The following is a 55,942-nucleotide window of genomic DNA, read 5'->3' on the forward strand; positions in this document are numbered from 1 at the left end:
CCCGGCGTCCGCCGGGATGAACGGGTTAAACGGGGCGCACCAAGACGATCTTCTTCTTGCCGGCGGCCAGCTTGAACACGCCTTCGGCGTTGACGTCGGCGTCTTCGATCAGGCGCGCGCCGTCAGCGATGGCTTCGTCATTGAGACGCAAGCCGCCGCCCTGGGCCAGGCGACGGGCCTCGCCGTTGGAGGTGCTAAGACCGGCCTTGGTGACGACGGCGGCGATCATGGCGCCGATCACCTCATCACGCGGCAGCTCGACGGTGGGCAGGTCAGCCGAAAGCTGGCCCTTTTCGAAGGCGGCCTCGGCGGCGGCGCGGGCGGCGTGGGCGGCCTCCGAGCCATGCAGCATGGAGGTCGCGGCGTCGGCCAAGGCCTTCTTGGCCTGGTTGATGCCGGCGCCTTCCATGGCTTCGTAAAGCGCGATCTGGTCCAGAGGCAGGTCGGTGAACAGGCGCATGAAGCGACCGACGTCGGCGTCCTCGGCATTGCGCCAGAACTGCCAGTAGTCATAGGGGCTGAGCTGCTCGGCGTTGAGCCAGATCGCGCCTTGAGCGGTCTTGCCCATCTTGCCGCCCGAAGCGGTCGTCAGCAGCGGCGTGGTCAGGCCGAAGGAGGCCTTCTGATCCACGCGGCGCACCAGGTCGACGCCCGAGGTGATGTTGCCCCACTGGTCCGAGCCGCCCATCTGCAGCGTCACGTTCAGCGAGCGGTTCAGCTCCAGGAAGTCCACCGACTGCATCAGCATGTAGTTGAATTCGAGGAAGGTCATCGGCTGCTCGCGCTCAAGGCGCAGCTTGACCGAGTCGAAGCTCAGCATCCGGTTGATGGTGAAATGCGTGCCGTAGTCGCGCAGGAACTCGACGTAGCCGAACTTGGACAGCCAGTCGTTGTTGTCGACCATCACCGCGTCGGACGGGCCGTCGCCGAAGGTCAGGAACTTCTCGAATACGGTCTTGATTGAGGCGATGTTGGCCTGGATCGTCTCGTCGGTCAGTTGCGGGCGCGAGGCGTCCTTGCCGGTGGGGTCGCCGACCTTGGTCGTGCCGCCGCCCATGAGCACGACGGGCTTGTGCCCGGCCTGCTGCAGGCGGCGCAGCATCATGATCTGGATCAGGCTGCCGACGTGCAGCGACGGCGCCGTGGCGTCGAAGCCGATGTAGGCCGTCACGATCCCGCTCGAGGCGGCCTCGTCCAGCTCCGCCGGGTGAGTCACCTGGTGGATATAGCCGCGCGATTGCAGGGTCTTGAGGAAGTCGGACTTGAAGGCTTGGTCGGTCATGGACGGCTCCGTAGCAGGGATGCCGGCGGCCGTCTTCCTTGTCGAGGAAGTCGCACCGCCAGCGAAGGCGGCACGAGATCGCGGCCGCTCGCTAGCTCAGCGAACGGTAATACAGGCCGGAAATGGCGCGGGCGGCGATCATGGGCGCTAGCTACGGCGTGCGTGACGTGGCAGTCAACCCGCCATGACGACCTCCTCCTCGACAAAGACCCTTCGCGTGCTCGGTTTCATGACCGGCACCTCGCTCGACGCCGTGGACATGGCGGTGATCGAAACCGACGGCGAAAACATCATCAGCTTCGGCCCCGCGGGCGAGATGAAGCTGGACGCCGAGACGCGCGCCATCGTCGAGGACGCCATCGAGGACGCCCTGGACTGGGAGCGTGACGAGGAAGAACCGGACAGCTTCGAGGACGCCCGCATGGCGGTGGCCGACGCCCACCTGGCGGCGGCGCTCAGTTTCATGGCGGTAAACGGCGTCAAGGCCAGCGCCCTGGATTTGGTCGGGGTGCATGGCCAGACGGTTCTGCACGAGGCGCCGACGCCGGAACTGCCGGGCCGCACGGTGCAACTGATCGACGCCCTGAGCGTGGCCGAAGGGCTGGGCGTGCGCACGGCCTATGATTTCCGCAGCGCCGACGTGGCGGCGGGCGGGCAGGGGGCGCCGCTGGCCCCGGTCTATCATGCGGCCCTGGTGCGGAAATCGGGCCTGAGCGGACCGGTCGCGGTGCTGAACCTGGGCGGGGTGGGGAACATCACCCTGGTCCGCGCCGATGGCGAGCTGGAGGCCTTCGACACCGGACCGGCCAACGGCATGGTGGACCTGCTGGTGCAGTCGCGCGGCAAGAAGCGCATGGACGAGGGCGGCAAGCTGGCGGCGGCGGGGACCGTCGATCAGGCCGTGCTGGCGGCCTATCTGGCGCATCCGTATTTCGCCTCGACGGGGCCGAAGTCTCTGGATCGGTTTGACTTCTCGCTGGACCCGGTTGCGAGCCTGTCGCTGGAAGACGCGGCGGCGACGCTGACGGCCTTTGCGGCCGAGGCGGCAGCGCTGGGCGTGGGGCGCTGTTCCGAGAAGCCGACCAAGGTCGTGGCCTGCGGCGGCGGACGGCATAATCCAGTCCTGCTGGCGGCGATCCGCGAGCGTGCGGGCGTGCCGGTGACGACCGCCGAGGACGAGGGCTGGCGCGGGGATTCCATCGAGGCCGAGGCCTTCGCCTTCCTGGCCGCGCGCTGCCTGCTGTGCCTGCCGATTAGCTTCCCCGGCACGACGGGCGTGGCCGAGCCCCTGACCGGCGGCCGCATCGTGGAGCCCGGCGAGCCGTGAGCCTGATTCAGTCCCAACGCTTTTGGGGCGTCGCCAGCGGTCTGGCGGCAGGCGCTCTGTGGGGGCTGGTCTTCCTGGCGCCCAAGGTCGCGCCGGAGGCTTCGCCGATGATGCTGACGGCGGGGCGATACCTGGCCTATGGCCTGATCGCCGCCCTGCTGATCGCGCCGCGCTGGCGTCGCGTGACGGCCGCGCTGGACTGGAAGGCGTGGCGGGCGCTTGCCTGGCTGAGCCTGGCCGGGAACATCGTCTATTTCGTCTTCCTGGTGGTCAGCGTCCATTTTGCGGGAGTCGGGGCCTCGGCCCTGATCGTCGGCATGGTGCCGGTCGTGGTCGCCCTGTGGGGGCTGAAGGACAAGGATTCGCCGCCGTTGAAACGCGTGGCGCCGCCGATCGCGGTCGCGGCCCTGGCGGTCGGCCTGATCGGCTGGGAGTCCATGAGCCAGGGCGGCGGGGCGGGCCACGACGGGGCTCAGATCCTGATGGGTCTGGTCTGTGCGCTGGCGGCCCTGTTGTCCTGGTCGGCCTTCGCCATCGGCAACAGCCGCTGGATGGGGCGGCTGCCCGAGGTTTCTCCGCACGACTGGTCGCTGCTGACCGGGGTGGTGACGGGTGGTTTCGCCCTGGTGCTGGCGGTTCCAGCATTGCTGACCATGGGTGTCTGGTCAGGCGAGGCCTGGGTGCGGTTTCTCGGCGTCAGCGTGGGCGTGGCGATCTTCGCCTCCATCATCGGTAACGCCTTCTGGAACCAGGCCAGCCGTCTGCTGCCCCTGACCATGCTGGGCCAGATGATCGTGTCCGAGACCCTGTTCGCCTTCCTCTACGGCTTTCTGTGGGAAGGGCGCGGACCGACCGTGATCGAGATCGCGGCCATGGTCCTGATGGTGATCAGCGTCGTCTGGTGCGTTCGCGCGCATCGCCTAGAGGCGATCCTGAGTTGTGACTGATTGCAAACCTTGCGATTGATATGTCCGCAATCGGCAGGCCCCGCATTCGCACTTATTCGAATAGGTCGCGCGAATCCGGAACTCCCGTTCGAAAAATGCGCGACTGCGAGTCGCGCTACGTTTTCGAACAGTACAACGTCCGCTTCTGACTCAAAGTGGACCTTTACGGTTTCCGCTCTCGGACTGACACCGGGAGCGTTTGATCTTAACAGTCTACTTCTGGAGGCTGGCGGCTTTGACGACTTCGTCGAGCTGACAATAGAGGCGCGCGGCGCGCTGCAGGGAGCGCCGGTGGAGGGGCAAGATGTCTTGTCTGACCCTGGCCTCTTCCCCCGCGAGCGTAAGGACCCAATAGCCGTCCTGACGCTCGATCCAGCCGCGCTCGGCCATGCCGGCTAGCTTGCGGCGAACGGTTTCGCGAGGAATGCCGGTGACGTCGGCTAGGCGGCAGGCGGTCATGCCGCGACGATCCGCTGGAGTATCCCCGAGGCTCTTGCCGCCGTCGCGCGCAGCCGCCGTCGCCTGCAAAGAGACCTGCCCGATATTCGTCAGGATGACGGGAGCATGCATATCGCCGTCGAAAGTGCGGCTGACGTCCGCCAGATGTTCAGCCAGAAACTCCACGAGCCGATACTGGTACCCGAGGTAGTCCGCCTCGAAGATCGCCGCCACTTCCGCCGCCGTCGGCCTGCGCGTTCTGGCAGGTTTCGCTCTGGAATGCGCGGGGGTGTCGTACATCCAGGAACTCCACAGCTTCATGGCCGGAATTCAGCCGGGAGAACAATGCACAAGGGCGCTTTTTGATCCATAGGCGCCCCAAAATGGGCGCCTTGAGCATTGTTGCCCCCGATGATCTGCCAATAGTTTGATGTCGTTCCGCCGATGTGGCGGGCGTTCTTATGAATATGCTTGGCGTTATAGCCGCCAAAGATTGCGGCTATTGTATCATGTTCTGTTTCTTATCTGGGGGAGGTGAGTACGGAGTGCGGATTTGCTCAGGCATTGCGCGAAAGGCAAGCGACCTGATGACAACTTCACGCCAGTCGGCGATCCTTTCGAACATCGGCCTCGGCGCCTCTATCGCACTGATCGGGGCGGCGGCCTCTCATCCGGCCCAGGCCCAGTCGGGCGGCAGCGACGGCGTGGCAGGCGCGCGGATCGGGGCGGTCGAGGTTATCGCCGTCAATCCTTCGGCCGATGCAGCAGTGAACAGCCGCGCGACGGATTGCGTGCGGCGGGCGGTGAACCTGTTTCCGGGCGATGTTTATTCAGAGGAACGTCTGTCGTTCGCCCTGGGCGCGGCGCGGAGGTGCGGTATGGTGGCGGCTGTCGCGCGGGATCTGGAATTCGGGGCCGACGGTCTGACGATCCGCCTGAACGTGACCCTGGGAGCCGCCGCCGAGCGGGCGGACCGGGGCGTCTTCCTTCAGGGCGGCGCTGACGACTTCCCGCTTCTGTACGACCGTAACGGCGTCATGGTGAAGACCAAGCTGGAAAGCATGGCCCTCTACTACGCCAACAACAACGCCTGGTATGGACAACCTGACGCCATGCTGAACGGCAATCCTCTGGTCGAGGGCAGTCCCGCCGGCCGCGGATACGACGACTGGGTCGAGGGTTTCGTCCACTATGGTCTCTACGGCATCGCGCCGCTGACGGACGAGCTCTACGTCTATGGCGGCCTGAGCGCGATCACCTCCGGGTCTTCGGGGCAGGAGTTGTTCACCGACAAGACCCGCAGCCATACGGGGGTTGAGGACGCCTATGTCGGCCTGGTCGCCGGGCGAACGACGGCGGCGGGCGACCGCTATGTGCTGAACCTGTCCGCCGGTCGACAGAGGTTCACCCTGGCCAACGCCTTCCTGATCGCCAACACGGCGGCGAACGGCCAGGAGCGCGCAGCCTTGCAGGCCAATGCTCGCTGGGCCGCCGACATGGTCGGCCTCGCCCAGTTCAGCGTCAACAACACCAAGCTGGAGGCTTTCTACGTCGATCCTGACGAGCTGCCCCTACTCGACAGCAAGACTCGCATCGCCGGTCTGAATCTGGAGTTCGCGCCCGCCGCTGGACTGATGGTGGGCGGCAGCTATCTGTTCGTGCCGCAGTCGAACGCCGCCTATTTCGGTCCAACGGGCACGCCGATCGGCACGCGTGATGGCCTGCGTCTGTACGATATGCGTTTCACCTACCGGCCGCATCCGGCAGGCGCCTCAGGCCCCTTCTTCGGCGGTGAACTGGCTCTGCAGACCCATGACGACATCAGCATGCGCGCCACCGCCGGCTACGGTGAGGTCGGCTACGACTTCGCCGGGACGAAGTGGCGGCCGTCGCTCAGCTATCGGCTGTCACACTTCTCGGGCGATGATCCCGCGACCTGCCGGTACGAGCGCTGGGACCCCCTGCTGTCGGGCGGTAACGGCGAGCAGTGGGTGCAGGGGGCCAACCACTTCAAGGTGGTGCAGGATTCCAACGTCACCGCGCACCGCATCCAGCTAAGGCTGCGACCCTCGCCGAAGTTTGAGATCGTGCCTCAACTGTGGGCCTTCCGGGCCGACACGCTGAACAACATCGGCGGCAACCCCGCGCTCAGCGTCATGGCTGATCGCGAGTATGGCTACGAGGCCAACGTGACCGGCAAGTGGTTCGCCTCGCACAACGTCTATGTCCACGGCCACGTCCCCTACACCCGGCCCGGCGACGCCGTGGAGGCGGCCCTGAACGGCCAGGCCCGCGACTGGCTGAGCGTAATGGCCTTCGTCCGCTACGCCTTCTGATCCCTTCCCCATTTCGAAACGGAGACACCCGATGCTTGACCGTCGAAACATGCTGAAGACTCTCGGCGCCGGAGCGGCCGGCGGACTGACCCTGGCCGGCGCGGCCGAGGCGGAAGCGGCGCTCACCGCCCAGGCCTCCGAAGCGCTGGGCCCCTACGCCCGTCCCTGGAGTCCGCCCAACGACAAGGACCCGCACGCCCAGAATATCGTGGCCTTGTCTGATGACTACTTCGTGCCCGGTCGTTTTGCCGGAAAGACGGTGATCGTCACCGGCTGCGCGCGCGGCATGGGGCGGATGGCCGCGATCCGCCTGGCGCGCGAAGGCGCCAATGTCGTGGGCGTCGACTGGCTGGCGGATGAGGGGCGGGCGGTGATCGACGGCATCCGCCGCGACGGCGGAAAAGCCGTCTTCGTGCCGGGCGACGTGTCGGAGAACGCGGTCTGCGACCGGATGGTGGCCACGGCGGTCGACCAATACGGCGGCCTGGACGCCGCCTTGAACAACGCCGGGGTGATGGACGCCATCTATCCCGGCGATCCGATCGATTACGACAAGCAAAAGAGCCTGATCATGGCGCGTATCGATCAGGCCTCAGACGACTATTGGGACGTGGTGATGCGGGTCAACGCCACCGGCGTCTTTCGCTGCCTGCGCGCCGAGTTGCGCCAGATGATGAAGCAGAACCGAGGCGGCGCCATCGTCAATGTCGCCTCGGTCGCCGGTCTGCGTGGATTCGGCGGCACACCCTCCTATGTGGCCAGCAAGCATGCTGTGAACGGCCTGACCAAGAACGCCGCCATTGACTACGCCCCCTACGGCATCCGGGTTAACTCGGTCTGCATGGCCAACACCGCAACGCCCATGGTCGAGCGCGCCATGCAGATCCTGCGAGAGCGCGCCCGTGCGACGGGCGAAGGCGGCGGCATCGGCATGATCAAGACCAAGAGCCTGCTCCAGTATTCCGACCAGCACGCGCGGGATTCGACCCCGGCCGAACAGGTGGCGGTGATGCTGTTTCTGCTGTCGCCGGAGTCCTCGAACCTGACAGGGGCCAACTACGCCACCGATGGCGGCTTCACCACCTACTGATATCCTTGAGGAGATACGTATGAATAGGCGCGACATTCTGCTGGCAGGGGCGTTGTCCGCCGCCAGCGCGACGACGGCCGCAGCGAGCGCGCGCGAAGCAGCAGCCGCCGACGGCTACTTCCCGGGTCGTTTCCGCGGCAAGACCATGATCGTCACGGGCTGCGCGCGTGGCATGGGAGCCGGCGCCGCCGTCCGCGCCGCGCGGGAAGGCGCCAATGTCGTCGGCGTCGACTGGCTGGGCGGTCTGGGTCGCGAAACCATCGCCCGGATCGTCGCCGACCGTGGCAGCGCCGTCTTCGTCGAAGGCGACGTGGGCGATCCGGCAACGTGTGAGCGCATGGTGCGCACGGCGGTCGAGACCTATGGCGGCGTCGATCTGGCGCTCAACAACGCGGGCGTGATGGACGGGGTCTTTTCCGGCGAGCCCATCGACTACGACCGCCAAAAGCCGCTGATCTTCGCCCCTCTGCATGAGGCGACAAGCGAATACTGGGACAAGGTGATCCGCACCAACGCCACGGGGGTCTTCAACAGCCTGCGCGCCGAGCTGAAGCAGATGGTGACCCAGGGCCGAGGCGGAGCGATCGTCAATGTCGGCTCGATCGCCGGGATGACGGGTCTGGCGGGCAATCCGGCCTATGTGGCCAGCAAGCACGCGGTGAACGGCCTGACCAGGAACGCCGCCGTCGACTACGCGCCTTACAAGATCCGGGTCAATTCGGTGAACATGGCGGCCACCGACACGCCGATGGTCGCCCGTGCGGGCCAGTTGGTCGCCGCCGCCATGCGCGCCAACCCCACGCCGCCGGGCATGGCCAACATGGGACGGGCAAAGACCCAGTCCCTGCAAGCCTACGCCGATCCCGAGCACAAGCCTGCCACCGTGGAGGAACAGGTGGCCATGATGTTGTTCCTGCTCTCTGACGAGGCCAGCAATTTCACCGGAGCAGTTTACGCGACTGACGGTGGCTGGACGGCTTACTGACGGCGAACCGGGATGTGCCTGCTTGAGGAGCGATGTCCGCTTTTCGGCGATGAACGGATGACCTCTTCTGGCGCATTCCCGACCTAGGTGGTCCATTCGCGCCTACGCCATGGATGTTGGCGGCCGATAAGCTGATCACGTCATTCCGTTTGATCCGGTCGAGGACTCGTTACTGAGGGCCAGCCTAGCGAAGGGCGGGTCTGTCCGAGTTCACAACCGCGCTTGCAGAGATTGTGAACAGTGTCTAATTGTTGGCGCCTCTCCAGCTTGACCGGGTTTCTCATGATCACTCCGAAGACAGTTACGCTCACAGCCTTGGCCGCGCTCGCATCGGCGGCGGCCTTCGCTCCGGCGGCGCTTGCGCAGTCTGTGATCGAGACTCGGGACGTCAATCGTGACGCGGTCCCGGCCGGGACGCCCGCCGCCTTTGTCGTCGCCTTCCCTGATGCCGAGCGCAATGAAGCTGTGAGGGAGGTCGGAGAGGACGCCTACAGTTTCGTCCCGCTCGCCTTCATCCCTCTTTCCGACACGCGCGTCGCCCTGGTGAGCACGGGTGCGAATGACTGCACCGGCCAAGCCTGCACCGGCCTCAACGCCGTCCACTACCTCTCCCATGACGCCGGGGAGCCGCGTTATCCTTACAGGCTTCAGGGAGAATGGCTTGATGTCGGCGCCGTCGGCGTGATGGGAAATCCCGCCATGCAGTGGGGCTGGACCCGGGCGATCACCGAACATCCCGTCCTCTTCACCGAGGCTGGCGGCGTGTGGCAGGGTCGGGCGTGCGGCTACGCTGTCCTGACCGAGCTGACGCCATCCGGACCGAAGGATATCGCGCGCATCCCGACCTCCTTCTCCGACGCCAGCGTCGAGGGGGGCGATCCCGGCGTCGAGGGCGTGATTACGTCGGCTGAAAAGGGACGAAGCTTCACGGTCTCCTACACCGGGTCTGCGAGTTTCGACGAAGTCTACAAGCGCGGCGCTGACGGTGCGTACCGGCTCGACGGTACGAGCCGGGTCTCCGCTTGCTGAGCAAATGAGCGTCGTCTCACCGACGCCGCGATGGTCCATGAGCGCCGCCGAGGGTGTGAAAGGGGCAAAAGGAGATCTCCGTGCGTATTTTCATGACAAGTCTGGCCGCCGCTATTTCGGTGACCTCCACGGGCGCTTTCGCCCAGGACATCTGCACGTCGCTGGACAAGGGTGATCTGTTCATCGGCCAGACGATTTCGCGGGAACGACAGCAGCAACTGATGGCGGAGGCCCCAGTCGGGACTCTGCATTGCGGTCGGACCGGCTGCACCGTGTTGGCGTCCGACGGAGTGAGTTACAACTGGCGCCGCGACGGGCGGATCGTCGGCAAGAAGATTGAACTGCCCGACCCGTCCTCACTCCCTGGCTGGCGCGGCCAGATCGATCAGGGTCTTGCCGATCGTCTGGGGCAGGCGACCTGCACCACCTTTACGGTCCTGGAGGAGGAGCTTGGCGGCGGTCACTCGTTGAAGAGCGCGCCTTTGTCGCTTTCGCAGGGACAGACGGTCGTCGCCACTCTCTTCGGTCGCGGTGGCGGGGATGATCCTCTGACGATCGAGATGCGCGCCGTCGAACCCTGACCCAAGTCCAAACCCGCCATCCCTGGGCGGACCCGAACATACCGAAGGATTCCGGATGACCCTCCGAACCACCTGCGCCGCACTCGGCGCCTTCGTCCTAGCTGCCACGCTTGCCGCCTGTTCCCAGGCTGAAGACGCCGAGCGTGGCGATGCAGCCTCGGCCTCGGCCCCGGCCGTGTCGAGCGCGCCTGTCGCGACCGCTGCGGCGGCGAAGGATGGCGAGGCCCCTACGCTGTCAGCCTACATCGGCAAGCACCCGACCGAACCGATCCAAGGCGTTACCTTCTTCCAGCACCCGGCCGTTCGAGCCGCGATCGTGGCCTCGGGCGCGGACCGCGACATCCAGAAGGCCATCGTTTTCGACGACAATGTCGTGGGCGTGGTGACGGAGACGCGCGGACGTCTGTTGCTGCACGGCTATGATCCGGCGGGTGCTGGCTCGACCAACTGGGCCATCCTGATGATCCCGGACGGGAGCAAGGCGGCGGTCTGCTATTCCACCGGCATCGAGGGCTATGAGAAGGGCGCTGACTGGTATTTCGAGGGGGATCTAGCCTTTACCCTCTATACGCCTTGCCCCGCCGAGGAAGGCGACATGGAGACGCTGAGCAACTGGCCGATCGGTCCCATTCCCGGCTGATGATACGTCAGGGCGAACTCGGCGACGCAAGCCGGGCGCCCGGACCCCTGGAGACGCATCAGATGGCGTTAGGTTTTCTTGGCGGGCTGGCTGCGGCTCTGGTTCTGGGCGCAGCCCCTGTGGCTGCGGCCCAGAACAGCCCGCCTGACGACGAGGCCGCGGCGGCCCGCGCCGCCATGAAGGAATGGATGAGCGCCAGTCCCGAGTACGCCAGGCTCCAGCTTGATCTGGTCAAGGCCCAGGCGGGTCTGGCGGTGCGTATCGAGCGGCTGGTCGTGATCGGGGCGAGGTGTGAGCTGCTGAGCGAAGAGGATGGTCAACTGATCATCGCCAACGCCCGAGCCGAGATGGAGTTCGGCCAGTCGGTGCTGTTCGAGGATCAGCAGGCGGACTTCGCCCTCTATTACGAAGGTCTGCGGAAGGGCGCCTTCGTCGCCGCCGATCCGGGACTGCCCCGACCGGACGAGTGCGAGGACTTCGCCAGGCCGGGTGGGACGCTGGTCAAGTTGCTGACCTGGACGGGACGCCGACAGTTCATCAGCCCTGGCATTGTCGCTAGTCCCAGAACCATTCCCTGAAAGCTCCTGCGTCTTGCGTTGCGATTATCGCGAGGGGTCCGGCAGGCGTTCGGCCTGGAAATAGGTTCCAGCGAGGGAGCCCCCGAAGCCGCAATAGGGCGGGGAGCTCGCGCCGTTCGGGGTGGCTTCCTTGACGATGAGCGTCGTGCCCTCGGTCTTGACGTTCAGGCTCCAGGCGGCCGCGTCGTCTATGTGGTCAAAGCGCGCTTCGTCCTCGCCGATCCACTCGCCTTTTCCGCTGGCCTCGCAGACCCAAGGGGATCCGGCTTGGCCCGTGGTCTGAGCTTCGAAGGTCAGAACGCCGGTCGCCCACTGGTTGATGACGATCTCGCCGTTAAGGTTGCGCCAACGCCCAACCACGGTGACGAGGGGATCGCTGCGAAGGCTGTCCAGGAAGGCGAGGCGGCCGGACAGTCGCTGGGTCAGTTCCTCGCCCAGGACCGATCCGGTGCGGGTCGCGCCGGCCTCATCCCGCGCGGCGACGAAGGCGCGTTGATCACGTCGAAGCGCCTGGGCGTCCTTGGGGTCCAGTTCCGCCATGACGGCCGCGTATCGTCGGGCGATCTGTGCGTCCAGCCTGGCCAGGGCCGGCGTCGAGCAAATGGCGGTCTCGACGGGACCGGAAGCGCGGCGGCAATCGGCGCCTTGGGCGGCCGCTGGAGTTGCTGCGCTCCAGATCGGAAACGTCAGGGCCGCGGCGACGAGCAGGGGTGAGACCCGGGCAGCCTTGGAGTGGAAAGAGTGAAACATGACCTCAACCTGGATGATGTGTCAGGCGTCAGCAGCGCCCGTAGGAAAACGACAGCGTCGATCTGCTGATTGGATGGAAATTAAAGCGGAATCGCGTGGAGGCATGGCCATCAAAGGCCGTTATGTGTGGCCTGTTCACCCTGGCGCGCCGGTCCTTCGGTAGAAGCCGTCGATGTCGGAGCCCATGCCGCAAAAGCGAACGGCGGCGCCGCTGTCATGAACGAACACGCCCTCCGGCCCCACGCGCACCTGGATGACCGGGGCGTCGGCCCCGATGTCGCCGGCGGCGATCGTGTTCAGTTCGCCTTCGAACGGAACCAAGCGAGCCGCGATGACGTCTTCGGAGTCCTGAGACCCCACCGCCTGAAGTTCGCAGTCGGCGGCTGTCGCGGGGCCGTTCGGGACGCCCCCGGCCCTGAAAGTGACGCGCCAGACTTCACCCTCGCGATCCAAGGTCATGGTCGCGGCTGCCGGTTCATCCCGCTGGAACACGGCGTCGGAATCGGCAGCCCTAGCCTTCGGTTTCGGGGGCGTGGCGCGAGGCGCGGCCGGTGAACCTTCAGGCCCAGCTCTCACAGGGGCGCTCTCGGCGGACGAGGGGCCGCAACCCGCCAAGGTCAGGAGGCCGATGGCGGCAACGGGCAGGATGCGCATGAAATTCTCGCAAAAAACGACACGTCAGGCGAGGAAGCATATCTGCAAATGAACGACGATCAATATATTAAGGGTGTGCGTCTGTAATGCAGAGCCAAGGGCTGGGATTGAGGGTGACTCAGTGATGCGATGGTCGAAGCCTAGTTTGACGTTGATCCTTGGCGTCTTGCTGACGGGCGCAGGCGCCTTGGCGGGATGCAGCGGCGCCGGCCAATCGGTCTGGGACATGGCGCGCGGCCACGTCCGGGCCACGGCTACAGCGCTGGATGGTCGGCTGTTGTCCCAAGACCGGGAGGAAAGGGGTGCGCTTCTGTTCGCTTTTGGCGATTATGGCGGTCTGAACACCGACGCGATGCAGACGGTCGCCGTGCCGTGGAAGCTGACCTCGGCGGCGCTGGTCATGGCGCAGGCGCCGGAAGACGTGTCCCAGGCGTCGCTTCGTCGGATTCTGGCGAGCTATGGTTTCCTGTATCCGATGGAGATCGCCAACTGGCCGGACGGAGCTGGGCCGCCCCCGAGGCCTGAGGCCGTGCTGGGCGTCACCCTGGGCGTTGGGCGACGCAGCCTGCCGCCGATCGAACTACAGATCGGCAATATCGGCTGCGCGGCCTGCCACGCCGCGCCCACCTATGACGCAGACGGGCGTCCGGCGTCGGATCGGGTCTGGCTGGGCGCGCCCAATCCCTCGCTAAACTTGGAGGCCTATACCCAGGGTCTGTACGCAGCGCTGCAACTTGGCGTGGCGCAGCCTGAGCGCCTGATGGCGACGGTGGACCAGCTGTACCCGGATATGACCGAGCGCGAGCGCGCGACGCTTCAGTCCTTCGTCATGCCGCGCGTGCGTGAACGGATGAAGGCCATCGCCGCAGCCGGGCAGGGGGTTCTGCCCTTCTCCAACGGCCTGCCGGGCGCGACCAACGGGGTGGCGGCGTTAAAGCTGCAACACGGCTTGCTGGCGAACGATCCGCACGCCATGACGCGCGAGACGGGGTTCACCTCCATCCCGCATCTGGCCGACCGCGCCTGGCGCAGCGCCTTGCTGTGGGACGGCGCCTATGCGCCGCCGGGCCAGGAACGGTTCCGGCCTATGGAGGCCAGCGACTTGACCGAGGCTCATCGTGATCAGTTGGCCGCCATCACCGCCTATTTCACCGTGCCGAGCATGGGCGTGTCGGGCGCGCAGTCGCGACGGCACGTCCCTGACGTGAAGACGGCCTGGGCCTTTCTTCAGACGGTGCGGCCGCAGCCTTTCCCCGGGCGGATTGACCAGGCCCGCGCCGCCGCTGGACGCGAGATCTTCCAGCGGACCTGTGCATCTTGTCACGGGACCTATGCCGAGACGGCCGAAGGGCCGCGACTGGTCCGTTTTCCCAACTGGGCAGGCGACGTGGGGACGGACCGGACGCGCGCAGAGGCGCTCACGGAGGATCTGGCCGCGCGGGTCAACGCCTCGCCTTTGCGGGCCTCGATCTCGGCGGCGTACACCGGCGTCTATGCCGCACCGCCGCTGACGGGGCTTTGGCAGAGCGCGCCCTATCTGCACAATGGCTCGGTTCCCAGTCTGGCGGCCCTTCTGGGTCTGGAGGAACGGCCCGTGCGGTTCCGTGTCGGCGGCCACGCCATGGATATGCAGCGGGTCGGCGTCGCCTATCCGGAGGGCTATCGCCCCTATGCGCAGCCGGCCTGGGTGGACACGCGCCAATCCGGGTTGAACGGACGGGGGCATGAGGCGCCGTTCGCCGGGCTCAGCCGCGAAGACCGGCTGGCCCTGCTGGAATTCCTGAAGCGGCTCTGATCAGACGATCAGGTCTGCGACCGAGCGGCGGGCAGGCGGCGGCAGGGCGTCGTCGGCGGCGCGGCCGATGCGGAAGGCGGTTATCAGGCGCGCGCCGGGCGGCTGTTCGAAGCGCGTCGCCAGGGCAGAGGCGGCCGCCGGGTCATCGGCCAACACCGTCATCGGAGCAGCGGTCAGGCCTTGGCGCGTGATTTCCAGCCAGACCCGGTGCCAACGGCGCCCGGTTTCGAACGGCGTCTCTGCGACAGGGCGGTGGAACAGGGCGACGGCCGCGCTGGACTTCACCACCGAGGCTTCTCCGGTCAGGGAGCCGGCCAGGCCCAGCCGATCAAAAAGCTCGAACACGCCCGGCTTCAGCACCAGCCCCGCACCGAGGGCTTCGACGCCTGACATCTCCATGGCGCGGGCGTTCAGGCCATCCACGCTCCAGCAGGGATGGCGTGGCGACAACCGCATCCAGGCCAGAAGTTCAGCCCGGAACCCGCCGTCGCGAAAACCTTTCAGACTGGCCTGATCGTTGAGGCGCGCGACATGGTCGATGTCGGCGCGATCGCGCAGCACGGTCAGGTCGCGCGCGGTCTGGGCCAGGGCGTCCAGCGCCGCCTCGGCGCGGTCGGGGGTGAACTTTCCGCGATAGGTGCGGCGTCGGGTCAGGAAGGGTGCGAGCGGGTCTGGCGTTGCTTCGCCGGTCACGATCAGGCGGACGATCTCGCCCTCTTCGGGCGCGGCCAAACCGATCTCAAGTCCCCGCAGGCTGGCGGCCAGGACGAAGCCTTCGACCGCCGCGCCGTGGCTGGCGGCGACATCGCGGCCCGTTGGGTCGCCGACCGGCAGGGTGCGACGGGGCGCCTGCATGACCGCGACCGTGTGGTCGTCGATCCGGCGCCAGACGGTGGGCTGGATATTGTGGACGTTGGGCGACAGGGCGGCGTCGGCGACGATGGCGGCGAAGGTCTCGGGCGTCATGCTGCGGCGTTATCCAGAACCTTGCGGAACAGGTGGGTGCGGTGCAGCCGTTCGCCGCCGATCCGTTCGAGCTGGCGCAGGCTGGCGCCGTTGACGTCGGCGATCCACGTGCAGCCGCACTCGCGATAGCCGCGCTGCTGCAAGGCGCCGATGACGCGCCACAGCATGGCGGGATTGACCCCCTGGCCTTGCGTCTCGGGCATCACCGAATAGAGGATCAGCACCGCGCGTCGTGGCCGGAACTGCATCTTCAACCAGGCCCAGAGGGCGCGAGGCCCGTAGGTCGCGCCGGAATCGCGCACGAAGGGGTTGAGGTCGGGAATGCAGATGACCACCCCCATCGGCTGGCCCTTGTAGTGGATGACCGACGACAGGGCCGGGTCGAGAATCCACATCATCTCCCCAGCCTGGAACTCGAACTCCTCGCCGGTCAGGGGGACGAACATGGGGTTGGCGTCGAAGCCGCCGTTCAGGCACAGGCGCGCCTCCTCCATCCGCGGCTTGAAGCGGCGTCGGTCTATGGGGGCGAAGGTCCAGTCGTCGGAGGTCAGAATGGCTCGGGCGCCGGGCGTCAGCAGGCGGTCGCGATCCACCTCGCCAGGACGAAAACGGAAGGTCGACATGGGGAATCCGGCGGCATAGCCCATGGCCTCCAGGCGAGCGGCCAGATAGGGCGGGGACCAGACCATGTCGGTGAAGGGGGCGTGCTCGAATCCCTCTGTCACCAGGCCGATTTGCTGCATGGCGGTCAGGTTGAAAGGGCCGGCGATTTCGTCGTCGCCGTGTCGGAGTGCAAACTCCTCAATCCCGTCGAACAGCAGGCGCAGCGCCTCGGGATCGTCGGCGGCGTCGAGATAGCCGAAATAGCTGCGCGACAGGCCGTGCCGTTCGTTCGACGCCGGGTGGCGGTGCGCCGTGGCCCGCGCGACGGGCTGACCGTCGCGTATCACGACCAGCACCGCGAGGTCGCCGCCGCCTTTCAGCAGCGGGTTCTTGTGCGGATCGAGATAGCGCTGCAGGTCAGAGCGCATTGGCGAGACGTAGGGCGTATCCTTTGGATATACGACGAAGGGCGTGCGGAAGAAGGCGTCGAAATCGCCCCGGACCAGGGTCAGGCTCATGCAGGGTCTCCGGCGTCTCGAGCGGTGACCATGGCCGCCATCTTCTGAAACAGTGCCATGGCCCGCTCGTCTTCCTCGGCGCGTGTCGAGCCGCCCAGGGCGATCAGGGCGATCCGCAAGGGGGCGGCGTTGATCAGGATAGCGTGGGTCGAAGCGTGCCGACGCAGCAGGTCGCGAAGCTGCTCGCGGGCGTCGCGTTCGGCCTCGGACGGGGCGTGGTTCAGACGGGTCAGGTCCATCACGACGTCATCCGCGAAGGCGGCGTGCAGCAGGGCGGGATCATAGGCCGACAGGTCCGCCCCTTCGGCCAGAACCAGACCTTGCAGGGGCGCGGCGCGCGACGCGGTGTCGATGAACCGGCCAAGGTCGGTGGTGTCCGCCGTCGCCAGGGTCTGCTCGAACAGGCGGCGTTGCTGATCGCCGCCGCCCGACTGAAGGCGTAGCAGAACCGACAGGGCCAGCAGGGCCGAGACCGTGATCGCCAGCACGCCTTCGGCCTCCAGCAGGGAGGCCGGAGGGCGCAGGCGCAGCAGGGCTCCGGTCAGCAGGAGGGAGGTCGTGGCGGCCAGCGCCAATTCCTTGAGTGCGTCAATCCAGCGGCGCGGGGCGCTGGCCCGGCCGCCGCCGCATAGGCCAGGCCCAGCATGCCCAGGGCGCTGAGCCCGAACGGCGAGATCAAGCCGAAATCGGTCAGCGCCAGAAGGCCCGTCGCCAGAAGGGCGCGGCCGTAGGAATCGAGCGCCGCATTCTCCATCGGGGCCAGGGTCGAGCGGTCGCGAAACAGGATCAGCCCCAGAACCAGGGCCAGGGCCAGGGGCACATAGAGGGCCAGGCTGAAGGCCCGCTCCAGCCCCGATCCGGCCAGAATAGCGGCGACCAGGCCGAGCACCGTTCCGCCCGCGATGATCAGCTTGATCGGCAGGGGCGCATGGCGTCGCAGCAGGTTTTCGGCCAGCAGCAAGGCTCCCAGCGGCAGGGCGCAGGCCAGGATCAGGCTGACCAGGCCAAAGCCCTCGACGCCAGTCGCCCTGGCCAGCGCCCGGCAGGCGTAGAACAGGCCCGCCAGGCCGAAGACCAGCATCAGTACGTTCTGGACCGTGGTGCGGCCCTTGCGGCTGACCAGGACCAGAGCGACGGCCAGCGCCCCCAGGGCGCCGAAGCCGTCGACCAGCATCTGAATGTCGGCGGCGGTGGTCATGCCAACAGACGCTGCATCATCCGGCGCACCAGCCAGCCCCTGGCCCAGGCGACCGGGCCGGGAAGAGGCCGTTCGACCCGGGCTTCACGCACATTCAGGAACCAGCCGCGACAGTCTGTGCGCGTGCGCCGTCCCATGATCAGGGACAGGGCCTCTCCCGCCATAAGGGCGCCGGCGGTGACCACCATGGGGGCGAAGCTCATCCGCTTGCGCTTGCCCGCCGCCATGTCGGCGGCGGCTTGCAGGTCGACATGGGCGTGGGACGAGGAATGGGTCAGCACCCACTCGATCTCCTTCAGAAAGGCGTCGCTGGCCTGGTCCGACGTGATCTCACGCCACGGCGTCCCGTGCGTCGGGTAGTTCAGCCGGTCTTCCGGGCGCGGATCCTCGGGCCGCACCAGGATGACCGAGGGCAGGGGCGAGGCGTAGGCGTCGATGACGCTGGCCCCGCATCGCCGGGCGACACGATACAGTTCGACCGTCGCCGCCACGTCATCGCAGCCGTTGACGATGACGGGATAGGCGCGCGCCAGCGTCTCCAATTGCTCGGTCCATTCGGCGCCCAGAACCGTCAGATGCAGGTCGGGGTTGATCTTCAGCAGGCCCTCCGCCGTGACCTCGGCCTTGGGCCGGTCCACGGTGTCAGTGAACGCGAAGACCTGGCGGTTCAGGTTGGAGACCTCGAAGGTGTCCAGGTCGGCGATGGCGATGCGGCCGACCCCGGCGCGGACCAGCATCTGCACGCAGGCCCCGCCCATGCCGCCGACGCCGGCGACGAAGACGGCGCCTTCCTTAAGGCGCGTCTGTTCCTGTTCGCTGACAAAGCCCAGGTTGCGGGTTGTCATCTCGGCATAGAAGTCGTCGGTCATCGGGCCTCTTTCCAGGGTCTGAGGACGCCCCAGGGGCGACTGGCCGAAAGCCAGTAGATCAGCGGCAGGACCGCCATGCGCGCCGCCATGATGACGACCAGACCGCCCAGCCCCATGGCGGTCGTTGGCGGCGCGACCTTGCGCAGATAGCGCCCGGCGGCGGCCATATCGATGCGGCCGATCTGGATCAGGTCGTCGCCCCGCTCATAGTCGAGCTGGTCGCGGCAGAAGGCGTTGTAGGCCTCTGTTCGATGCGGCGCGGCCTGCTCAAACGCCTTCTTCAGCGCGTCGGAGCCGCCGGTATAGGCGTCAGTGATGACAAAGCGCGCCTCGTCGAATCCCGCCTCTGGGCCGACGCCGAAAGCCGCCCTGTGCCGGGCCATGATCTGACGCGCCAGGGTCAGGTGATCGAAGCTGCGCCTTGCGCCAGGACGTGGGGAAGGAAAGACGTCGGAAAAGGTCTCGGCCACCATGCCGACGACGGCGGGCACCTGGCTGACGTTGGAGATCCACAGCGGTCGGCCTTGCCCCGCCAGGAACATCAGGACGCAGGTCAGGCCGTAGAGGCTCGCCGACATGCCGCGCCGCCGGAAGGACGGATCGACCATGACGAGGCCCAGATGCATGACCTGGGTCGGGCGGCCTTCCAGTTCGGCCTCCAGCAGAGACAGGACGTTGAAGGCGACCGGCCGGGCGGCCGCCCCCTTGCCCTGATAGACCACGGTCACGACGCAGTTCCTCAGCCGCTCGGCGTCGCCGCCCAGAACGCCATAGGCCAGGGAGGCCTGATCCAGCGTCGTCGCGGCAACCGACCGCAGGTCGGTCGTTAGGGCCTCGATATCCGGTCCCGACAGGGTCAGCCCAGGGCGCTCGACGATATGCGTCGTTAAATCCCGACCCGAGCGCCAATGCAGATTGATCATACGACCGTCATTCGAGGGACGGCCCGCGCGCGTCCGCCAGCTTCACTGGAACGGTCGCCCTGAGCCGCGTCAAGGCGAAGGAGCATAGTTCGAAATGAACGTCGATCAATAAAGTGCAAAAACAGATGTTTCTTCGGCTTTCCCAAAGTGGGATTCTGCTATGCACGCCCAATGGGCAGACGATCCGATCATACGCGGCAAGAGCTGGAACACCTGTTTCTGGTCGAGGGCCACAAGCATATGGCCGAGGTCGGCTTCGCGCGCTTCTCCGCGCGGGAGGTGGCCAAGCGGATCGGCTATTCCATCGGCACCCTGTACAATGTCTTCGGCACCCTGGATCAGCTGCTGATCGCCATCAATACGCGGACCTTCCAACTTTGGGCGGAGGAGGTCCGGGCAGCCCTGGAGAAGAGCGGGCCAGATCGGATCCGCTGTCTCGTTGAGGCCTATTTCGGCTTCGCGCGCGCCAATCGTCACAGCTGGACCGCCATCTATGACCATCATTTGCCGCCCGACGTCGTCCTGTCCGATGAACAGAATCAACGGCGCGGCGGGCTGACCCAGATCATCGTGGACGAGGTGGTCGCCGTCCTGCCGTCCAGGGTGCAGGCCGACGCGCCGCGTCTGGCCCGTTCGCTCATCGCGGTGGTTCACGGGCACTGCGTCTATGATCTGAACGGCAGTTTCGCCCTGATGGGAATCGAGCAGCCCATGGAGCTGGCGCTGGAGCGCGTCCGTGAAAGCCTGAACCATGCCGGCGCATCGATGGATGGGCTGAAGTAACGCCGCCGCGCCCGCTCATCCCGATGACTGGGCGTGTGCAATGGCGACATAGCGCCATGGGCCTCGGATGGCGGCGTCAAACGGCCAGCAGGTGCTGAGAACGAGGGTGGGGGCGACCGCGCGGGAGGCGATGGCGAACCGGTCGTTGCGGACCACATAGCCGCCTTGCATGCGGAATGAGGCGCGGTCGCCGTCAGTGGTTTCGACGACCACGACATCGCCTGGCTGAAGATCCTGCATGAAGCTGAAGTGGGTGTCGCGATGGGCCGCGACGACGGCGGTTCCGTTCTGACCGAGGGGCGCGCTGCCGGGTACGAGGGTCGGTCCGAAGGCCAGGGCCTCGCCGGAGCCGCCGGACAGGATGATCTCGGAAACCCCCAATCGCGGCACGATGATCCGCGCGACGGGGACGGCGTCGGCCCAGGGCCAGGCCTTGACCGGAGCGCTCGTCGAGCGCGACTTGGCGAATGCGCGTTCCAGCAGCACCTGGGCCAGGACCGCCTTGGCGGGAATGACGGCGCCCTGACCTGCCAGGCACAGGCCCGCGACGGACAGGGCCATGAAGCCTGCGGTCGGGAGGGCGCGCCATCGGCGCCCTCCCTTGGCGGCGGGGGGAGGGGGCGGTTTCACGACCGCGCGCGCCGACGTCGCATGACCATCAGTCCCAGTCCGCCGATCAGCGCCAGCCCCAGCCCCGCCCACACGGACAGCGCCCATGCGGTCGCCGTCTGCGGCAGGTCAAAGGGGATGCTGGGGTCGTCGGTCGCGGCTTCGGTCGACCGAGCGCTGTCGGGGGCGGGGGCGCCGAATATGCGGTCGAAGTCCCAGCCTGCCGGCAGGTTCAACGGCAGTTCCTCCTCGGTCAGGCGTGCGCCCTGGGGCCGCGAGGGCGTGCGGTCAACGGCCACCAGGCTGGTCTCCCGGGTCACGATCGAGAAGTCGAGACCCAGTTGGGCGATGGTCTGGGCGGCCTCCTCGGCGCTGATCTGATCCAGGCGATGGCCGACCTCGGCGTCGGTGATGCGGCGTCGGGCCCAGAGCTTGGCGACGCCCACGCCTTCCACAGCCTGGTTGAGATTGATGCGACGGCTCCAGGGACGTCCGTCCAGCATGCCGGAGACGGTAATCGATCCCCGAGGATTCGACGCACGGGCCAGAAGGATGAGCGGCTCGCCTTCGTAGAGATCGGGCAGATCGGCCGGGGCGAACTCTGCGTCGCCGCCTTGGGTGACCACCCGCAGGTCGGTCAGGACCGGACGGGTCAGGCGGTCCAGCAGCGCCGACATGCGGGTGATGACCTCGCGGGTGTCGCCGATATGGGTGTAGGTCCCTCGGCCGACCTCGGCCATGCGGTTCATCAGGAAGCTGTTGGGCGCGCTGCCGATGCCGACCATGAAGACGCGACTGCGACCCCGGTTCGAGCCGAGCGCGGCCAGCATCTGGTCTTCATTGCTGATTGAGCCGTCGGTCAGAAAGATCACCTGGCGCACGCGTCCGGCGTCTTCGGGCGTGTCGTCCACCAGGGCGGCTCTCAAGGCCGGCAGCATTTCGGTGCCGCCGCTGGCCTCGAGCTGATCGGCGTAGCGCAGGGCCAGGGCGATCTGTTCGCGCGTCGCCAGGACGGGCTTGTCGAACAGTTCGGTCATGGTGTCGTCAAAGCGAATGACGTTGAAGCGGTCGGTCGGTGAGAGGCTGCGCAGGGCCAGCTTCAGGCTTTCCTTGGCCTGACGCATGGAGTCGCCGGACATCGAACCGCTGTTGTCGATGACGAAGACCAGTTCGCGCACCGGCGGGCTCCTGCGACGGTTGCTCTCCGGCGGCGAAATCAGCGCCATCAGATAGTCGTCCGCCCGTACGCGTTCTCGGAACAGCTCCACGCCGGGGGCGGTTTCGGCGGAACGCCACCTCAGCTCGAAATCGCGATTCGACGGCGTTGAACCGTCCTTGAGGGTGATGGTCCGCGTCGATCCCGCGCCCTCGACGATCTGGATGGCGTGATAGGGGCTGGTGATGCCGGTTGGCGCGAAGCCGGGGTTCAGGCGCACCGTGATGGATACCGGATTGATGTCCGCGTGGCGACGAGGGTTCAGCACCGGGGCGCGGGTCGCAGCGACGTCAGCCGCCGACGTATCTGACGGGGCGTAGCGCGGCCCTACGACCAGCGGCAGCCGGAATCCATATTCCCCCGAAATGCGGCGCACAGGGGCCTGGTATTCGATCTCGATCAGGACGGTTTCGCCCGGTCCGATGTTGGCGACCCGGTTGGTGAACATATTGGGGCGTTGCTGCTCGACCAGACCGGCAGCGCGACCTTCGGCCTTGGCCTGTTCATAGATTTCCCGCGCGGCGGCGCGTCGGTTGATCTCGCCGATGATCACCCGCTGGCCGACGACCATCTTCAGGCTGTCGACCGCGCCGTCTTCGGGCAGGGGATAGAGATAGGTGGCCTCAACCCAGTCGCGACTGGTGTTTCGGAATGCCTGGACCACCTTCACCCGCGCAATCAGGCCGGTGACGGTCACGTCCATGTCCGTGCCCAACTGCACCGCGGAAGGCGTCGCCCCGTCCCTGGCCCGCAACAGAAGGGAGCCGGAGGTGATCTCGTCGCCCGGCGCGAGTTGTCGCGCATGGGCGAGTGAGGTGAAGCTGAACATCATCACCGACAGGACGAAGACCGACAGCCTGGCGATCAGGGCGGCTCGACGTCGGCCGAGCCTTGGGAAAGAGCCAGGGCGGCGCCTGGCGGCGAGGGGCGGGGTCATGGGGATGCTCCTTGATGGAGCCTTTTCACTAGGCAGTCGGATGTGCGCACAGCCATGCGAAATCGAGGCAAATCTCCGCCATTGTCCGCAAGCGCAGCGGCGGTAGGGCCTTCGATTGACGCGATGTGCGGAAATGTGCGTAGTGGGATGGCAAACGGGGATGTGAGCCTATGAACGACGCTGACGCGCAGATGATCGCCCGCCGCGTTCGCGAAGAGCTGGCGCGGCGGCGACTGTCTCGCCAGGCCCTGGCGGATATGGCCAGGGTCAGCATCTCGACGCTGGAAAAGGCCCTGTCCGGGCGTCGCGCCTTCACCCTGGCCACAGTGATCCGACTTGAACAGGCCTTGGGCGTTCCGCTGCAGAAGATTCCGGCGGCTTCGCCAGCCGATCCGCTCGTCGCCTCGCCGGACAATCTGGGCGCCTATTCCCAGAATGCGGTGCGGTGGCTGGAGGGGCGTTATCTGACGCTGCGGCCGTCTTTCGGAACGCCGGGCGATATCTTTGCCTATGTGACGATCATCCAGTGGGATGCAGAGCAGGGCTGCCTGGTGTTTTCAGAGGCCGAGCGTCTGGACAGTTCTTTCTCGCAGAGCGGAAAGGTGTCGCTGCCTCATCTGTCCGGTCACATCTACCTGGTGACCAATGTGGAGGGCCAGTATCGTCTGGCCGTCTTGGGCCGCCCAACGATCCAGGGCGCCCTCTACGGCATCCTGACGACCCTGATGGTCGGCCATGGATCACAGCTGATCCCCGCCGCCGCGCCCTTCGTCATGCTTCGACTGAAGGCGGAAACTGAGATCGCGTTTGGACGCATCGAAGCCAACCATCCTGACTATGTCCGATACCGCGCGGAACTGGATCTGGTGACGTCTGACGGATTCGCCCATTTTCCAAAATGACCCCCCCTGTTTCGCTATCCCCGTCGCCCTCAAGCGGCATGGAAATAGGCCAAGGTTTTCACTGTTCCGCGCCGACGAGCGCCAGCCAGCATCGCTGGACGGGCATGGACGGCGCGGTCATGGCGAAGGCGGCTATCACACGGGGTCGCAACGGTTAGCGCGAACCGTCTTGCCGTCCTGTTCGATGCGCAGCGAAATGCCGGCCACGGGAGACAGTCGCAGGATTTGGACGATCGTCTTGTCGCCGTCCGACGACTGGTTCTCCAGAACCACGCGGATGGCGTCACCCTCGCCTTCCAGGGTCTCCAGCGCCACCAGTTTGGAGGTGTCCTCGTAGCCCTTGATCTCGTTGGCCGTGATGACGAAGCGAGTACCGCTTTCGTCCTTGGCGCAACCGTTCTCGCTGTAGTCCCAGGCGCCGCGATAGCCGACGGGGAAGGCCGCCTGCGACGAAGAACCTCTGCGAGCGGCTTCTTCTTCCGCGGCCGAAACGGGCTCAGTCGATGGGGTCTGTTGCGCCGATGTCGTCGCGGGGGCGGTCTCGCTCGTCTCGGGAGCCTTAGAGTCGGCTTGCGATCCGCAAGCCGCCAGCAGCGCCGTGAATGCGATGAGAGCTGAAGTCTTTTTCATGTCCGCTGTCCTTGTCGCCAAATTTCGAGCACGTGATCGAGGTCGTCGAAGCTACCATCTCAGCTGCATCCCCCCATCACAAGTCAATTTTGAACGGTGTATAATATTGCCAGCTCTGCACACCGAGCGCGTTGACTGGCTGCGTGGAGTGGAGGCGTTCAGGCTAGCGCTGACCGCTAGGTCGAAAACGCCGCCACGGCGTTCGGGCCAGTCAGTTCGCCGTAGGCGTCGCCCGAGACCCCAGACGATCGCCGCCTTCCGCAATACCTGTCAGACCTAGAACACACGATATGGAAGATCACCCAGGGTTCGCAGGACGGGCCAGGCGACAATGTAGACGGGCACCTGCACGCTCGCGATGTTGCGAGCCTCGTCTGTCAAGCTCACACAGGGCTGAGCATCCCGCAATACCAGCTTGCTCGTCGGGTCGGCGGGGCTCGTCGTAACGCTTACGCTTGAAACGACTTGAGCCTGGCTCGCGCCGGCGAAAGCCAACAGCGCCAAAGCGGCGGTCGCACCGCAAATAGTTCTAATCATTGAAACATCCCGTCGATTTGCGCGGGCTATTTACCGAACATCGCTCGGTCAAGATTCGCGGGCATTCAAGCAATGCCGCGGGACTATCACTGGTATCGCCACCTGATGCAGATCGGTGACCGCCAAGTCATGCTGCATTGGCTCTATGCGCGATACGGTCTCTTCGAACTCAACGAGCTCGTGGAAGCGTTGAGGCATCTCGAAGGTAACGCCAGTTACGGCGAGGAGTTGATCCTCTGCCTCGTGGCGGAATCGAGGGAGGCCTTCGCCTTCCCGGAGGGCTGGCAAGATCTGTGCGACTCTCACGACAAGCTGCGAACGGTGCAGCTGATCTTCGACCGCGACTGGCCAGAGGTCGGTGAGCTCCGCTCAGACGGAGAGCTAGTTCTTGAGTACTACAAAGGCCGTCCACTCTAGCACGCGCGCCGAGGGCCAGAGGCCAAGCCTGCAAGGGCGGGGGAGAGCGCTTGAGACATAAAGTCGAGATGGGGCAGTGGCTTGGCCAACGGGTACGATGGCACGATCAGACTCGGGTAAACTCAGCTGGCCATCAACTTTGAACCGTTCGTGTCAGGAACTCTGAGCGAGAACGAAGACAACAATCAATTTGCCCAACAATTATGATCCGGCACACACAAGAGTGAGCACTAGGATGGAGTAGATATTTATCGTCTAAGATATATTATGCGAAATTAAAGCGTAACGGAGTTCCTCCAGCTGGAACCAAAGCGATCACGGCCCCGTTGGTCGCACGGCTGAGCTGCAAGGGGTTGTGCGATGAACGTCTACGTCATCGAGGATTTCGGTGCGCTCAGGAGCGTACGCGACGACTGGGACGCCGCCTATGCGGCCGACCCCGAGGCGAGTTTTTTCATGTCATGGGGCTGGATCGCGGACTGGCTGGCGGTGCGCCAGACAGTCTGGCTGGTGCTGGCGGCCAAGCCGACCCAGGCGGATGATCGCTATGTCGCCTTCCTGCCCCTGCGGATGCGAGTGCATTTTGACAAGGCGCGAGGCTTCTTCAACGTGGTCTATCTGGCCGGCAGCGGATTTTCCGACCACGCGGGCGTTCTGACCCATCCCGATTTCGAGGCAGAAGCGGTTTCAGCCTTCACTGATTTTCTGCGAAAAAAGCTCAGCTGGACCAAGCTGATCATGAGCAACTTGTGGATGTCCGACAGGCGCCGCCGGCTCTTTTTGGCGGCTTTTGACCCGCTTCGTTTCGTCCACGAGGATATCGAGTATCTCGACAAGATCACGAATACGGACGTCGGCGTTTGCCCGTTTGTCGCCTTGCCGTCTGATTGGGACGCCTATCTGACGAAACTGAGCGCCAACAACAGGCAAAAGATTCGCCGCTGGCTGCGCAAGGTCGAGGCGGGCGAGGAGTACGACATCACCGCGTCCAACGACGAAACCTTTGCCCGCGACATCGACATTCTGCTTGGCTTCTGGAAGACCAAATGGGCGCATCGCAAGGGCGCCAGAACCGATGACATCGCCCAACATAATCGCGCCATGCTGATGCGTTGCGCACAGAACGGGACCCTGTTCCTGCCAGTGTTTCGGCATAGGGGGCGTCCGGTGGCGGCCTTGGCGATCCTGGTCGACGCCGCCAAGAAGACGATGCTCTTCTTCATCGCCGGTCGGGACGAGACCTATGACGAGGCGCCTGGAGGCTACCTATTGCATGCCTACAGCATCCGCCACGCCATCGCCCAGGGGTACGCCACCTATGATTTCCTGCGAGGCGACGAGCCCTATAAGTACCTGTTCGGCCCGCAGGAACGGCGATTGAAGGCCTGTTCCGTGACGACCAGAAACGGTCGCAACCTGGGCGGCGTGCCGGACCCGCGCGGTCTGGAGGCCATGCGCGACAAAGCGTTCGAATTCGACAAGAAGGACGAGATCGCCGTCGCCGAGCGAGCTTATCGCCAAATCCTGGCCATGCAGCCGGACGATGCGTTGACGCTTTACCGCCTGGGCCGCTTGTTGGCGACGCAGGGCGATCACACCGAGGCCGCGCGGCTGTTCTCCCGCTCAGTGGCGGTCGAGCCTGCGGGCGAAAACGCCTGGCTGAAGCTGGCGCATTCGCTGCACGCCCTGGGGGATGAGGTTGCGGCGCGCAATGCTTGTCGCGAAGTCCTCCGCTTGCAGCCGAAGAATGAAGAGGCCGAGCGGCTGATCCTGCAACTCGCCCTTTCTGCTCCAAGGGCGCTCACCATCGCCAAGCCATTGTCGGCTCAAGGCGAGCAGATACCTGTCTGGATGCGCCCTGCCCCGCCTGTATGGGGCGTTCCTCAATCAGAAATCGTCCGTGCGACCGCAAGGTCTTGAAGGTCGCGGCTGACCAACAATGCCGTGTCCGTGACCGTCGAACGTTCAAATGACGGTATTGTCGCTCAATTTGAGCAAAGCCGACGGCAGCGAACGAATATTGCGCCTGTAAACCGGACGGTAACTTAGGTTGTCAGGGTGTGTGGCCCTAAAGGGCGATTGCTTAAACAAAAGCAATGGCTGGGGAACTAGGACTCGAACCTAGAATGACGGTACCAAAAACCGTAGTGTTACCATTACACCATTCCCCAGCAGGACCAGTGCGCCGCCGCAGTTCGTTGCGGCGAGGAGCGGTGAGATACGCCAAGCTTTTCGGGGATGCAACACTGAAAACAAAAGAATTTTCATCGAGCGGCGACTTTTTAAAAACCACAAATTCGCCGCTTGCGAGGTCCGAAACACGTGGCTATAAGCCCCCTCCTCGGCGCAACAACGGCCTCTAGCCTGCGTCGGGTAAAATGTCGGAGTGTGGCTCAGTCTGGTAGAGCACTGCGTTCGGGACGCAGGGGTCGGAGGTTCGAATCCTCTCACTCCGACCATTTTTCCTTACATCATCAGATGATTTCCCCCTCGCGGGGCCGTGCATTTGTTCGCGCGCGAGCTAAGCTCGGCGGCATGAACACGCTGATTGCACCCGCTGACGTCGTCGCTTTCTGGATCGAAGCCGGACCCGAAAAGTGGTTCGCCAAGGACGCCGCCTTTGATGCGGCCTTCACTGCGCGATGCCGCGACACGCATTTCGCCGCCGCCCGCCGAGAGCTCGACGCCTGGGCCAAGACGCCTGAAGGCGCGCTGGCCCTCATCCTCCTGCTGGACCAACTGCCGCGAAACGCCTTCCGCGACACCGCCCATATGTTCGCCACCGACCCGTTGGCCCTGTTGTTCGCCAAGGCGGCGATTGCGGCGGGCCATGACCGAGGGATGGCTGGCGAGCTGCGCCCCTTCATCCTGATGCCGCTGATGCACTCCGAATCGCTGGCGGATCAGGATGAGCTTCTGACCCTGCTGGATGAGGCCGAGGCACCCGAGACCTTCAAGTTCGCCGTCATCCATCGCGACATCATCGCCCGTTTCGGACGCTACCCGCATCGCAACGCCTGCCTCGGCCGCGAAACAACGGCGGAGGAAGCGATCTTTTTGAAATCCGGCGGGTTTGCTGGCTAAACCGTCGTAACGACGGTTGAAGTTTCCGTATGGCAAAGCTAGAGAAATGAGGCTTTTTCAACAACCATAAGCCAGAATCATGCCTCATTTTGCACGCGGCCTGACCGCTGTCGCCGCCTTGACCGTCATGCTGACGACGCCGGCCGAAGCGCAGATCTTCGGTCGCCGCAGCAATAACGCGGACGCTTCGGTGATCAACGAGACGCCGCGTTGCACGCAAAACCTGGGCACGGTGACGATCGCCGACACTCAGAGCGCCCTGTTCAGTCAATTGGGCGTGGGCGCGCCGTCCGAGCTGCTGCGTTATCTGATCCGCGAATCCGGCTGCTTTACCTTGATCGAACGCGGTCCGGGCATGGACGTGGTTGAGCGCGAGCGCGGTCTGGGCGCCGCCGGACGCATCCGCACTGCGGATTTCGTCCTAGTCGCCGAACTGGCCAATCCGATCGAGGCGGACAGCGGCGACAGCGGTCGCGGGCTGCTCGGGTCGCTGGCTTCCAGCGGCGGGCGCTTGCTGCTGCAAGCCGGCGTCGCGGCGGTCACCCAGGGCCAAGGGGCCGATATGGGCGCCGGCATGGCCCAGATGCTCTCCGCAGGCGCCAACGTCGCCGGCAATCAGCTGGATCAGGCGCTGAGCAATCGCACGGTTGACGCCATCAAGGACCTGAAGAAGGACCTCGCCAAGGGCAAGGAAGACGCCCAGGTCGTCTTTTCCCTGTCCAGCGTGCCCCTGGCCGAGACGGTCGGCTACACCCGCGCCGTCGCCAACAAGGACGATTGGCGCCGTCTGCGCATCCGCGACAATCATTTCGGCGGCCGTGTCGGCGCCGGCTATGAGACCGAGGACGAGGGCAAGACCCTGGCCCTGGCCTTCGTGCGCGGCTACGCCGACCTCGTGACCAGCCTGGGCGGCACGGGGTCGACTGTCCCGGAAGTCACCCTCGCCAACCGCGAAGCGCTCCGCGTCGAGGCGGCTGCGCAAGAAGCCAAGGCCGCTCGCCCGGCCCGTGGAGGTCAGGAACAGCGCAGCTCCGCGCGTCCCGCCGTCACGCGCTACACCCTGGCCAGGGCGTCGGTCCTGCGCAGCGCGCCAGACGGCGATGTCGTTCGCACCATGGCGGCTGAAGACACCGTCTTCCCGACGGGCGCCCAGGACGGCGACTGGGTCGAGGTTCTGGACGCCGACGACAATGTCGGCTGGCTCCAGCGCGATCGCCTGGCGACCGAAGACTGAACACCAAGCACTGAACACCGTCCTGCCCTCTCGCATGAGAGCGGCAGCGCCTGAATCTACCAGGAGTTTTTTCCTTGAATATCCGTATGATGGCCCCTGCCCTGGCCGCGCTCATGGCCGCCTCCGTCCTGCCGACCGCGTCTGAAGCCCAGGCGCGTCGCAGCGGCGCGCAACGCACCCAGGACGCGCAGATGGCGCAGATCCCGCGCTGCGCCCGTAGCCTGGGCACGGTTACGCTGGCCGACGGCCAGTCCGACTATTGGCGCGAGCTGCAGCTTTCGCCGCCGCAAAGCCTGCTGCGCGTGGTGATCCAGCGTTCGGGCTGCTTCACCCTGGTCGACCGCGGCATGGGCATGAGCGTCGCCCAGCGCGAGCGTGAACTGGCTTCCGGCGGCGACCTTCAACGCGGCTCCAATGTCGGCGGCGGCCAGGTGCGGGCGGCGGACTTCGTCCTGGTCGGCGAGATCGCCAGCCAGAACGCGAACTCGGGCGGCAGCGCCCTGGCCGGCCTGGCTGGCGCCGCCATCGGCGGACGCGCCGGCGCCATCGTCGGCGGTCTGCGCACACGCCGGATGGAGGCCAATACGGTCCTGTCCCTGACCAACGTCCGCACCTCTGAAACCGCCGCTGTGGCCGAGGGCTACGCCTCCAAGAGCGACATGAGCTGGGGTCTGGGCGCCGGCGGCTTCGGCGCGGGCGCTCTCGGCGGCGGCAGCTACGAGAACACCGAGATCGGCCGCATCGTGTCGCAGGCCTTCATCCAGGCCTATACCGACATGGTCATGCAGATGGGCGGGCTGGAGGGCGGCTCGCCGGCTCAGGAAGCCCCGGTCCAGACCTATACGGTCCAGCAGGCCGCCACCCTGCGCTCGCGCCCGAACGGCGGCTCGGTCGTGCGCGCCCTGCCCGCGGGCCTGCGACTCTATCCGACCGGCAACCGGGACGGCGTCTGGTGGGAGGTGCTCGACGACAACGACAACCTCGGCTGGGTGCTGAACGAGCGTCTGGCTCCCGGTCGCTGATCCCGGCCGAACCGACCAAATGGAAGAGCGCCCGCCGATCCCATCGGCGGGCGCTTTTCTGTCGCCCTCTCACGACCGCTCATCCCGGCGGACGCCGGGATCCAGTAAGAGCCACTGCACACAGAGCCGAAATGACCTGGATGCAGCCAAAGGACTGGATCCCGGCGTCCGCCGGGATGAGCGGGGATAAGGAACCCGACTTTTCTGTGAGCAAGCGAATCGGACGTCTGCCCAGCGACACGAATCAGAGGCATCCTCCCTCCCCATGACCGCCGCTCTCGCCCTCGCCGATCTGGAAACCCGCAGCGGGGCGGCCCCGGCCGATCACTCCGAGTGGCAGTATCTCAACCTGCTGCGCGACATCCTCGACAACGGCGTGCGCCGCGACGACCGCACCGGCACCGGCACGCTCGGCGTCTTCGGTCGCCAGATCCGCTTCGACCTGTCGAAGGGGTTTCCGCTTCTGACCACCAAGAAGCTGCACACGCGCTCGATCTTCATCGAGCTGCTGTGGTTCCTGCGCGGCGACACCAATATTGGCTGGCTTAAGGACAACGGCGTCGGCATCTGGGACGAATGGGCGGACGCGAACGGCGACCTGGGCCCCGTCTATGGCAAGCAGTGGCGCTCCTGGGCCGCGCCAAACGGCCAGAGCATCGACCAGATTCAGAAGCTGATCCACGGTCTCAAGACCAATCCCAACAGCCGCCGCCATATCGTCAGCGCCTGGAACCCGGCGGACGTGGACGACATGGCACTGCCGCCCTGCCATTGCCTGTTCCAGTTCTTCGTCGCGGACGGAAAGCTGAGCTGCCAGCTGTATCAGCGCAGCGCCGACGTCTTCCTCGGCGTGCCGTTCAACATCGCCTCCTATGCCCTGCTGACCCTAATGCTGGCCCAGGTCTTGGGGCTGGAGCCCGGCGATTTCGTCCACACCTTCGGCGACGCCCATCTGTATCTGAACCATCTGGAGCAGGCCGAGCTGCAACTGACCCGCCAGCCTCTGCCCCTGCCGACCCTGACCGTCGCGCCGAAAGCCGACCTGTTCGCCTTTGAGCTGTCGGACTTCGTCCTTGAAAAATACCAGGCTTGGCCACACATTAAGGCAAAGGTTGCAGTGTAAAATTGTAGGAGGGGCCATGACCACGAACAATGGAAAGCCGCCAGTTTCTAATGGCAGGCCTTCGACTACTCCGAATACCAAGCCCTCCACGGGCATGGATCGCGCGGTCAAAATTAATGAGAGCACGTCAGGCCCGCGCGGCAACACCCGCAGTGTTTCCACCTCCTCTCATACCGTCAAGCCGCCGACGAAGAAGTGATCAGCATCACAGTAGGAGCGCCGGCAGCTACTAACTGGCCTGCACTTATTGCGCCCGTTTTATCGGCGTTTTCATTTTTCCTCGCGATGCTTGCCTTTGTCCGGTCATCGCGCGTGGCCGAATTTCAGTTATGCACAAAGCTGTCTGAACAAATCGACGAAAAATGGTCAGAGCTCCACGGGATAAAAAGGGCCGCGCCCTACAAGCATAAACTTGTCGATATACTCAATCACTACGAGAGATGCGCCACTCTTATAAACGAATTCCGAATTCTTCGCGGGCGCTCCATTCAATCACTTGAACACCAAATTTTGGAATGCCTAGAGCGAAACTGGAAAGAAAAGTACGTACGAGATACATTTGAAGATGCTCGATCTTCATCTGAAACGTACAAAGAGCTTTCGGAACTAATGAAAAAGTCGTCTAAATTTTGCTTTGGTTAGACAAGTAATTCAGTGAATATTAAATATTTATTAGAATCTACAACAAAAATCTCCGACATCTATGCGCGCGAGCATTCCATCGACCGCGACCGCGACTGGGCCCTGCTCAAGCTGCAGGAAGAACTCGGCGAACTGACCAAGGAGCACCTGAACCTTTCAGGTCGCGCGCGCGGCAAGCCCGATGCCGAGGCCCTGGCCGACGAAGCCGCGGATGTCCTGGGGATGTTGCTCATCTACTGCGAGCGCGCCGGGATCGACATTGAGGCCGCCATGCAGCGCAAATGGCTGAAGTGGCTTGAGCCTGAAGCGCTCAAGACCGAAGCGTAAACTCCCGTAACGCCGTCTGGCGAGCGCCAGAGACTCGGCGCACCCTCCCCTGATCCGCGTTGATGCGGGGCATGAAACGGGAGGGTTGTCATGTTGAAGAAGTTTGCGGCCGAACTGGTCGGGACGATGGTGCTGGTGCTGTTCGGGTGCGGGGCCGCCGTGCTGGGCGGGTTCGATCATGTGGGGCAACTGGGCATCGCCCTGGCCTTTGGCTTCGCTATCATCGCCATGGCCTATGGCATCGGGCCGGTGTCGGGCTGTCACGTCAATCCGGCGGTCAGCTTGGGCGTCTTCGTCGCCGGACGGATGAGCGCCAAGGACATGCTGATCTACTGGATCGCCCAGTTCATCGGGGCCGTCATCGGCGCGGCCATCCTCGGCCTGATCGCCAAGACCGGCTTCGCCAGCCTGGGGCAGAACGGCTTCGACGCCGGGTCGCCGGGCGGGTATGGCCTGCACGCGGCCCTGATCTTCGAGGTCGTGGCCACGGCCATCTTCATCATCGCCATCCTGGGCGTGACGGGGGCCAAGGGGCACGGCGCCTTCGCCGGTGTCGCCATCGGCATCACCCTGGCCGTCATCCACATCGTCGGCATCCAGGTGACGGGCGTCTCGGTCAATCCGGCCCGCAGCTTCGGCCCGGCCCTGCTGGTCGGCGGCCAGGCCCTGAGCCAGGTCTGGGTCTTTTTCGTCGCCCCGGCTGTCGGCGCTGTGATCGGCGCGCTCTTCTTCCGCTTGAAACTGTTGGAGCCAGAGGCCTAAGTCCGGTCTAGGGGACGGTGTTCAGCCGTCCCCACCTTTCGGAGTTCGCCAGTGTCTGTTCCCAAGATCGCCCTTGTCGTCGCCCGCGCCCGTAACGGCGTCATCGGCCACAAAGGCGACCTGCCCTGGCGGCTGCGGTCAGACCTGCAACGCTTCAAGGCCATCACCGTCGGCAAGCCCTGCATCATGGGCCGCAAGACCTGGGAGAGTCTGCCGCTCAAGCCCTTGCCCGGCCGTCTGAACATCGTCCTGACCAAGGATGGGTCCTACGAGACCGAAGGCATGTCCAGGGGCGCGTTGGTCTGCTCCAACCTGGGCGAGGCCCTGTCCATCGCGCGCGAGACCGCCGCCGAGGACGGCGTGGATGAGGTCTGCATCATCGGCGGCACCGCCCTGTTCGAAATGGCCCTGCCCCGCGCCCAGCGGCTCTACATCACCGAGGTCGAGGCCGAGCCCGAGGGCGACGCCCACTTCCCCGCCTTTGACGAAACCGCCTTCATCGAGGTCGCGTCCGAGCCCCATCCCGCCGGAGAGAAGGACGACCACGCCTTTACCTTCCGCACCCTTGACCGCCGCTGAACCGGAGACCCGACCATGATCGTCGCCACCACCAACGACCTGACCGGCCATCGCATCGTCCGCCATATCGGCATGGTGCGCGGCGTCACCGTGCGCTCGCGCAACGTCATCTCGGACGCCATCGGCGGGGTGCAGTCGATGATCGGCGGGCGCGTCGGGGCCTATGTGAAGCTGGCCGAGGCCGCGCGTCAGGAAGCCTATGACGAACTGGTCGCCCATGCGCGTGACATGGGCGCCAACGCCATCCTGGCCATGCGCTATGACGCCAATGAGATCATGCCTGGCGTGACCGAAGTCCTGGCCTATGGCACCGCCGTGGTGGTCGAACCGGCCTGACGGATCAGGCGGCGGGGATGACCGCGCCGTCGTACTTTTTGGCGATGAAGTCCTTGACCGCCTGGCTGCGCAGGGCGTTTGCCAGAGCCTGAACGCGCGGGTCGTTCTGGTTGTCCGGGCGCGCCACCAGATAGTTGACGTAGGGGCTGTCGGCGCCTTCCAGCGACAGGGCGTCCGTCTTCGGCTTCAACCCGGCGTCCAGCGCATAGTTGGTGTTGATCACCGCCGCATCGACCTGAGGCAGGATGCGCGGAATGGTGGCGGCCTCGACCTCCTGGAACTTCAGACCCTTGGGGTTGGTCGCGATGTCGCGCACGGTCTGAAGCGAATTGGACGGATCACGCAGCGTGATCAGGCCCGCGCCTTGCAGCAGCAGCAGCGCCCGCCCGGTGTTGGACGCGTCGTTCGGCAGCACCACCTGCGCCCCGTTCGGAATCGCCGCCAGGGTCGTGTGCTTTTTGGAGTAGATGCCGAGCGGCTCCACGTGGACGCCTGCGACCGTCAAGAGGTCGGCGCCACGCGCGATATTGAACTCGTCCAGATAGGGCTTGGTCTGGAAATAGTTCACATCCAGCCGTTTTTCAGACAGTTGCACGTTCGGCTGAACGTAATCGTTGAAGACCTTGATCTCGATCGGCACGCCCTCGACGGCCAGGATCGGCTTCACCACCTCCAGGATTTCGGCGTGCGGCACGGCCGTGGCTCCGACCAGCAGCGGGGCGGCGCCCGCCTTCTTTTCCGCCCCCTGCCCGCACGCGGCGAGCATCAGGACAGCGGCGGCGGATAGCAGAAGCGAACGGCGGATCATGGCGTCTCTCTAACTCAACGGTGCGAGACCTTAGCGACCAGACGGTCGCCGATCATCTGCAGAATTTGTACGAGAACCAGCAGCAGAACTACGGTCACGACCATGACGTCGGTCTGGAACCGCTGATAGCCGAAGCGCACGGCCAGGTCGCCCAGACCGCCCGCCCCGACCACGCCCGCCATGGCGGTGTAGCTGACCAGGGCGATGGCTGTGACCGTGGCCCCAGCGATGATGCCAGGCATAGCCTCGGGCAGCAGGGCCCGCGTCACGATCTGGAAGGTGGAGCCGCCCATGGCCTGGGTCGCCTCGACCACGCCCTTGTCCACTTCGCGCAGGGCCGTCTCGACCAGCCGCGCGTAGAAGGGCGCAGCGCCCACGACCAGCGGCGGAATAGCCCCGGCCACGCCCAGCGAGGTGCCGACCAGCAGCACCGTCACCGGCAGCATGACGATCAGCAGGATGATGAAGGGCACCGAACGCAGCACATTGACGATCAGCGACAGCACGGCGTTCAGCACAGGGTTCGAGGCCAGCCGCCCCTTGCCCGACAGATAGAGCAGAACGCCCAGCGGTATGCCGAAGATCACGGTCAGCACCAATGATCCGCCCAGCATCAGCAGGGTGTCCACGGTCGCGCGGCCGATCTCGGCCCAATCGACATTATCGAACATCAGGCCGCCTCCACCATGACGCCGCGCGCCGTCAGTTGCGCCACCGCCGCCTCGGCGTCGCCGCCGGTGAAGGCCACGACCAGCTGGCCATAGGGCTCGCCCCGGATGCGGCTGATGCGGCCCGACAGGATCGAATAGTCCACGCCGACCGTCCGCGCGACGCGGCTCAGTTCCGGCTCATAGGTCGAAGAACCGCGGAAGGTCAGTCTGGCCAGACGCGACCCCACCGGCACGACCGAAGCGTCAAATGCCTCCTCACCCTCGGCCAGCATGGCGCGGGTTACCGGATGCTGCGGATGCAGGAACACGTCAGCGGTCGCGCCCTGCTCCACGATCTTGCCGTCCTTCAGCACCGCCACCCGGTCGCAGACGCGGCGCACCACCTCCATTTGATGGGTGATCAGAACGATGGTCAGACCCAGGTCGCGGTTCAACCCGTCCAGCAGGGTCAGGATGTCCTCGGTCGTCTCCGGGTCCAGGGCGCTGGTCGCCTCGTCGCACAGCAGGACGCTGGGACCACAGGCCAGGGCGCGGGCGATGCCGACGCGCTGCTTCTGGCCGCCCGACAGTTGAGACGGATGCTTCTTCGCGTGTTCCGCCAGACCCAACTGTTCCAGCAGCTCGGCCGTGCGCGCCTTCACCTCGGCCTCGGGCCGTCCCTCCAGCCTCAGGGGAAAGGCGACATTGTCCTCGATGGTCTTGGCGTTCAGCAAGTTGAAATGCTGGAAGATCATGCCCATTAGCCGCCGCGCGGCGCGCAGCTCGGCGGGCTTCAGCGCCGTGATCTCCTGGTCGTCGACGAAGATGCGGCCTGCATCGGGCGTTTCCAGCCGGTTGATGGCGCGGATCAGGGTCGACTTCCCAGCGCCCGAGCGCCCGACCACCCCAAACACCTCGCCGCGCCCGATGGTCAGATCCACGGCGTCCAGCGCCGTACGCTCGCCCGCCGCGCTGCGATAGCGCCGGGTCACACCCTCCAGTCGGATCATTCTAGTCGGCGTCCAGGGCGGCGGCGGGGATGATGGTCACGCTCTCGCCGCAGCCGCAGGCGTCCGTCTCGTTCGGATTGCGGAACACGAACTTGGACGCCAGCTTGGTCGTCTCGTAATCGATCTCCGAGCCGATCAGGAACAGCACGGCCTTGGGCTCGATCAGGATGGTGACGCCCTTGTCTTCAACCACCTCGTCCAGTGATTCGATCTGCTCGGCATAGGCGAAGGTGTATTCCTGCCCGGCGCAGCCGCCGTTCTTCACGCCCACCCGCAGGCCGACGTAATCCTTCTCCGCGTTGGTCATGATCTCGCGCACGCGCGCGGCGGCGGCGTCGGTCAGGGTCACGGCCTTGGGCCGGGGCCGGCGAGGTCGGGCGGCGGTCTGAAGCTCGGTCATCGACGCATCCCTAGAACATGTTCAGGGCCAGTTTGGCCTCGTCGCTCATCTTGGAGGAGTCCCACGGCGGGTCGAACACCAGGTTGGCCCGCGCGGACTTCACCCCCTCGACCTTCTTCACTGCATCCTCGACCCAGCCGGGCATTTCGCCGGCCACGGGACAGCCCGGCGCCGTCAGCGTCATCTCGATCAGGACGTCGCGGTCGTCGGAGACATCAACCTTGTAGATCAGGCCCAGCTCATAGATGTCGACCGGGATTTCCGGGTCGTACACCGTCTTCAGCGCCTCGATCAGGTCGTCGGTCAGCTTGTCCAGCTCAGCCTGCGACAAGGCGCTCTTCTGCGGCTCGTCCCAGGTCGCGGCGAAGGCGTCGCTGTCGCTGATGGCGTTGTCGGTCTTGGCGTCCATACTCATCACACGAAGAAGTTCCGCGCCTTGATCAGCGCATCCACGAAGGCGTCTGTATCCTCCACGGTGTTATATAGGGCGAAGGAGGCGCGCGTGCTTGAGGTCACGCCCAGTCTTTTCGCCAGCGGTTCGGCGCAGTGCAGACCGGCCCGCACGGCCACGCCGTAACGGTCCATGATCTGGGCCACGTCATGGGCGTGGGCGCCCTCGACGGAGAAGGTCAGCAGCGCGCCCTTCCCTTCGGCCTCGCCCAGCACCCGCAACCAGCCGGCGTCGGCCAGTCGCGCCCGCGCGTGGTCATAGAGCGCCATCTCGTGCGCCGCCACGGCTTGCTGGTCAAAGCCCGTCAGCCATTCCAGCGCCGCGCCCAGACCAATAGCCTCCAGGATCGGCGGCGTGCCGGCTTCGAACCGATGCGGCGGCGGCGCGTAGGTCACGCGCTCCTTGTCGACCGTCTCGATCATCTCGCCCCCGCCCTGATAGGGCGGTAGGCTCTCCAGAGCCTCGGTCGTGCCGTACAAAGCGCCGACGCCGGTCGGTCCGAACAGCTTGTGGCCGGTGATGACGTACCAGTCGCAGCCGACCGCCTGAACGTCCGGGGTCGCATGGACCGCGCCCTGGCAGCCGTCGACCAGCACCCGCGCCCCGGCCGCATGGGTCAGGCGGGTGATCTCGGTAATCGGGTTGATGGTGCCCAACACGTTCGACATGTGGGTGACGGCGACGATCTTGGTCCTAGGCCCCAGCAGTTCGGCGAAGGCTTCCATGTCGAGCGAGCCGTCGTCCTTGATCGGCGCCCATTTCAGCACCGCGCCCTTGCGCTCGCGCAGCAGGTGCCACGGCACGATGTTGGAGTGGTGCTCCATCTCGGTGACGATGATCTCGTCGCCCGGCTCGATGCTCAGGCCGATGCCGTTGGCGACCAGATTGATCGCCTCGGTCCCGCCCTTGGTCCAGACGATGTTCTCGCCCGATGGCGCGTTCAGGAAGCGGGCGACGATCTCGCGCGCCGCCTCAAACGCTTCGGTCGCCTCGTTCGACAGGGTATGCAGACCCCGGTGGACGTTGGCGTAGCTGCCCTCCATCGACGCGACCATGGCGTCGATCACCGCACGCGGTTTCTGCGCCGAGGCGGCGTTGTCCAGATAGACCAGCGGCTTGCCGTTCACCTGTCGCGACAGGATCGGGAACTGCGCCCGCGCGGCGTAGGGATCAAAGGGTCTCACAGACACGCCTTTCAGAGTTTGGCCGTCAGCCATGCGCGCACAACCTCCTTCGCCGCCTCATCCTCGATGCGGTCGATGACCTCGAACAGGAAGGCCTGGACCAGCAGGGCGCGGGCCTCATCGGCCGGAATACCGCGCTGCTGGATGTAGAAGAGCGCGCTCTCGTCCAGCGTCCCGACCGTATTGCCGTGGGCGCACTGCACGTCGTCGGCATAGATGATCAGCTCGGGCTTAGCGTCGATCTCGCCGCGCTCGGACGTGATCAGGGCGTTGTGGGCCATGCGGGCGTCGGTGCCGTCAGCCCCCCGCTCGACGATGATCTTGCCCTGAAACACGCCGCGCGCCGTGTCGTGAACGACGCCCTTGGTCAGTTGGCTGGTCGTGCCGTCGGCGGCGCGGTGATCGACCACGGTCGTCAGGTCCGCATGGCGCGACCCCTTCAACAGATAGAGACCGTCCAGACGGGCGTCTGCGCGCTCGGCTCCGTGGCTCAGCTGCGTCTCGATGCGTTGCAGCTTGGCGCCGGTCGTGACCACGGTCTGGCGATAGCGACCGCCGGCCTCCAGCCGCACCTCGGCGTTGACCACCGAGATAGCGTTCTCGGGCTCCTCGATCAGAACGATACGCGTGACCTCGGCGTCGCGGGCCACGTCGATCTCGACCTTGTTGTGAGCGACATAGGCCGAGCCCGTGCCCTCGTGCGTTTCCAGCAGCAGCAGGCGCGCGCCGGGGCGAGCGACGATCCGCGCCGCCGCCGTGTGGCCGGTGCCGACCGCGTCGGAAATGAAGCGCAGACGCAGGGTCTGCACGCCCGAGGCGATGAAATCGGTGACGCCGACCGGGCGCCCGTTGGCGAAGACGATGGCCTCTCCGCCCAGGTCGTAGAACGGCCCCGGCGCCCCGACCAGCGCCGTGCCGGACGGCTCAGGCGCCTCGCGAAGCCAGCGCTTCAGGTCGCTGTATTTCCACTCTTCCGTGCGCCGCGAGGGAAAGGTCTCGGCATTGGTCAGGTCGATCTGCGGCGCCGCACTCATGCCGCGGTCGGCAGGAACTTGTCGTACCCTTCCGCCTCCAGCTCCAGCGCCAGTTCAGGCCCGCCCGAGGCGACGATGCGACCGGCGGCCAGCACATGCACCTTGTCCGGTTTGATGTAGTCCAGCAGGCGCTGATAGTGGGTGATGACCAGCATGGAGCGGTCGGCGCGGCGCAGGGCGTTCACCCCCTCCGACACGATGCGCAGCGCATCGATGTCGAGGCCGGAGTCCGTCTCGTCCAGGATCAGCAGCGACGGCTCCAGCAGGGCCATCTGGAGGATCTCCATCCGCTTCTTCTCGCCGCCTGAGAAGCCGACGTTCAGCGGCCGCTTCAGCATGTCGAAGTCCATCTTCAGCGCCTGCGACGCCGCCTTGACCTGCTTCAGGAAGGCGGGGGCCGAGACCTCTTCCTCGCCGCGCGCGCGCTTCTGGGCGTTCAGCGCCGTGCGGATGAAGGTCATGGCCGGCACGCCGGGGATCTCCATCGGATACTGGAAGGATAGGAATACGCCCTTGGCCGCACGCTCGGCGGGGGCCAGGTCCAGCAGGTCCTGACCGTTCCACGAGGCGGAACCGGCCGTGACCTCATAGCCGGGACGGCCCGACAGGCTGTAGCCCAGCGTCGACTTGCCGGCCCCATTCGGTCCCATGACGGCATGGACTTCGCCCGCCGGCACTTCGAGCGTCAGGCCCTTGAGGATCGGCTTGTCAGCGACCGAGACGTGGAGGTTGTTGATAGAAAGCATCAGTATTTCACGCTGGTATCGACTTCGGAAAGGATCGTCTTGGCTTTGACGAGCGCATCCATCAGTCCGTCGTAAGGGATGTCCCAAGCTTGGCCGCCAGACTTGGGATAGATTTCAATTGCGAGGCCTATCGGCTCAATTCGAACCTCAGCCATGACCTCATCGCCGACAGATAGCTCGCAAGTCAGGAAGTCGCGATCTGGCGGAGATGCGATGAGCAACTCGATATTTTGGTCGCTCACCCCACGCTCCCCTCAAGGCTGATCGCCACCAGCTTCTGCGCCTCGACGGCGAACTCCATCGGCAGCTTCTGCATCACGTCGCGGACGAAGCCGTTGACCAGCAGGGCCACGGCCTCTTCCTCCGACAGGCCGCGCTGCTGGGCGTAGAAGAGCTGGTCTTCCGACAGGCGGGTCGTCGTCGCCTCGTGCTCCAGCTGGGCCGAGCCGTTGCGGGCCTCGATATAGGGGATGGTGTGGGAGCCGCACTCCTTGCCAATCAGCAGGCTGTCGCACTGGGTGAAATTGCGCACGCCCGTCGCCTTGGGATGCACCGAGACCAGGCCGCGATAGGTCGAGTCCGACTTGCCCGCCGACACCGCCTTGGCGATGATCCGCGACTTCGAGTTCTTGCCCAGGTGGATCATCTTGGTGCCGGTGTCGGCCTGCTGATGCCCATTGGTGATGGCGATGGAGTAGAACTCGCCCGAGCTTTCCTCGCCCTTCAGGATGCAGGATGGGTATTTCCAGGTGACGGCAGAGCCGGTCTCGACCTGGGTCCACGATACCTTCGAGCGGTCGCCGCGGCAGTCGGCGCGCTTGGTGACGAAGTTGTAGATGCCGCCCTTGCCCTCGGCGTCGCCGGGGTACCAGTTCTGGACCGTCGAGTATTTCACTTCCGCATCGTCCAGGGCCACGATCTCCACGACCGCCGCGTGCAGCTGGTTCTCGTCGCGCATCGGCGCGGTGCAGCCTTCCAGATAGGAAACGTAGCTGCCCTTGTCGGCGATGATCAGGGTCCGCTCGAACTGGCCGGTCTGGCTGGCGTTGATGCGGAAATAGGTCGACAACTCCATCGGGCAGCGCACGCCCGGCGGGATGTAGACGAAGCTGCCGTCAGAAAAGACCGCGCTGTTCAGCGCCGCGAAATAGTTGTCCGACACCGGCACGACCGACCCCAGATACTGACGCACCAGATCAGGATATTCGCGCAAGGCCTCGGAAATTGGCATGAAAATCACGCCGACCTTGGCCAGTTCGGCCTTGAAGGTCGTGACCACGCTGACGCTGTCGAACACGGCGTCCACGGCATAGCGCGGCGCGCCCTCGACCCCGGCCAGCACCGCCTGCTCGCCCAACGGGATGCCCAGCTTGGCATAGACGGCGAGCAGCTCGGGATCGACCTCGTCCAGCGACTTGGGCCCCTCTTTCTGCTTGGGCGCGGCGTAGTAGAACAGGTCCTGATAGTCGACCGGCTCATACTTCACCGAGGCCCAGGTCGGCTCTTCCATCGCCAGCCAGCGCTCATAGGCGGCCAGACGCCATTCCAGCATCCATTCCGGCTCGCCCTTCTTCTCGGAGATGAAGCGGATGATGTCGGCGTTCAGGCCGCGCGGCGCATATTCCGTTTCGATGTCCGAGGTGAAGCCGTGCTCATACTTTTCCAGAGCGGCGACAGCATCGACAGTTTCCTTAACAGCAGCCATGACTTACGCGACTTCCTTCACGCGCTCAGACAGGCGCGCTTGATGCTTGTTCCAGGCCGTGATCCAGGCCTCGGCGAACCGATCCCAGTCGCCTTGCCTCGTGCCCCAGCCCCCGGAGATACGCACGCCCCCGGTCGCCAGATGATCCAGGCCCATGGCGCTGATCGTCTTCGACGGCTTGACCTTCCCCGACGAACAGGCCGAGCCGGCCGATACCATGACCCCGACCAGATCCAGGGTGATCAACTGCTGCGGGCTGTCCCAGCCTTCGACGGCCATGAACAGGGTGTTGGGCAGACGCGGAGCCGCGCCGCCGATGATGGTTGCGCCCGCTGCCTTGACCTTGGCCTCGGCCGCATCGCGCCATGCGGCGTGCGCCATGGCCGCGTCCAGATCGCGCGCGGCGCAATCCGCCGCTGATCCAAATCCGGTGATGCCCGGCACGTTCTCAGTCCCGGCGCGCAAGCCGCGCTCCTGACCCGCGCCATGCAGGATGCGCACTGCGGCCACGCCTTCCCTGAGCACCAGAGCGCCCACGCCCTGCGGTCCGCCCAGCTTGTGCGCCGACAGGGTCAGGCTGTCCGCATTCAGCACCCGCATGTCGACCGGAACCTTGCCCGCCGACTGGATGGCGTCGACGTGCAGCCAGCCGCCCGCCGCGCGCACCAGAGCCGCCGCTTCGGCGATGGGCTGGATGACGCCGCTTTCGTTGTTCGCATGGTGGATGGCGACCACGGCCCGGCCCGGGCGCGCCAGCGCCTCGGCCAGCCAGACCAGATCGACCACGCCGTTTTCATCGACCGGCAGCACCTCGACCGGCGCGCCGCTGGCAGCGGCGGCTTCGGCCACGCACGGATGCTCGGTCGCGCCGACGATCAGCCGCTCGCAACCCGCCGCAAGCGCGCTGACGATGGCCTGGGCGTTGGCCTCCGTCCCGCCAGAAGAGAAGACCACGGCGGTCGGGTCGGCCCCGACCAGTTCGGCCACCTGGGCTCGCGCCGTCTCGACCCGCGCCCGCGCCCGGCGTCCGGCGGCGTGGACCGCCGACGGATTGCCGTTGTCGGCCAGGGCCTTGGCCATGATTTCCTGCACCTCGGGCCGCACCAGACCCGAGGCGTTGTAGTCGAGGTAGATGCTCACGCCGCCGCCTCCATGCCGACACCCGCGGGGGCCGCGCCCATGCGCGCCTGACCCGTGCGGTTCTGGATCACGTCATCCAGACTGACGCTGGCGAGATAGCGGTGGATCTCCTGCCCCAGGTCTTCCCACAGGTGGTGGGTGATGCAGCGTTCGCCTTTGATCATGCAGCCCTTGGGCGACCCGGCGCCGACGCAGCGGGTGGCGCGGATCGGCTCATCGACCGCAAGGACGATCTCGGCCACGGCCGTCTCATGCGCCTCACGCGCCAGGCGATAGCCGCCGCCGGGACCGCGCACACTCTTGACCAGACCGCTTTTGCGCAGCCGCGCAAACAGCTGCTCCAGGTAGCTGAGCGAGATTTCCTGACGCGTCGCGATCTCGGCCAAAGACACCGCCCGGTCCGCGCCATTGCGCGCCAGATCGGCCATCGCCATCACGGCGTATCGTCCCTTTGTCGACAGGCGCATAGAAAGCCCTCAAAAATTTCACGCTTTTCGGGGCTCTTGTGTTAGAACCCGCGCCCTCGCAGACAAGTGCGCAACGCTGGCTCGACTTAGAAAGTCCTACTGCGTTGGTCAAGTATTGTCCGCCCGCGAAACGACAGTTGAAGACAGGATTCCGCTGATCCATGCCTGAAGTCATTCTTCCCGGCGCCTCGGGCCGCATCGAAGGCCGCTATTCGCCCGGCAAGCGCCCGAACGCGCCGATCGCCCTGATCCTGCATCCGCACCCCAAGGCGGGCGGGCACATGAACAACCCGGTGGCTGTGACCCTGCACCAGCTGTTCGTCCAGCGTGGCTTCGCCACCCTGCGCTACAACTCGCGCGGCGTCGGCAAGTCGCAGGGCGAGTTCGACAGCGGCATCGGCGAACTGGCCGACGCGGCCACCGCTCTGGACTGGCTGCAGGCGAACAACCCCGCCGCCACCCAGACCTGGGTCGCCGGCTATCAGTTCGGCGCCTATATCGGCATGCAGCTGCTGATGCGCCGCCCGGAGACGGACGGCTTCATCTCGGTGTCGCCGCCGTCGAACATGTACGACTTCAGCTTCCTGGCCCCCTGCCCGGCCTCCGGCCTGTTCCTGCACGGCACCAACGACACCGTCGTGCCGCCGGTCGAGGTCGAGCGCGTGGTCAACAAGCTGCGCACCCAGAAGGGCATCGTCATCGACTACGAACTGGAAGAGGGCGCGAGCCACTTCTGGCAGGACCACATCGGCGCGGTCGAGCGTCGCGTCGGCGCCTATCTGGACAAGCGTCTGGAAGAAAACCCGGCCTGATCGGGGCCCCGATCAGAGCTATGTGTCGACCCGGGTTTCGGCCCGGGTCTTCCACAGCGACCACACGACGCCCCCGATCAGGATGGCGGCCGTCACGCCGAGCGAGATCGCCGGCGGAAACTTCTCCAGCCCCATCAGCGGCGCGGCGATGACCTTCCCTCCGATGAAGACCAGCAGGATCGCCAGCGCCTGCTTCAGATAGGCGAAGCGGTGGATCACCGCCGCCAGCGCGAAATACAGCGCCCTCAGGCCCAGAATGGCGAAGATATTGGACGTGTAGACGATGTAGGGGTCGGTCGTGACGGCGAAGATCGCCGGCACCGAATCCACGGCGAAGATCACGTCGGCGAACTCGATCGTCACCAGGGCCAGGAACAGAGGCGTGGCGTGCCAGATCATTCGCCCCGCCCCATTGGGTTCTCGCACGAAAAACTTCGAGCCGTGCAGTGTCTCCGTCACGGGCATATGCCGCCTCAGCCATTTGACGAGACCCTGTCCTGTCGCCGCCTCCTCCGTGGGGCTGGTTGCGATCATCCGACCTCCGGTGAAGATCAGGAAGGCGGCGAAGACATACAGCGCCCACTCATAGCGGCTGACCAGGGCCGCCCCGGCCGCGATCATCACCGCCCTCAGGATGATGACCCCCAGAACGCCCCAGAACAGCACCCGGTGCTGATGCAGGCGTGGAATGCCGAAAGCGGTGAAAATCAGTGCGATGACGAAGACATTGTCCATCGCCAGGCTTTTTTCGATGGCGAAGCCGGTCAGGTAGTCCAGCCCGCTGTCCGCCCCCAGCCGCGCCCAGACCCAGGCTCCGAACAACAGGGCGACGCCGATATAGAAGGCTGACAGCAGCAGGCTTTCCCTCACCCCGATCTCGTGCGCCTTGCGGTGCAGGACGCCCAGGTCGAAGGTCAGCAAGGCGATCACGACCAACAAAAAGCTCGCCCACATCCACGCAGGCTTGCCCATCCACTCGACCGCCAGCAACTCCATCAGCGCCTTTCGCCGGCCTGCATCGCCGCTCTCCCAATGGTTGGCGTGCGAGGTTCAGGGATCATTTCAACATCTGGTCCAGGGCAACGCTGCCGGAAAAACAGGGTTCCGCAAGGTCGCCATGATCCCGCCGTGATTTCGCCAAGGCGTCCCGTACGACCCGCGATGCAACCCGAAGCGCTTTAACGCGATTTAAGGTCAAGCTCGCCTAGACGCGGGCGCGGCGCGTTGCGAAACCGCACGACTTGAGGGGGACGCCTTCGTTGAAGAGATCGGAAGCGAGAGCGCGAGGTCTCTGGCGCCGGGGCGCGGGGCTGCTCGTCCTGACCGCTGCTGCGTCTGGCGTTCTGACGTCAGCAGCGCAGGCTCAGGACACAGTGCCCTACAGCTTCGAAGCCGCCATGGCCCGGCTGGACGCAACCTCCAGCATCCGCAGGGCCTCCAGCGCCGACGTGACGGCGGCCGAAGAACAGGCGGCGGCGACGCGCACGCTGAACCGCCCGACCATCGCCGTCGACGCCCAGCTGCTGCGCTATCAGAAGACCTTCGACATCTCCCTGTCCGACGCCCTGGGCCAGGCCGAGGGCGTGGCCAATCAATTGCTGCCCGGGATCATTGGCGACCTGCCCGGCGTGCCGGGCGACATTCTTCAGGCCATCAACGACCGGCTTGAAACCGCCCTGCCCGAGTTCTTCGCCAGCCTGCCCGGCAGCGCGCGGCTGAAGACCGCCGACACCAGTTTCCGCCCCGTCGCCACCGCCGTCATGCCGATCTACACCGGCGGGGCCATCCCGGCCCTGCGCGACGCGGCGGGGGCCAATGTCGACATGGCCCGCGCCCGTCAGGCCGAGGCCGGCAATCTGGAAAGCGTCAATCTGGTGCGGGTCTATTTCGGCCAGACCCTGACGCGCGAGGCCCTGATTATCGCCCGCGAGACGCGCGACGGCTTCGACCTGCACCTGCGCAACGCCCAGGCCATGGAACGCGAGGGCTTTCTCAGCGCCGCGCAACGTCTGCAGGTTCAGGTCGCCCGCGACGCCGCCCAGCGTCAGCTGGATCGCGCCGAGCTGGAGCATGACACGGCGGTTCAGAGCCTGGCCCGGATGCTGGATGTGACGGCCCCTGTCGCCCCGACCAGCCCCCTGTTCGTCAACTCCACACCGCCCGGCCCTGTCGACGGCTTCATTGAGGACGGGGTCGCCGACCATCCCCGCGTGGCGTTGGCCGGTGCGGGCCGCGAACTGGCCGACGCCGGGGTGGACCTGGCCCGGTCCCGGCTGCGCCCGTCGGTCTACGCCTTCGGGGCCTACAACCTGAACCGCGAGGACGCCCTGCCGACCGAGCCGGACTGGGCCGTCGGCGTCGGCGCCCGCTACACCCTGATGTCCTCGTTGGATCGGGGCCGCATGGTCAGCGCGGCTCGCGCCCGGTCCCAAGCCGCCGAACAGTTGGAACGTCAGGCCCGCGACGAGGTCCGCATCCTGATCATCCGCACCTATAATCTGGTCGAGCTGTCGCGCCGTCAGTTCCTGTCGCTGGACTCCAGTCTGGAGGCGGCGACCGAGAACCTGCGGGTTCAGGATCTGTCCTTCCGGGAGGGCGAAGCGCCCGCCTCCGCCGTCATCGACGCGCGTAACCTGCTGGGCACGGCCCGCTTGCAACGTGCGGCGGCGGCCTATGAGTATGAACTGGCTCTGGCCGCCCTGCTGGCCGCCAGCGACCGCAGCGACGAATTCATCAGCTACCTGCAACGCGCCGACCGGGTGATCGCCCCATGACCGAGACCGCCCCCGCCGGTGACAATGCCGCTGATCCGGTCCCGCCGCCGCCCCGTCGGCGCAGCCGTCCGCCGGTCAAGACCCTGCTGATCGGCGTCGCGGCGCTGGCCGTGCTGATCTTCGTCGTCGTCGGCCTGTTCCTGGCCGCCCGCCCGGCCCCGCCGCAGGTGCAGGGTATGGTCGAGGCCGAGACCTTCACCGTCGCCACCAAGGCCCCCGCCCGCGTGGAGAAGATGCTGGCCTCGGCTGGCGACCGCGTCGCCAAGGGTCAGGTTCTCGCCATCCTCTCCAGCCCCGAGATCACCGCCGGCGATCAACAGGCCGCCGCCGCCCTGCAAGGCGCTCAGGCCGTTCAGGAACTGAGCCGCGTCGGCGCGCGGCCCGAAGACATCCGTTCGCTGGAATCCATCTGGCGCAGCGCCCAGGCCGCCGCCCAACTGGCGGCCCAGACCGCCCGCCGGGCCGAGAACCTGTTCGCCGAGGGCGTCATCTCGGCCCAGCGCCGCGACGAGGCCGTCGCCGCGCGCGCCGCCACCGCCGCCCAGTCCGAGGCCGCCCGTCAGCAGTATCTGAAGGCCGTGGCCGGGACCCGCAGCGAAGAAAAGGCCATCGCCGACGCCCAGGTCGCCGCCGCTCGCGCCGGGGTCGGCGAAATGGCGGCGCTGCAAGCCGAGACCCGCCTGATCGCCCCTGCGGCGGGCGAGATCGCCGAACGCTTTTCCAACCCCGGCGAACTGGTGCTGATCGGGGTGCCGGTCTTCAGCGTGGTCGATCTGGATCACTCTTGGGTCGCGTTCAATCTGCGCGAGGATCAGTTCAACGGCCTGAAGATCGGCCACACGGTGCGCGGCGACATTCCCGCGCTGAACCGCAAGGCCGTGGCCTTCCGCATCAGCTTCATCAGCCCCCAAGGCGACTTCGCCACCTGGCGCGCCACCCGCCAGTCGCGCGGCTATGACGTGCGCAGCTTCGAGGTCCACGCCAAGCCCGTCGCCCCGGTCGAGGGCCTGCGTCCCGGCATGAGCGTCCTGTTCGACTGGCCCGCCCGGTGACGACGCCGACCGGCGGCGTCTTCGGTCGCGCCCTGCGCGCCGAGATCGCGCATCTGGCCCGCAGTCGCTGGGATCTGATCCTGCTGGTCGTCATGCCGGTCGTGCTGATGGTCGTGGTCGGGGCCATGCTGTTTCAGGGCGTGGTGCGTGACGTCCCAGTCGCCGTCGTCGATCAGGACCATTCCGCCTTCAGCCGCGCCGCCATCCGTAACATGGAGGCCAGCCCCGGCGTGCGCGTGGTGGCCCAGCCCACCGATCTGGAGGCCGCATGGCCCCTGATGCGGTCGGGCCGGATCTACAGCCTCGCCTACATCCCGCGCGACGCCGAGAAGAACGCCTTTCGCCAGCCGGATGCCGTGATCGTCTATTACAACGGCGCCTTCCAGACCGTCGGTTCGCTCGCCGCCTCGGCCCAGACCACGGCCCTGACCGACGCCGCCGCTCCCCTGATCCTGGACCGCGCCCGAGCGCTGGGCGTGCCCGCCGCGCGGCTGAAGACCCCCGCCGTTCAGGTGACGATCCTGGGCAATCCGCAGCTCAGTTTCGAGCTCTTTCTCGGCGCGCTCATCATGCCCGGCGTCCTGCATCTGCTGATGGCCTGCGCCGCCGTCATGGGGGTGGGCCGAGAATTGCGCGGCGGCTCGCTGAAGGCCTGGTCGACACGCATGGACGGGCGGCTGACGGCGGCGCTGGCGGGCAAGCTGACCCCCTATGTCCTGATTTTCACCCTTTGGGGCGCGGTCTGGGTCGCCTGGCTGTGCGGCTGGCGCGGCTGGGGCGTCGAAGGCAGCCTGCTGATGCTGCTGGGCGGGCTGTTCGCCCTGATGGCGGCCACCGCCGGGATCTCGGCCCTGCTGATCGCCCTGACCGGCGATATGGATGTCAGCTTCTCGGCCACGGCGGTCTATGCCGGTTCAGCCATCGCCTTTTCCAACGGCACCCTGCCCCTGCTGCACGGCCCGGCCTTCGCCCAGGTGTGGAGCGCCATCCTGCCCTTCACCCACTACTTGCGGTTGCAGAACGAACAGATGGTGCTGGGCTCGGACGTCGCCGCATCAATAGGGCCGCTGATGATCCTGCTGGCTGTCGCGGTCGGGACCTTCGCCCTGTCCGCCCCCCTCGCCCATCGCCGCGCCCGACGCGCACCCAAGCCGGAAGACCTCAGCCTGCACCTCCCCGCCCGCAGCTTCGGCGGCGCCTTTGTCGGGACCTTCGCCGGCATCTTCAAGCATCGGCCCCTGTCCAGCACCATCCTCTTGGCCGTGGTCGCCTACGCCTTCTACTACCCGATGGCCTATGTGGGTCAGACGCCGGTCAAGCTGCCCGTCGCCGTCGTGGATCAGGATCATTCGGCGCTGAGCCGACGACTGGTTCAGGAAATGAACGCCACACGCGCTCTGGACGCCTCGGTCGTCACCGCCTCGCCTTCCGAGGCCGAACGAATGCTGCGCAACGGCGAGGTCGACGCGGTCATGCACATCCCCGAACGGTTCGAGTCGTCGCTGATCCACGGCGACGCCAAGGGGGTCGGTCTCTATCTGAACGGCGCCTATCTGGTTCGTGCCACGGCCATGGGCAAGGCGCTGGGCGGAGCTGCAGCCGCCGCCGCCGAACAGACACTGACCCCGGTAATCGAGGCGACGCGTCTGCTGGAACGCGCCCCGACCGTGGTGCAGCGCCCGCTCTACAACACGACGGACGGCTACGGCAGCTATGCGGTCCCGGCGGTCAGCGCCATCATACTGCAACAGACCCTGCTGCTGGGCGCGGCCCTCTTCGCCGGTCTGCGGCGCGAGACCGGGGCGGCGGCGCTTTCGACCCGCAGCTTCCTCGGCCTGTGGGCCGCCCTGACGCTGATCGGCTGCATCGCCAGCCTCTTCTATTTCGGCTTCGTCTTCTGGTTTCAGGACTATCCGCGCATGGGCGACCTGTTCGGGATCATCCTCGCCGTGCCGGTCTTCGCCGCCAGCGTCTCGGCCCTGGGTCTGGCGATCGGCAGCCTGTTCGACCGACATGAGCGCGCCATGCAGATCCTGGTCGGAACCTCGGTGCCGCTGTTTTTCCTCGGCGGCGCCGCCTGGCCCCTGTTCCTGATGCCTCAGCCCCTCGCCTGGCTGGCCCGCCTGTCGCCCTCGACCTCAGCCATCCAGGCCTTCGTCAAGTTGAACGCCGCGGGCGCCAGCGTCGCCGAGGTCGCGCCGGAGCTGCTGACGCTGGCCGTCCTGGCGGTTCTGTTTGGGGTCACGGCGTGGTGGCGTCTAACCCATCAGAGGCGCGCCGACCGTATGAGCTCAGCCTCGGCCGGCGTCAGCGGCAGGCGTGCGAAGACGTTGTTCAGATAAGCGTTCAGAGGCCCCGAGAAAGGCCAGTCTGATCCGGCGACAAAGCGATCAATCCCGATGCGCCGCATCAAGGCGACCAGCCGCAGCAGGTCAGCCTCCGAGGTTTCCGCGTCGAAGACCTGGGCGAGATCGAAGGACAGGCTCCGGCTCGTTTCCGGGTGCTCTTCGAGCGCCTCGGCGAAGGCCGTCATGGCGGCCCAGGTATTGTCATCCAACCCGCCCCAGCCCCCTGAATGGGCGATCATGACCGGCACGCCCTGAGCCTGAGGCAGCACCTGATCAAGGAAGATGCCGACATCCTTGGCCCCATAGTCCTCGGCTCGGGTCCGCATATGGATCATGATGGTCATCTCCCCTGCCGCCGCCGCGCGGAAGACCCGAGCCAGCGCCGCCACGTCGTCAGGGTCGCGCAGATCCACGTCGGAATTGGTCAGGTGCAGCTTCACCCCGGCGGCAAAGGGATCATCCGCCCAGCGCGCGATTTCCGGGAGGGCTGTCGGCGTCAGCGGGTTGACGCTGACGAAGGCGCTCAGTCGGTCCGGATGGCGGCGCGCCAGATCGACCGTGAAATCATTGGCCGCCCGGATCAGGTCGGGCGCGTCATGGCGCGCAGGAACCATCATCGGGCTCTCGGCCAGATAGGCGGTCGACATCAATAAGGCCCGGCTCACCCCCGCCGCATCCATGTCGGTCAGCAGGTCATCGACGGTCAGCGGTCGGGTGAAGACCTCGGGACAGGCGCTGATCCTCCCCAGGCTGCTGCAATAGGCGGGCAGGAAGTCCAGGATCGCCGGGGAATGGACATGGACATGATGATCCGTGGCCACCGGCTCAGCCATGGCGGGGGCAGAGGCAAGCATCATCGTGGACGCCGCCAGCACGGCGGCGAGGTTCAAACGCATCTCAAATTCTCGGAAAGAAAAAGGGGGCCGGTTTTACCGGCCCCCGTAAAGCGTCGCGATCAGCGCGGCGTGTCGGCCAGCAGCGTCTGTTTCCAGAACTGCAGACTGGTCCAGAAGTAGTAGTCCTCGTTTTCCTTCTTGTGGAAACCGTGGCCCTCGTTCTGCGCGAGAAGGTGCCAGGCCGTGCCGCCGTTGGCGCGGACGGCGGCGACGATCTGATCAGCTTCCGAGGCCGGCACGCGAGGGTCGTTTCCGCCCGTCGCCACCAGCAGGGGGATGGTGATCTTGTCGACGCTGGTCAGCGGCGAGATGGCCTGTAGCTGCGCGCGTTGAGCCGGATCACGCTCGTCGCCGTATTCCACCCGACGCAGGTCGCGGCGATAGGACTGGGTGTTCTCCAGGAAGGTCACGAAGTTGGAGATGGCGACATAGCAGTTCGCCCCCTTCAACCGATCACTGTAGTGGACCGCCGTGGCGTAACACATATAGCCGCCGTACGAGACGCCGGTGACGGCGAAACGGTCGGCGTCCAGGCCGGGGTTCTTCTCCAGATTGTCGAGGAAGGCGCCGATGTCCTTCACCGAATTTTCGCGCTGGAACGGTCCGTTATCGAGGTTGACGAACCGCGTGCCATAGCCCGACGAACCGCGCACGTTGGGGAAGAAGATCGCCACGCCCAGTTCGTTCAGCAGATAGTTCTGCGAGCCGAGGAAGTCAGGCCGCGTCTGGCCTTCCGGGCCGCCGTGGATGTCGATGATCAACGGACGCTTGCCCGGGAACTTGGTCGCGTCCGGCTGATAGAGGAAGCCCGACACCGTCTCGCCGTCAAAACTCTTCACCTCGACCAGGCTTGGCTCGACGTTGATCGAGGGGTCCAGTCCGCCGGTCTCGCTGTGCGTCCACTGGGTCACGGCTAGGGTCTTGGGATCGATCGAGAAGGCGTCGCCCGCCACACGCGCGGACGACAGGCTGAGACCGATCGCGCCCCAGGGGGCGATGTCGATGGTCGCGCCTATGCTGTAGGGAATGACGCCGTTGGGCAGGCCGTCCACCGCACGCACCACACCGCTCGCCATATCCAGAACACGCAGTTTGGACGCGCCGGCCTCGTTGACGGCATAGGCGATGAAGCTGCCGTCCGGGGCGATGGCGTAGTCGCTGACGTCCCAGCGGGCCTCGGTCGACACCGGGCGGAAGTCGCCGCCCTCGATGCGGCCCAGACGCAGGAAGTCGGACCCCTTGTTGGACGCCGCCCAGACGGCGCCGTTCGGCGCATACTGCGGATCGACATAGGAAACCTGGGCCTCGGGATCGGTCAGCGGCGTCATGCGGCCGCTGGCGATGTCCAGCTCATAGACCGCCGCATGGTTGATCGACATCCGGTTCAGCACCAGTGCCCTGGACCCGTCCGCCGAGAAGTCAGAGATGTTCCAGCCGCCCCCCGACACCTGGGCGACCAGGCGGTCGGTCGCGGGATCGCGCGGATCGACGACATAAAGGTCCATGTCCGCGCCGTTGCGACGCGAGGAGGCGTAGCCGACACGCTTGCCGTCCGGGCTCCAGGCGCCGAACCAGTTGCGGCTCTTTCCGTCGGTCACGCGCGTCAGGCGACCGTCGGCGAGCGTATAGAGTTGATAGAACTCGTCCCCGCCGTTGTCCTTCTGGACCAGCAGGACGTCGCCAGAGGGCGACGGGGCGCCGGCCATGACCGGCTCGGCCTCAAAGCTGATCTGGCGACGGGCGCCGCCAGGGGCGCCGACCACGTGGATCTGGTCCGTGGCGCCGAAGCGGGTCTTGATCAGCATCGACTGATCGGCCGCGTTCCAGCCGACGAAGGCGGCGCGGCGGCTCTGAAGATAGGGCAAGGTGGCCGCCGCCAGGTCGTCGGGAACGGCAGGCAAACCATCGGCGACGATGGCGGCGGGCTTGGGGATTTCGGCGACGGCGGGCGCGGCGCACAGGGCCAGGCTCAGCGCCATCAGGGAAACGCGAGAAATCATAGGGTAACACCCTCTCACAAGAGACCCTCAATCAAGAGGAAGGGTGTCGCCGGCTCCATATCGCGAACGATGGGGGAGGAGCCGGCGACGGGAACACGGCGCCAGAACTAAAAGCGGTACCGTGCTCCAACCGTGACGTAGCGGCCGATCACATCGTAATAGGGCGAGAAGAGCGAACCCTCCGGCGGATCCTTGTCGAACAGATTGGTCGCATTGGCGTAGAGTTCCACGCCGTCCGCGCCGAAGCGCGACAGGTCGGCCGTCACGCCGAGATCGAAGTAGGTGTAGGCGTCGATCTCGTTGTTCACGATCTTGATGGTCGAGTTGTATTGACCATCCGAGATGTAGCGAGCGCGCAGGTTGGCGCTGAAGACCTCGCCCTTCCAGCCTGCCGAGGCGTTCAGGCGCAGCTCAGGCACGCCCAGACCGAAGGCATAGCCCTGCGAGCCCACATACTGGATCTCGGTCACGCCATCATTGGTGGTCAGGCTGTTGGTCCAGGTCCCGACCATGCGCAGGTTGATGCGGCCCGAGGCATCAGCGAAGAAGCGATCCAGCGGCGCGGTGTAGGAAACCTCGGCGTCAACGCCATCGGTCTGGTACTCGGCCAGATTGAGGAAGGTGGACATGGTGCGCACCAGATCACCGGCAGCATCACGTTCAACCTTGTCGCACAGAGCCTTGTTGCCGTTGGAGCAACGCGTCACCAGGTCCTGCGGCGCGATGGTGGTGATCACGTCGTCGATCTTGATGCTGTAATAGTCGATCGACATGTTCAGGCCGGGCACGGACGGCGGCGAGTAGGTGAAGCCCAGCGTCAGGGTGTCAGCCGTTTCCGGCGTCAGGTTCGGGTTGCCGCCCCCATTGTTCAGAACATAGACCGTGGCGTTTTTGACCGGGTCGTTGATGTTGTTGTAGCCCGTGGTGGTCTGGGTATAGAGCTCGCTCAGGTTGGCCGAACGGATGTCACGCGACTGGGTGATACGGCCCCGGAAGCCAGGGAAGAACTCATTGGTGGCGCCCACCTTCCACGACCAGATCGATCCGGTGGTGTCATATTCCGAAACCCGGACGGCGGCGTTGAACTGCAGGTCGTTGAAGACCGGCACATCCTTGACCAGCGGCAGCAGGACTTCTGCGAACGCTTCCTTGACCGCAAACTCGCCGGACATGGCCGAGAAGCTGAACGAACGGAAAGCCTTGGCGGCGTCCAGTTCACCCACGGTCTGGTCGATGGATTCCTTGCGAGCCTCGACACCGAAAGCGACAGAGACATCACCGGCCGGCAGGCTGAAGGGCTCGCCGCGCATACTGAAGCCTACAGTGTCCAGCTTGGTCGTCGACCGCTGCATCGGCGTGCCGGTGACATAGTCAACAGCAGCCTGCGACGGGGCGCCCAGGCCGAACAGGTTGATCGGCACGCAGGTGCTGTTCGGATTGGTCAGGGCGTCGCGACAGATCGCCTGGCCCGTGGCCGGGTTGATCACCGAGTCCACGGCCTTGGCCCACTCATTCTTCAAAATGAAGCCCGGGGTGTCGATGTCGTTGTTGAACTCACCGTGGCTGTAATAGGCGCCCCAGCGCCATTGGCTGCCGAGCTCGCCGTCCAGAGCCAGAGTGGCCTGGGTCGTGACCCGCTCGAAGTCGATGGTGGGGAAGTTGATGTCTGAGTTGAAACGACCCATCGTCAGGGTTGTTTCGCCCGCCGCATCCATGGCCGCGCCCACGGCGCTCGGCAGGAAGGCGTTATCACGCTTGACCACCAGGTTGCCGCGGTCGTGATCGCCGAACCAGGTATAGGTGTTCCACATTTTCG

56 protein-coding genes and 2 tRNA genes (1 of these 58 running past the window's edge) are annotated in these 55,942 nt (G+C 65.7%); 28 read left to right on the plus strand and 30 right to left on the minus strand.

Translation table 11 applies throughout. The features are described 5' to 3' along the window. Window positions 1-25: 25 nt before the first annotated feature. Window positions 26-1,282: a tyrosine--tRNA ligase gene (gene tyrS, locus HX774_RS15110; RefSeq protein ID WP_178828079.1), complete on the minus strand. Its 1,257-nt coding sequence runs from the start codon at window positions 1,280-1,282 to the stop codon at window positions 26-28. Between the two features lie 184 nt (window positions 1,283-1,466). Here tyrS and HX774_RS15115 point away from each other — a divergent pair, with 184 nt between their 5' ends. Next, entirely contained in the window at window positions 1,467-2,609 is a 1,143-nt protein-coding gene (locus HX774_RS15115) for an anhydro-N-acetylmuramic acid kinase (RefSeq protein ID WP_178828081.1), read from the plus strand. Continuing rightward, the gene (locus HX774_RS15120; protein ID WP_370523710.1) at window positions 2,606-3,556 is read left to right on the plus strand and encodes a DMT family transporter; all 951 of its coding nucleotides are present in this window, start codon (window positions 2,606-2,608) and stop codon (window positions 3,554-3,556) included. Before HX774_RS15115 ends, HX774_RS15120 begins: the two co-directional genes overlap by 4 nt. 213 nt (window positions 3,557-3,769) lie before the next feature. Here HX774_RS15120 and HX774_RS15125 read toward each other — a convergent pair whose 3' ends face one another. Then, entirely contained in the window at window positions 3,770-4,294 is a 525-nt protein-coding gene (locus HX774_RS15125) for a helix-turn-helix domain-containing protein (RefSeq protein WP_178828083.1), read from the minus strand. A 287-nt stretch (window positions 4,295-4,581) separates the two neighbouring features. On the opposite strand from HX774_RS15125, the gene HX774_RS15130 reads away from it, so the two are divergent. The 7 genes from HX774_RS15130 (at window position 4,582) to HX774_RS15160 (ending at window position 11,233) form a co-directional block, all read left to right on the plus strand. Next, window positions 4,582-6,330: a hypothetical protein gene (locus HX774_RS15130; protein ID WP_178828085.1), complete on the plus strand. Its 1,749-nt coding sequence runs from the start codon at window positions 4,582-4,584 to the stop codon at window positions 6,328-6,330. Window positions 6,331-6,361: 31 nt separating this feature from the next. Then, window positions 6,362-7,420 carry an SDR family NAD(P)-dependent oxidoreductase gene (locus HX774_RS15135; RefSeq protein ID WP_178828087.1) on the plus strand — a complete coding sequence of 353 codons (1,059 nt, stop codon included), beginning with the start codon at window positions 6,362-6,364 and terminating at the stop codon, window positions 7,418-7,420. Window positions 7,421-7,439: 19 nt separating this feature from the next. Then, complete coding sequence (locus tag HX774_RS15140) at window positions 7,440-8,405, plus strand: SDR family NAD(P)-dependent oxidoreductase (protein ID WP_178828089.1); 966 nt, start codon at window positions 7,440-7,442, stop codon at window positions 8,403-8,405. 282 nt (window positions 8,406-8,687) lie between these two features. Then, window positions 8,688-9,434, plus strand: a complete 747-nt coding sequence (locus HX774_RS15145) for a hypothetical protein (protein WP_178828091.1) — start codon at window positions 8,688-8,690, stop codon at window positions 9,432-9,434. A gap of 80 nt (window positions 9,435-9,514) precedes the next feature. Next, window positions 9,515-10,015, plus strand: a complete 501-nt coding sequence (locus tag HX774_RS15150) for a hypothetical protein (RefSeq protein WP_178828093.1) — start codon at window positions 9,515-9,517, stop codon at window positions 10,013-10,015. Between the two features lie 55 nt (window positions 10,016-10,070). After that, window positions 10,071-10,655, plus strand: a complete 585-nt coding sequence (locus tag HX774_RS15155) for a hypothetical protein (RefSeq protein WP_178828095.1) — start codon at window positions 10,071-10,073, stop codon at window positions 10,653-10,655. A 62-nt stretch (window positions 10,656-10,717) separates the two neighbouring features. Further along, window positions 10,718-11,233, plus strand: coding sequence for a hypothetical protein (locus tag HX774_RS15160; protein WP_178828097.1), 516 nt, complete (start codon window positions 10,718-10,720; stop codon window positions 11,231-11,233). A 24-nt stretch (window positions 11,234-11,257) separates the two neighbouring features. On the opposite strand, the gene HX774_RS15165 is transcribed toward HX774_RS15160, so the two are convergent. Continuing rightward, on the minus strand, window positions 11,258-11,983 hold the full coding sequence (locus HX774_RS15165) for a lysozyme inhibitor LprI family protein (RefSeq protein WP_178828099.1): 726 nt from the start codon (window positions 11,981-11,983) through the stop codon (window positions 11,258-11,260). Window positions 11,984-12,118: 135 nt separating this feature from the next. Continuing rightward, window positions 12,119-12,442 (minus strand): hypothetical protein, encoded by a 324-nt coding sequence (locus HX774_RS15170; RefSeq protein ID WP_178828101.1) that lies wholly within the window; start codon window positions 12,440-12,442, stop codon window positions 12,119-12,121. 340 nt (window positions 12,443-12,782) lie between these two features. Here HX774_RS15170 and HX774_RS20280 point away from each other — a divergent pair, with 340 nt between their 5' ends. Then, complete coding sequence (locus HX774_RS20280) at window positions 12,783-14,432, plus strand: c-type cytochrome (protein ID WP_178828103.1); 1,650 nt, start codon at window positions 12,783-12,785, stop codon at window positions 14,430-14,432. Here HX774_RS20280 and HX774_RS15180 read toward each other — a convergent pair whose 3' ends face one another. The 6 genes from HX774_RS15180 to HX774_RS15205 are packed head-to-tail and all read right to left on the minus strand — an operon-like array spanning window position 14,433 to window position 19,509. Beyond that, window positions 14,433-15,398 carry a hypothetical protein gene (locus HX774_RS15180; protein ID WP_178828105.1) on the minus strand — a complete coding sequence of 322 codons (966 nt, stop codon included), beginning with the start codon at window positions 15,396-15,398 and terminating at the stop codon, window positions 14,433-14,435. After that, window positions 15,395-16,519, minus strand: coding sequence for a GNAT family N-acetyltransferase (locus HX774_RS15185; RefSeq protein WP_178828107.1), 1,125 nt, complete (start codon window positions 16,517-16,519; stop codon window positions 15,395-15,397). Before HX774_RS15185 ends, HX774_RS15180 begins: the two co-directional genes overlap by 4 nt. Beyond that, on the minus strand, window positions 16,516-17,094 hold the full coding sequence (locus HX774_RS15190) for a hypothetical protein (protein WP_178828109.1): 579 nt from the start codon (window positions 17,092-17,094) through the stop codon (window positions 16,516-16,518). The genes HX774_RS15185 and HX774_RS15190 overlap by 4 nt, the downstream gene beginning before the upstream one ends. Next, entirely contained in the window at window positions 17,061-17,717 is a 657-nt protein-coding gene (locus tag HX774_RS15195) for a hypothetical protein (RefSeq protein WP_178828111.1), read from the minus strand. The genes HX774_RS15190 and HX774_RS15195 overlap by 34 nt, the downstream gene beginning before the upstream one ends. Next, entirely contained in the window at window positions 17,714-18,586 is an 873-nt protein-coding gene (locus HX774_RS15200) for a ThiF family adenylyltransferase (protein WP_178828113.1), read from the minus strand. The genes HX774_RS15195 and HX774_RS15200 overlap by 4 nt, the downstream gene beginning before the upstream one ends. After that, window positions 18,583-19,509 carry a hypothetical protein gene (locus HX774_RS15205; protein WP_178828115.1) on the minus strand — a complete coding sequence of 309 codons (927 nt, stop codon included), beginning with the start codon at window positions 19,507-19,509 and terminating at the stop codon, window positions 18,583-18,585. Before HX774_RS15205 ends, HX774_RS15200 begins: the two co-directional genes overlap by 4 nt. A gap of 171 nt (window positions 19,510-19,680) precedes the next feature. Here HX774_RS15205 and HX774_RS15210 point away from each other — a divergent pair, with 171 nt between their 5' ends. Then, complete coding sequence (locus HX774_RS15210; RefSeq protein WP_178828117.1) at window positions 19,681-20,292, plus strand: TetR/AcrR family transcriptional regulator; 612 nt, start codon at window positions 19,681-19,683, stop codon at window positions 20,290-20,292. 15 nt (window positions 20,293-20,307) lie between these two features. On the opposite strand, the gene HX774_RS15215 is transcribed toward HX774_RS15210, so the two are convergent. Both HX774_RS15215 and HX774_RS15220 read right to left on the minus strand, forming a co-directional pair. Beyond that, entirely contained in the window at window positions 20,308-20,853 is a 546-nt protein-coding gene (locus tag HX774_RS15215; RefSeq protein ID WP_178828119.1) for a class GN sortase, read from the minus strand. Window positions 20,854-20,918: 65 nt separating this feature from the next. Then, window positions 20,919-23,054 carry a marine proteobacterial sortase target protein gene (locus HX774_RS15220; protein ID WP_178828121.1) on the minus strand — a complete coding sequence of 712 codons (2,136 nt, stop codon included), beginning with the start codon at window positions 23,052-23,054 and terminating at the stop codon, window positions 20,919-20,921. A 170-nt stretch (window positions 23,055-23,224) separates the two neighbouring features. Between HX774_RS15220 and HX774_RS15225 the strand changes: the two genes are divergently transcribed. Further along, window positions 23,225-23,956: a helix-turn-helix transcriptional regulator gene (locus tag HX774_RS15225; protein WP_178828123.1), complete on the plus strand. Its 732-nt coding sequence runs from the start codon at window positions 23,225-23,227 to the stop codon at window positions 23,954-23,956. 135 nt (window positions 23,957-24,091) lie between these two features. Here the strand turns inward: HX774_RS15225 and HX774_RS15230 are convergent, their stop codons facing one another. Beyond that, a complete protein-coding gene (locus HX774_RS15230) occupies window positions 24,092-24,586 on the minus strand; it encodes a hypothetical protein (protein WP_178828125.1) in 495 nt (164 codons plus the stop codon). Between the two features lie 609 nt (window positions 24,587-25,195). On the opposite strand from HX774_RS15230, the gene HX774_RS15235 reads away from it, so the two are divergent. Next, window positions 25,196-25,540 (plus strand): hypothetical protein, encoded by a 345-nt coding sequence (locus HX774_RS15235; RefSeq protein WP_178828127.1) that lies wholly within the window; start codon window positions 25,196-25,198, stop codon window positions 25,538-25,540. A gap of 360 nt (window positions 25,541-25,900) precedes the next feature. Continuing rightward, window positions 25,901-27,460: a GNAT family N-acetyltransferase gene (locus tag HX774_RS15240; protein ID WP_178828129.1), complete on the plus strand. Its 1,560-nt coding sequence runs from the start codon at window positions 25,901-25,903 to the stop codon at window positions 27,458-27,460. 177 nt (window positions 27,461-27,637) lie between these two features. Here the strand turns inward: HX774_RS15240 and HX774_RS15245 are convergent. Next, window positions 27,638-27,711 (minus strand) — tRNA-Gln (locus HX774_RS15245). A 211-nt stretch (window positions 27,712-27,922) separates the two neighbouring features. Between HX774_RS15245 and HX774_RS15250 the strand changes: the two genes are divergently transcribed. From HX774_RS15250 to HX774_RS15295, 10 genes are all read left to right on the plus strand, one after another. Further along, window positions 27,923-27,999: transfer RNA gene (locus tag HX774_RS15250), tRNA-Pro, on the plus strand. Window positions 28,000-28,075: 76 nt separating this feature from the next. Next, on the plus strand, window positions 28,076-28,624 hold the full coding sequence (locus tag HX774_RS15255; RefSeq protein WP_178828131.1) for a DUF924 family protein: 549 nt from the start codon (window positions 28,076-28,078) through the stop codon (window positions 28,622-28,624). A 79-nt stretch (window positions 28,625-28,703) separates the two neighbouring features. Next, a complete protein-coding gene (locus HX774_RS15260; RefSeq protein WP_178828133.1) occupies window positions 28,704-29,858 on the plus strand; it encodes an SH3 domain-containing protein in 1,155 nt (384 codons plus the stop codon). 74 nt (window positions 29,859-29,932) lie between these two features. Next, complete coding sequence (locus HX774_RS15265) at window positions 29,933-30,880, plus strand: SH3 domain-containing protein (RefSeq protein ID WP_245945094.1); 948 nt, start codon at window positions 29,933-29,935, stop codon at window positions 30,878-30,880. Window positions 30,881-31,145: 265 nt separating this feature from the next. After that, entirely contained in the window at window positions 31,146-32,003 is an 858-nt protein-coding gene (locus tag HX774_RS15270) for a thymidylate synthase (RefSeq protein ID WP_178828136.1), read from the plus strand. A 16-nt stretch (window positions 32,004-32,019) separates the two neighbouring features. After that, on the plus strand, window positions 32,020-32,202 hold the full coding sequence (locus tag HX774_RS15275; protein WP_178828138.1) for a hypothetical protein: 183 nt from the start codon (window positions 32,020-32,022) through the stop codon (window positions 32,200-32,202). Between the two features lie 455 nt (window positions 32,203-32,657). Beyond that, the gene (locus HX774_RS15280) at window positions 32,658-32,972 is read left to right on the plus strand and encodes a phosphoribosyl-ATP pyrophosphohydrolase (RefSeq protein ID WP_178828140.1); all 315 of its coding nucleotides are present in this window, start codon (window positions 32,658-32,660) and stop codon (window positions 32,970-32,972) included. Between the two features lie 90 nt (window positions 32,973-33,062). Beyond that, the gene (locus tag HX774_RS15285) at window positions 33,063-33,734 is read left to right on the plus strand and encodes an aquaporin (protein ID WP_178828142.1); all 672 of its coding nucleotides are present in this window, start codon (window positions 33,063-33,065) and stop codon (window positions 33,732-33,734) included. Window positions 33,735-33,785: 51 nt separating this feature from the next. After that, complete coding sequence (locus HX774_RS15290; protein WP_178828144.1) at window positions 33,786-34,313, plus strand: dihydrofolate reductase; 528 nt, start codon at window positions 33,786-33,788, stop codon at window positions 34,311-34,313. A gap of 15 nt (window positions 34,314-34,328) precedes the next feature. Next, on the plus strand, window positions 34,329-34,649 hold the full coding sequence (locus HX774_RS15295) for a YbjQ family protein (protein WP_114816501.1): 321 nt from the start codon (window positions 34,329-34,331) through the stop codon (window positions 34,647-34,649). 4 nt (window positions 34,650-34,653) lie between these two features. On the opposite strand, the gene HX774_RS15300 is transcribed toward HX774_RS15295, so the two are convergent. Genes HX774_RS15300 through HX774_RS15355 form a run of 12 tightly spaced genes read right to left on the minus strand, consistent with a single transcriptional unit; the run spans window position 34,654 to window position 44,244 of the window. Then, on the minus strand, window positions 34,654-35,457 hold the full coding sequence (locus HX774_RS15300) for a MetQ/NlpA family ABC transporter substrate-binding protein (RefSeq protein WP_178828146.1): 804 nt from the start codon (window positions 35,455-35,457) through the stop codon (window positions 34,654-34,656). Window positions 35,458-35,471: 14 nt separating this feature from the next. Then, on the minus strand, window positions 35,472-36,128 hold the full coding sequence (locus HX774_RS15305; protein WP_178828148.1) for a methionine ABC transporter permease: 657 nt from the start codon (window positions 36,126-36,128) through the stop codon (window positions 35,472-35,474). Further along, entirely contained in the window at window positions 36,128-37,117 is a 990-nt protein-coding gene (locus tag HX774_RS15310) for a methionine ABC transporter ATP-binding protein (RefSeq protein WP_178828150.1), read from the minus strand. Before HX774_RS15310 ends, HX774_RS15305 begins: the two co-directional genes overlap by 1 nt. A gap of 1 nt (window position 37,118) precedes the next feature. Next, on the minus strand, window positions 37,119-37,517 hold the full coding sequence (locus HX774_RS15315; protein ID WP_178828152.1) for an iron-sulfur cluster assembly accessory protein: 399 nt from the start codon (window positions 37,515-37,517) through the stop codon (window positions 37,119-37,121). Between the two features lie 10 nt (window positions 37,518-37,527). Beyond that, window positions 37,528-37,926 carry an SUF system Fe-S cluster assembly protein gene (locus HX774_RS15320; protein ID WP_114816506.1) on the minus strand — a complete coding sequence of 133 codons (399 nt, stop codon included), beginning with the start codon at window positions 37,924-37,926 and terminating at the stop codon, window positions 37,528-37,530. A gap of 5 nt (window positions 37,927-37,931) precedes the next feature. Further along, entirely contained in the window at window positions 37,932-39,185 is a 1,254-nt protein-coding gene (locus HX774_RS15325) for an aminotransferase class V-fold PLP-dependent enzyme (RefSeq protein WP_178828154.1), read from the minus strand. Continuing rightward, window positions 39,164-40,186, minus strand: a complete 1,023-nt coding sequence (gene sufD / locus HX774_RS15330) for a Fe-S cluster assembly protein SufD (protein WP_178828156.1) — start codon at window positions 40,184-40,186, stop codon at window positions 39,164-39,166. The genes HX774_RS15325 and sufD overlap by 22 nt, the downstream gene beginning before the upstream one ends. Next, window positions 40,183-40,932, minus strand: a complete 750-nt coding sequence (gene sufC / locus HX774_RS15335; RefSeq protein WP_178828157.1) for a Fe-S cluster assembly ATPase SufC — start codon at window positions 40,930-40,932, stop codon at window positions 40,183-40,185. Before sufC ends, sufD begins: the two co-directional genes overlap by 4 nt. Next, window positions 40,932-41,174, minus strand: coding sequence for a hypothetical protein (locus HX774_RS15340; protein ID WP_178828159.1), 243 nt, complete (start codon window positions 41,172-41,174; stop codon window positions 40,932-40,934). Before HX774_RS15340 ends, sufC begins: the two co-directional genes overlap by 1 nt. Further along, on the minus strand, window positions 41,171-42,637 hold the full coding sequence (sufB, locus tag HX774_RS15345; protein ID WP_114816509.1) for a Fe-S cluster assembly protein SufB: 1,467 nt from the start codon (window positions 42,635-42,637) through the stop codon (window positions 41,171-41,173). Before sufB ends, HX774_RS15340 begins: the two co-directional genes overlap by 4 nt. A 3-nt stretch (window positions 42,638-42,640) precedes the next feature. Then, window positions 42,641-43,777 (minus strand): cysteine desulfurase family protein, encoded by a 1,137-nt coding sequence (locus tag HX774_RS15350; RefSeq protein ID WP_178828161.1) that lies wholly within the window; start codon window positions 43,775-43,777, stop codon window positions 42,641-42,643. Further along, window positions 43,774-44,244 (minus strand): Rrf2 family transcriptional regulator, encoded by a 471-nt coding sequence (locus tag HX774_RS15355; RefSeq protein WP_178828163.1) that lies wholly within the window; start codon window positions 44,242-44,244, stop codon window positions 43,774-43,776. The genes HX774_RS15350 and HX774_RS15355 overlap by 4 nt, the downstream gene beginning before the upstream one ends. 161 nt (window positions 44,245-44,405) lie before the next feature. Here HX774_RS15355 and HX774_RS15360 point away from each other — a divergent pair, with 161 nt between their 5' ends. After that, window positions 44,406-45,056, plus strand: coding sequence for an alpha/beta hydrolase (locus tag HX774_RS15360; protein ID WP_114816512.1), 651 nt, complete (start codon window positions 44,406-44,408; stop codon window positions 45,054-45,056). An 18-nt stretch (window positions 45,057-45,074) separates the two neighbouring features. Here the strand turns inward: HX774_RS15360 and HX774_RS15365 are convergent, their stop codons facing one another. Further along, on the minus strand, window positions 45,075-46,052 hold the full coding sequence (locus tag HX774_RS15365; RefSeq protein WP_178828164.1) for a TerC family protein: 978 nt from the start codon (window positions 46,050-46,052) through the stop codon (window positions 45,075-45,077). 377 nt (window positions 46,053-46,429) lie between these two features. On the opposite strand from HX774_RS15365, the gene HX774_RS15370 reads away from it, so the two are divergent. Genes HX774_RS15370 through HX774_RS15380 form a run of 3 tightly spaced genes read left to right on the plus strand, consistent with a single transcriptional unit; the run spans window position 46,430 to window position 51,224 of the window. Further along, window positions 46,430-47,830: a TolC family protein gene (locus tag HX774_RS15370; RefSeq protein WP_370523715.1), complete on the plus strand. Its 1,401-nt coding sequence runs from the start codon at window positions 46,430-46,432 to the stop codon at window positions 47,828-47,830. Next, the gene (locus tag HX774_RS15375; protein WP_178828167.1) at window positions 47,827-48,882 is read left to right on the plus strand and encodes an HlyD family secretion protein; all 1,056 of its coding nucleotides are present in this window, start codon (window positions 47,827-47,829) and stop codon (window positions 48,880-48,882) included. The genes HX774_RS15370 and HX774_RS15375 overlap by 4 nt, the downstream gene beginning before the upstream one ends. Beyond that, a complete protein-coding gene (locus tag HX774_RS15380; RefSeq protein WP_178828169.1) occupies window positions 48,879-51,224 on the plus strand; it encodes an ABC transporter permease in 2,346 nt (781 codons plus the stop codon). Before HX774_RS15375 ends, HX774_RS15380 begins: the two co-directional genes overlap by 4 nt. Here HX774_RS15380 and HX774_RS15385 read toward each other — a convergent pair. From HX774_RS15385 to HX774_RS15395, 3 genes are all read right to left on the minus strand, one after another. Further along, on the minus strand, window positions 51,149-52,126 hold the full coding sequence (locus tag HX774_RS15385; RefSeq protein ID WP_178828171.1) for an amidohydrolase family protein: 978 nt from the start codon (window positions 52,124-52,126) through the stop codon (window positions 51,149-51,151). The two genes, HX774_RS15380 and HX774_RS15385, sit on opposite strands and share 76 nt — an antisense overlap. A gap of 59 nt (window positions 52,127-52,185) precedes the next feature. Continuing rightward, entirely contained in the window at window positions 52,186-54,126 is a 1,941-nt protein-coding gene (locus HX774_RS15390) for a prolyl oligopeptidase family serine peptidase (protein WP_178828173.1), read from the minus strand. A gap of 107 nt (window positions 54,127-54,233) precedes the next feature. Then, window positions 54,234-55,942, minus strand: partial view of a TonB-dependent receptor domain-containing protein gene (locus HX774_RS15395; protein ID WP_255500478.1) — the 3' portion only. 1,000 nt of this gene lie beyond the right edge of the window; only the last 1,709 of its 2,709 coding nucleotides appear in the window; the start codon falls outside the window, past its right edge; its stop codon occupies window positions 54,234-54,236.

It is taken from the genome of Brevundimonas sp. P7753 (genome assembly GCF_013386595.1).
GTDB lineage: Bacteria > Pseudomonadota > Alphaproteobacteria > Caulobacterales > Caulobacteraceae > Brevundimonas > Brevundimonas bullata.

Excerpts from the sequence above, each read along its gene's own strand:
- tyrS (WP_178828079.1), bottom strand. The coding sequence starts at position 1,282 with ATGACCGACCAAGCCTTCAAGTCCGACTTCCTCAAGACCCTGCAATCG.
- HX774_RS15115 (WP_178828081.1), top strand. The coding sequence starts at position 1,467 with ATGACGACCTCCTCCTCGACAAAGACCCTTCGCGTGCTCGGTTTCATG.
- HX774_RS15125 (WP_178828083.1), bottom strand. The coding sequence starts at position 4,294 with ATGTACGACACCCCCGCGCATTCCAGAGCGAAACCTGCCAGAACGCGC.
- HX774_RS15130 (WP_178828085.1), top strand. The coding sequence starts at position 4,582 with ATGACAACTTCACGCCAGTCGGCGATCCTTTCGAACATCGGCCTCGGC.
- HX774_RS15135 (WP_178828087.1), top strand. The coding sequence starts at position 6,362 with ATGCTTGACCGTCGAAACATGCTGAAGACTCTCGGCGCCGGAGCGGCC.
- HX774_RS15140 (WP_178828089.1), top strand. The coding sequence starts at position 7,440 with ATGAATAGGCGCGACATTCTGCTGGCAGGGGCGTTGTCCGCCGCCAGC.
- HX774_RS15145 (WP_178828091.1), top strand. The coding sequence starts at position 8,688 with ATGATCACTCCGAAGACAGTTACGCTCACAGCCTTGGCCGCGCTCGCA.
- HX774_RS15155 (WP_178828095.1), top strand. The coding sequence starts at position 10,071 with ATGACCCTCCGAACCACCTGCGCCGCACTCGGCGCCTTCGTCCTAGCT.
- HX774_RS15160 (WP_178828097.1), top strand. The coding sequence starts at position 10,718 with ATGGCGTTAGGTTTTCTTGGCGGGCTGGCTGCGGCTCTGGTTCTGGGC.
- HX774_RS15165 (WP_178828099.1), bottom strand. The coding sequence starts at position 11,983 with ATGTTTCACTCTTTCCACTCCAAGGCTGCCCGGGTCTCACCCCTGCTC.
- HX774_RS15170 (WP_178828101.1), bottom strand. The coding sequence starts at position 12,442 with ATGACCTTGGATCGCGAGGGTGAAGTCTGGCGCGTCACTTTCAGGGCC.
- HX774_RS15180 (WP_178828105.1), bottom strand. The coding sequence starts at position 15,398 with ATGACGCCCGAGACCTTCGCCGCCATCGTCGCCGACGCCGCCCTGTCG.
- HX774_RS15185 (WP_178828107.1), bottom strand. The coding sequence starts at position 16,519 with ATGAGCCTGACCCTGGTCCGGGGCGATTTCGACGCCTTCTTCCGCACG.
- HX774_RS15195 (WP_178828111.1), bottom strand. The coding sequence starts at position 17,717 with ATGACCACCGCCGCCGACATTCAGATGCTGGTCGACGGCTTCGGCGCC.
- HX774_RS15200 (WP_178828113.1), bottom strand. The coding sequence starts at position 18,586 with ATGACCGACGACTTCTATGCCGAGATGACAACCCGCAACCTGGGCTTT.
- HX774_RS15205 (WP_178828115.1), bottom strand. The coding sequence starts at position 19,509 with ATGATCAATCTGCATTGGCGCTCGGGTCGGGATTTAACGACGCATATC.
- HX774_RS15210 (WP_178828117.1), top strand. The coding sequence starts at position 19,681 with ATGGGCAGACGATCCGATCATACGCGGCAAGAGCTGGAACACCTGTTT.
- HX774_RS15215 (WP_178828119.1), bottom strand. The coding sequence starts at position 20,853 with ATGGCCCTGTCCGTCGCGGGCCTGTGCCTGGCAGGTCAGGGCGCCGTC.
- HX774_RS15220 (WP_178828121.1), bottom strand. The coding sequence starts at position 23,054 with ATGACCCCGCCCCTCGCCGCCAGGCGCCGCCCTGGCTCTTTCCCAAGG.
- HX774_RS15225 (WP_178828123.1), top strand. The coding sequence starts at position 23,225 with ATGAACGACGCTGACGCGCAGATGATCGCCCGCCGCGTTCGCGAAGAG.
- HX774_RS15230 (WP_178828125.1), bottom strand. The coding sequence starts at position 24,586 with ATGAAAAAGACTTCAGCTCTCATCGCATTCACGGCGCTGCTGGCGGCT.
- HX774_RS15235 (WP_178828127.1), top strand. The coding sequence starts at position 25,196 with ATGCCGCGGGACTATCACTGGTATCGCCACCTGATGCAGATCGGTGAC.
- HX774_RS15240 (WP_178828129.1), top strand. The coding sequence starts at position 25,901 with ATGAACGTCTACGTCATCGAGGATTTCGGTGCGCTCAGGAGCGTACGC.
- HX774_RS15255 (WP_178828131.1), top strand. The coding sequence starts at position 28,076 with ATGAACACGCTGATTGCACCCGCTGACGTCGTCGCTTTCTGGATCGAA.
- HX774_RS15260 (WP_178828133.1), top strand. The coding sequence starts at position 28,704 with ATGCCTCATTTTGCACGCGGCCTGACCGCTGTCGCCGCCTTGACCGTC.
- HX774_RS15270 (WP_178828136.1), top strand. The coding sequence starts at position 31,146 with ATGACCGCCGCTCTCGCCCTCGCCGATCTGGAAACCCGCAGCGGGGCG.
- HX774_RS15275 (WP_178828138.1), top strand. The coding sequence starts at position 32,020 with ATGACCACGAACAATGGAAAGCCGCCAGTTTCTAATGGCAGGCCTTCG.
- HX774_RS15285 (WP_178828142.1), top strand. The coding sequence starts at position 33,063 with ATGTTGAAGAAGTTTGCGGCCGAACTGGTCGGGACGATGGTGCTGGTG.
- HX774_RS15295 (WP_114816501.1), top strand. The coding sequence starts at position 34,329 with ATGATCGTCGCCACCACCAACGACCTGACCGGCCATCGCATCGTCCGC.
- HX774_RS15300 (WP_178828146.1), bottom strand. The coding sequence starts at position 35,457 with ATGATCCGCCGTTCGCTTCTGCTATCCGCCGCCGCTGTCCTGATGCTC.
- HX774_RS15305 (WP_178828148.1), bottom strand. The coding sequence starts at position 36,128 with ATGTTCGATAATGTCGATTGGGCCGAGATCGGCCGCGCGACCGTGGAC.
- HX774_RS15310 (WP_178828150.1), bottom strand. The coding sequence starts at position 37,117 with ATGATCCGACTGGAGGGTGTGACCCGGCGCTATCGCAGCGCGGCGGGC.
- HX774_RS15315 (WP_178828152.1), bottom strand. The coding sequence starts at position 37,517 with ATGACCGAGCTTCAGACCGCCGCCCGACCTCGCCGGCCCCGGCCCAAG.
- HX774_RS15320 (WP_114816506.1), bottom strand. The coding sequence starts at position 37,926 with ATGGACGCCAAGACCGACAACGCCATCAGCGACAGCGACGCCTTCGCC.
- HX774_RS15325 (WP_178828154.1), bottom strand. The coding sequence starts at position 39,185 with ATGGCTGACGGCCAAACTCTGAAAGGCGTGTCTGTGAGACCCTTTGAT.
- sufD (WP_178828156.1), bottom strand. The coding sequence starts at position 40,186 with ATGAGTGCGGCGCCGCAGATCGACCTGACCAATGCCGAGACCTTTCCC.
- sufC (WP_178828157.1), bottom strand. The coding sequence starts at position 40,932 with ATGCTTTCTATCAACAACCTCCACGTCTCGGTCGCTGACAAGCCGATC.
- sufB (WP_114816509.1), bottom strand. The coding sequence starts at position 42,637 with ATGGCTGCTGTTAAGGAAACTGTCGATGCTGTCGCCGCTCTGGAAAAG.
- HX774_RS15355 (WP_178828163.1), bottom strand. The coding sequence starts at position 44,244 with ATGCGCCTGTCGACAAAGGGACGATACGCCGTGATGGCGATGGCCGAT.
- HX774_RS15360 (WP_114816512.1), top strand. The coding sequence starts at position 44,406 with ATGCCTGAAGTCATTCTTCCCGGCGCCTCGGGCCGCATCGAAGGCCGC.
- HX774_RS15365 (WP_178828164.1), bottom strand. The coding sequence starts at position 46,052 with ATGGAGTTGCTGGCGGTCGAGTGGATGGGCAAGCCTGCGTGGATGTGG.
- HX774_RS15375 (WP_178828167.1), top strand. The coding sequence starts at position 47,827 with ATGACCGAGACCGCCCCCGCCGGTGACAATGCCGCTGATCCGGTCCCG.
- HX774_RS15385 (WP_178828171.1), bottom strand. The coding sequence starts at position 52,126 with ATGCGTTTGAACCTCGCCGCCGTGCTGGCGGCGTCCACGATGATGCTT.
- HX774_RS15390 (WP_178828173.1), bottom strand. The coding sequence starts at position 54,126 with ATGATTTCTCGCGTTTCCCTGATGGCGCTGAGCCTGGCCCTGTGCGCC.